Annotated in this window: 46 protein-coding genes and 1 tRNA gene (2 of these 47 cut by a window edge); 24 read left to right on the plus strand and 23 right to left on the minus strand. The window is 68.6% G+C overall.

The window, feature by feature from the left end; translation table 11 throughout:
- The 5 genes from atzF to KL771_RS12450 all read right to left on the minus strand — a co-directional run.
- On the minus strand, positions 1-640 hold the 5' end (the start) of the coding sequence (atzF, locus tag KL771_RS12430; RefSeq protein ID WP_261968868.1) for an allophanate hydrolase. 1,172 nt of this gene lie to the left of the window's left edge; only the first 640 of its 1,812 coding nucleotides appear in the window; the start codon lies at positions 638-640; its stop codon lies beyond the left edge, outside the window.
- 299 nt (positions 641-939) lie between these two features.
- Positions 940-1,272, minus strand: coding sequence for a DUF1636 domain-containing protein (locus KL771_RS12435; RefSeq protein ID WP_261968869.1), 333 nt, complete (start codon positions 1,270-1,272; stop codon positions 940-942).
- On the minus strand, positions 1,269-2,399 hold the full coding sequence (locus tag KL771_RS12440) for a hypothetical protein (protein WP_261968870.1): 1,131 nt from the start codon (positions 2,397-2,399) through the stop codon (positions 1,269-1,271). Before KL771_RS12440 ends, KL771_RS12435 begins: the two co-directional genes overlap by 4 nt.
- Positions 2,400-2,844: 445 nt before the next feature.
- A complete protein-coding gene (locus KL771_RS12445; protein ID WP_261968871.1) occupies positions 2,845-3,357 on the minus strand; it encodes a GAF domain-containing protein in 513 nt (170 codons plus the stop codon).
- A 237-nt stretch (positions 3,358-3,594) separates the two neighbouring features.
- Positions 3,595-4,299: an SDR family oxidoreductase gene (locus KL771_RS12450; protein ID WP_261968872.1), complete on the minus strand. Its 705-nt coding sequence runs from the start codon at positions 4,297-4,299 to the stop codon at positions 3,595-3,597.
- Here KL771_RS12450 and KL771_RS12455 point away from each other — a divergent pair.
- Both KL771_RS12455 and KL771_RS12460 read left to right on the plus strand, forming a co-directional pair.
- A complete protein-coding gene (locus tag KL771_RS12455; RefSeq protein WP_261968873.1) occupies positions 4,286-4,825 on the plus strand; it encodes a helix-turn-helix domain-containing protein in 540 nt (179 codons plus the stop codon). The two genes, KL771_RS12450 and KL771_RS12455, sit on opposite strands and share 14 nt — an antisense overlap.
- Entirely contained in the window at positions 4,815-6,911 is a 2,097-nt protein-coding gene (locus KL771_RS12460) for a VIT domain-containing protein (protein ID WP_261968874.1), read from the plus strand. Before KL771_RS12455 ends, KL771_RS12460 begins: the two co-directional genes overlap by 11 nt.
- 67 nt (positions 6,912-6,978) lie before the next feature.
- Here KL771_RS12460 and KL771_RS12465 read toward each other — a convergent pair whose 3' ends face one another.
- Together KL771_RS12465 and KL771_RS12470 are read right to left on the minus strand one after the other, a co-directional pair.
- Complete coding sequence (locus KL771_RS12465; RefSeq protein ID WP_261968875.1) at positions 6,979-7,479, minus strand: hypothetical protein; 501 nt, start codon at positions 7,477-7,479, stop codon at positions 6,979-6,981.
- A gap of 146 nt (positions 7,480-7,625) precedes the next feature.
- Positions 7,626-8,246, minus strand: coding sequence for a transglutaminase-like cysteine peptidase (locus KL771_RS12470; RefSeq protein ID WP_261968876.1), 621 nt, complete (start codon positions 8,244-8,246; stop codon positions 7,626-7,628).
- 218 nt (positions 8,247-8,464) lie between these two features.
- On the opposite strand from KL771_RS12470, the gene KL771_RS12475 reads away from it, so the two are divergent.
- Entirely contained in the window at positions 8,465-8,893 is a 429-nt protein-coding gene (locus tag KL771_RS12475) for a GtrA family protein (protein WP_261968877.1), read from the plus strand.
- 9 nt (positions 8,894-8,902) lie between these two features.
- Here KL771_RS12475 and KL771_RS12480 read toward each other — a convergent pair whose 3' ends face one another.
- From KL771_RS12480 to KL771_RS12510, 7 genes are all read right to left on the minus strand, one after another.
- Positions 8,903-13,582: a hypothetical protein gene (locus KL771_RS12480; protein ID WP_261968878.1), complete on the minus strand. Its 4,680-nt coding sequence runs from the start codon at positions 13,580-13,582 to the stop codon at positions 8,903-8,905.
- Positions 13,583-13,611: 29 nt separating this feature from the next.
- Positions 13,612-14,058 (minus strand): type III secretion system chaperone, encoded by a 447-nt coding sequence (locus tag KL771_RS12485; RefSeq protein WP_261968879.1) that lies wholly within the window; start codon positions 14,056-14,058, stop codon positions 13,612-13,614.
- 312 nt (positions 14,059-14,370) lie between these two features.
- Complete coding sequence (locus KL771_RS12490; protein WP_261968880.1) at positions 14,371-14,682, minus strand: hypothetical protein; 312 nt, start codon at positions 14,680-14,682, stop codon at positions 14,371-14,373.
- Positions 14,683-14,882: 200 nt separating this feature from the next.
- Positions 14,883-15,323 (minus strand): hypothetical protein, encoded by a 441-nt coding sequence (locus KL771_RS12495; protein WP_261968881.1) that lies wholly within the window; start codon positions 15,321-15,323, stop codon positions 14,883-14,885.
- A gap of 38 nt (positions 15,324-15,361) precedes the next feature.
- The gene (locus tag KL771_RS12500; protein ID WP_261968882.1) at positions 15,362-19,153 is read right to left on the minus strand and encodes a bifunctional diguanylate cyclase/phosphodiesterase; all 3,792 of its coding nucleotides are present in this window, start codon (positions 19,151-19,153) and stop codon (positions 15,362-15,364) included.
- 118 nt (positions 19,154-19,271) lie between these two features.
- The gene (fcl, locus tag KL771_RS12505) at positions 19,272-20,213 is read right to left on the minus strand and encodes a GDP-L-fucose synthase (RefSeq protein ID WP_261968883.1); all 942 of its coding nucleotides are present in this window, start codon (positions 20,211-20,213) and stop codon (positions 19,272-19,274) included.
- Positions 20,214-20,590: 377 nt separating this feature from the next.
- Positions 20,591-21,295, minus strand: a complete 705-nt coding sequence (locus tag KL771_RS12510) for a hypothetical protein (protein WP_261968884.1) — start codon at positions 21,293-21,295, stop codon at positions 20,591-20,593.
- 625 nt (positions 21,296-21,920) lie between these two features.
- Between KL771_RS12510 and KL771_RS12515 the strand changes: the two genes are divergently transcribed.
- Together KL771_RS12515 and KL771_RS12520 are read left to right on the plus strand one after the other, a co-directional pair.
- The gene (locus tag KL771_RS12515; protein ID WP_261968885.1) at positions 21,921-22,373 is read left to right on the plus strand and encodes a (2Fe-2S)-binding protein; all 453 of its coding nucleotides are present in this window, start codon (positions 21,921-21,923) and stop codon (positions 22,371-22,373) included.
- 85 nt (positions 22,374-22,458) lie between these two features.
- Positions 22,459-24,732, plus strand: coding sequence for a xanthine dehydrogenase family protein molybdopterin-binding subunit (locus KL771_RS12520; RefSeq protein ID WP_261968886.1), 2,274 nt, complete (start codon positions 22,459-22,461; stop codon positions 24,730-24,732).
- Between the two features lie 67 nt (positions 24,733-24,799).
- Here KL771_RS12520 and KL771_RS12525 read toward each other — a convergent pair whose 3' ends face one another.
- The 3 genes from KL771_RS12525 to KL771_RS12535 all read right to left on the minus strand — a co-directional run bounded on the left by KL771_RS12525 (position 24,800) and on the right by KL771_RS12535 (position 27,921).
- Positions 24,800-25,801 (minus strand): UDP-glucuronic acid decarboxylase family protein, encoded by a 1,002-nt coding sequence (locus KL771_RS12525; RefSeq protein WP_261968887.1) that lies wholly within the window; start codon positions 25,799-25,801, stop codon positions 24,800-24,802.
- Between the two features lie 80 nt (positions 25,802-25,881).
- Positions 25,882-27,117: an AGE family epimerase/isomerase gene (locus tag KL771_RS12530; RefSeq protein ID WP_261968888.1), complete on the minus strand. Its 1,236-nt coding sequence runs from the start codon at positions 27,115-27,117 to the stop codon at positions 25,882-25,884.
- Positions 27,118-27,381: 264 nt separating this feature from the next.
- Positions 27,382-27,921 carry a MarR family winged helix-turn-helix transcriptional regulator gene (locus tag KL771_RS12535; protein ID WP_261968889.1) on the minus strand — a complete coding sequence of 180 codons (540 nt, stop codon included), beginning with the start codon at positions 27,919-27,921 and terminating at the stop codon, positions 27,382-27,384.
- A 289-nt stretch (positions 27,922-28,210) separates the two neighbouring features.
- Here KL771_RS12535 and KL771_RS12540 point away from each other — a divergent pair, with 289 nt between their 5' ends.
- From KL771_RS12540 to KL771_RS12575, 8 genes are all read left to right on the plus strand, one after another.
- On the plus strand, positions 28,211-29,236 hold the full coding sequence (locus tag KL771_RS12540; RefSeq protein WP_261968890.1) for an ABC transporter substrate-binding protein: 1,026 nt from the start codon (positions 28,211-28,213) through the stop codon (positions 29,234-29,236).
- Positions 29,237-29,267: 31 nt separating this feature from the next.
- Positions 29,268-30,374, plus strand: coding sequence for an ABC transporter ATP-binding protein (locus KL771_RS12545; RefSeq protein ID WP_261968891.1), 1,107 nt, complete (start codon positions 29,268-29,270; stop codon positions 30,372-30,374).
- Positions 30,371-31,222, plus strand: coding sequence for an ABC transporter permease (locus tag KL771_RS12550; protein WP_261968892.1), 852 nt, complete (start codon positions 30,371-30,373; stop codon positions 31,220-31,222). The genes KL771_RS12545 and KL771_RS12550 overlap by 4 nt, the downstream gene beginning before the upstream one ends.
- A complete protein-coding gene (locus KL771_RS12555; protein WP_261968893.1) occupies positions 31,219-32,016 on the plus strand; it encodes an ABC transporter permease in 798 nt (265 codons plus the stop codon). Before KL771_RS12550 ends, KL771_RS12555 begins: the two co-directional genes overlap by 4 nt.
- Positions 32,017-32,030: 14 nt before the next feature.
- Complete coding sequence (locus KL771_RS12560; RefSeq protein ID WP_261968894.1) at positions 32,031-32,864, plus strand: polysaccharide deacetylase family protein; 834 nt, start codon at positions 32,031-32,033, stop codon at positions 32,862-32,864.
- Positions 32,861-33,652, plus strand: a complete 792-nt coding sequence (locus KL771_RS12565; RefSeq protein ID WP_261968895.1) for an SDR family NAD(P)-dependent oxidoreductase — start codon at positions 32,861-32,863, stop codon at positions 33,650-33,652. Before KL771_RS12560 ends, KL771_RS12565 begins: the two co-directional genes overlap by 4 nt.
- Before the next feature lie 11 nt (positions 33,653-33,663).
- Entirely contained in the window at positions 33,664-34,419 is a 756-nt protein-coding gene (locus tag KL771_RS12570; protein WP_261968896.1) for an SDR family NAD(P)-dependent oxidoreductase, read from the plus strand.
- Positions 34,420-34,556: 137 nt separating this feature from the next.
- A complete protein-coding gene (locus KL771_RS12575) occupies positions 34,557-35,951 on the plus strand; it encodes an amidase (RefSeq protein ID WP_261968897.1) in 1,395 nt (464 codons plus the stop codon).
- A gap of 60 nt (positions 35,952-36,011) precedes the next feature.
- Here the strand turns inward: KL771_RS12575 and KL771_RS12580 are convergent, their stop codons facing one another.
- A complete protein-coding gene (locus tag KL771_RS12580; RefSeq protein ID WP_261968898.1) occupies positions 36,012-37,292 on the minus strand; it encodes a WcaI family glycosyltransferase in 1,281 nt (426 codons plus the stop codon).
- A 160-nt stretch (positions 37,293-37,452) separates the two neighbouring features.
- On the minus strand, positions 37,453-38,535 hold the full coding sequence (gmd, locus tag KL771_RS12585; RefSeq protein ID WP_261968899.1) for a GDP-mannose 4,6-dehydratase: 1,083 nt from the start codon (positions 38,533-38,535) through the stop codon (positions 37,453-37,455).
- 465 nt (positions 38,536-39,000) lie between these two features.
- Between gmd and KL771_RS12590 the strand changes: the two genes are divergently transcribed.
- The 9 genes from KL771_RS12590 (at position 39,001) to KL771_RS12630 (ending at position 51,122) form a co-directional block, all read left to right on the plus strand.
- On the plus strand, positions 39,001-39,375 hold the full coding sequence (locus KL771_RS12590; protein WP_261968900.1) for a GFA family protein: 375 nt from the start codon (positions 39,001-39,003) through the stop codon (positions 39,373-39,375).
- Positions 39,376-39,596: 221 nt separating this feature from the next.
- Positions 39,597-41,708, plus strand: coding sequence for a TonB-dependent siderophore receptor (locus KL771_RS12595; protein ID WP_261968901.1), 2,112 nt, complete (start codon positions 39,597-39,599; stop codon positions 41,706-41,708).
- Complete coding sequence (locus KL771_RS12600; protein WP_261968902.1) at positions 41,705-42,955, plus strand: MFS transporter; 1,251 nt, start codon at positions 41,705-41,707, stop codon at positions 42,953-42,955. Before KL771_RS12595 ends, KL771_RS12600 begins: the two co-directional genes overlap by 4 nt.
- Positions 42,930-43,775 carry a siderophore-iron reductase FhuF gene (fhuF, locus tag KL771_RS12605; protein ID WP_261968903.1) on the plus strand — a complete coding sequence of 282 codons (846 nt, stop codon included), beginning with the start codon at positions 42,930-42,932 and terminating at the stop codon, positions 43,773-43,775. Before KL771_RS12600 ends, fhuF begins: the two co-directional genes overlap by 26 nt.
- Before the next feature lie 197 nt (positions 43,776-43,972).
- Positions 43,973-45,127, plus strand: a complete 1,155-nt coding sequence (locus KL771_RS12610; protein WP_261968904.1) for a patatin-like phospholipase family protein — start codon at positions 43,973-43,975, stop codon at positions 45,125-45,127.
- A gap of 52 nt (positions 45,128-45,179) precedes the next feature.
- Positions 45,180-47,093, plus strand: coding sequence for a hypothetical protein (locus tag KL771_RS12615; protein WP_261968905.1), 1,914 nt, complete (start codon positions 45,180-45,182; stop codon positions 47,091-47,093).
- The gene (locus tag KL771_RS12620; protein WP_261968906.1) at positions 47,083-48,708 is read left to right on the plus strand and encodes an MBL fold metallo-hydrolase; all 1,626 of its coding nucleotides are present in this window, start codon (positions 47,083-47,085) and stop codon (positions 48,706-48,708) included. The genes KL771_RS12615 and KL771_RS12620 overlap by 11 nt, the downstream gene beginning before the upstream one ends.
- 122 nt (positions 48,709-48,830) lie before the next feature.
- Complete coding sequence (locus KL771_RS12625) at positions 48,831-50,654, plus strand: ABC-F family ATP-binding cassette domain-containing protein (protein WP_261968907.1); 1,824 nt, start codon at positions 48,831-48,833, stop codon at positions 50,652-50,654.
- A 393-nt stretch (positions 50,655-51,047) separates the two neighbouring features.
- A tRNA-Thr gene (locus KL771_RS12630) sits at positions 51,048-51,122 on the plus strand.
- A gap of 214 nt (positions 51,123-51,336) precedes the next feature.
- Here KL771_RS12630 and KL771_RS12635 read toward each other — a convergent pair.
- Both KL771_RS12635 and KL771_RS12640 read right to left on the minus strand, forming a co-directional pair.
- Entirely contained in the window at positions 51,337-51,870 is a 534-nt protein-coding gene (locus KL771_RS12635) for a hypothetical protein (RefSeq protein WP_261968908.1), read from the minus strand.
- A gap of 88 nt (positions 51,871-51,958) precedes the next feature.
- Entirely contained in the window at positions 51,959-52,246 is a 288-nt protein-coding gene (locus tag KL771_RS12640) for a hypothetical protein (protein ID WP_261968909.1), read from the minus strand.
- A 322-nt stretch (positions 52,247-52,568) separates the two neighbouring features.
- Here KL771_RS12640 and KL771_RS12645 point away from each other — a divergent pair, with 322 nt between their 5' ends.
- Both KL771_RS12645 and KL771_RS12650 read left to right on the plus strand, forming a co-directional pair.
- On the plus strand, positions 52,569-53,042 hold the full coding sequence (locus KL771_RS12645) for a type III secretion system chaperone (protein WP_261968910.1): 474 nt from the start codon (positions 52,569-52,571) through the stop codon (positions 53,040-53,042).
- An 11-nt stretch (positions 53,043-53,053) separates the two neighbouring features.
- Positions 53,054-55,804 carry an inositol phosphate phosphatase SopB gene (locus tag KL771_RS12650; protein ID WP_261968911.1) on the plus strand — a complete coding sequence of 917 codons (2,751 nt, stop codon included), beginning with the start codon at positions 53,054-53,056 and terminating at the stop codon, positions 55,802-55,804.
- Positions 55,805-55,873: 69 nt separating this feature from the next.
- Here the strand turns inward: KL771_RS12650 and KL771_RS12655 are convergent, their stop codons facing one another.
- Both KL771_RS12655 and KL771_RS12660 read right to left on the minus strand, forming a co-directional pair.
- Positions 55,874-56,977, minus strand: coding sequence for a glycosyltransferase family 2 protein (locus tag KL771_RS12655; RefSeq protein WP_261968912.1), 1,104 nt, complete (start codon positions 56,975-56,977; stop codon positions 55,874-55,876).
- A gap of 169 nt (positions 56,978-57,146) precedes the next feature.
- Positions 57,147-57,671 carry the 3' portion of a hypothetical protein gene (locus KL771_RS12660; protein ID WP_261968913.1) on the minus strand. 1,359 nt of this gene lie beyond the right edge of the window, so the window shows 525 of its 1,884 coding nt (coding positions 1,360-1,884); its start codon lies off the right edge, out of view — the gene reads right to left on this strand; the stop codon is at positions 57,147-57,149.

A 57,671-nucleotide genomic window follows, 5' to 3' on the forward strand; every position in this document is an offset into this window, starting at 1 on the left:
CGCAATCGAGCGACCGGCAGGCCGGCACGACGCCCTGGGTCGAGGTCAGACCGGGCGTCGGCTTCAGGCCGACCAGATTGTTGAGGCCGGCCGGCACGCGGCCGGACCCGGCCGTGTCGGTGCCGAGCGAAAAGGATGCGATGCCGGCGGAGACCGCCGTCGCCGAACCGGACGAGGAGCCGCCCGGGATGAGGACCGGATCGAAGGCGTTGCGCGGCACGCCATAGGGCGAGCGGACGCCGACGAGGCCGGTCGCGAACTGGTCGAGATTGACCTTGCCGAGCATGATCGCGCCGGCCGCTTCCAGCCGGGCGACCACCGTCGCCGAGGCCTCCGGGACATAGGCGAAGTCCGGACAGGCGGCCGTGGTCGGCAGCCCGGCGACATCGATATTGTCCTTGACCACGAAGGGGATGCCGAAGAGCGGCAGCCCGGCCCGCGCGTCGGCCGGAAGCGCGGCCAGAGCCGCCGCCCGGGCCGTCAGCGCGGCGCCGGTCGGCCGCGCCAGGAACAGGGCCGGATCAGCATGGGTGGCGATCCGCGCCTCGACGGCGGCCAGCAGATCCTTCGGGTCAAGCCCTTCCGAATAGGCCGTCGCGAGCGACGCGATATCGAAACTGGCAGGCACGGCCTTCGGCATTCATTCTGTCTCCCTGTGCGGCGTCCCTTGGGGACGGAACCGCGCCTCGGCCGCGCCGATCCGATCGGCGCGGGCTCTGCGGTTTAGCAATCCGCATGCCATGGCCTGTCACTCGTATACAATTCCTCCGGTGGCCGCGCGAGCCACTTTGCCCAGATTCCCTAGAGCCTGTCCCGTCTGGATCGAAGCGATCCAGACGAAAAGGACTGGCTCAAGGTGTTGATGCTGGAGCATTTCCTTATGGATCGGATGATTCCATCCGATCCGGAAATGCTCTAGTGGTTCGATCGGGACGCCCGTCAGCGGGCATGCGGACCGAGCCGCGCGACCAGGTCCGGCGGCAAGTGACCGTCGCGATCGGCCGCATAGGCGCGTGCGGCATCGATCAGGGCATCGGCCATCGCGGGAGACAGATTGGTGAAGCGCCGCAACGGCTTGCCGCGTGCCTTGAGGGCCGCGTTGCAGGGCCGCGGGCAGCCGTCGAGACAATCGACGCGGGTGACCGACAGGTCTTCGCCCCGATCCGCGGCGCGGACCACCACCGCATCGGCAAGCGCCGCACCCCGCGTCGTCGACGGAACGGGATCGGCGGTGCGGTCGCAGGTGACGCAGACGATCAGGCGCGCCGTCATGGAACGGCCGGCTCGGGACCGGAGGCTCCGACCGGCAGGCGCCGGCGGCGGCGCGGCGGCGTCACCCGCGCCAGCCAGCGCCCGAAGGCCGCCGCCGCACTGGCCACCGACCAGACCCAGCCGAGTGCGGCGAACAGCCAACCGAAGATGTGGGCGAGGCTCTTGGAGAGCAGAATCGCGCCACGCCCGCACAGTTTCATGACCGCCCGGGTCCCCGTCCCGTAGACCTCGGACAGGCGGGCGAAGCGCGCGATCTCGGGGCCGGACCGCGCCGAGGCGAGCACGTCGTCGACGGCGCGGTAGCCGGCGCGTCGATAGAGCTTGGCGGCATCCTCGCCCATGGCGGCCAGCGGCGCGAGCCGCTCGGTGCGCACCGCGGCGAGGGCGGCGGAGCGTGCCTCGGACAGTTCGAACTTGCCGACCGAGGCCAGGGCCCGCTTCAGCCCCGGCATGTCGACCGCAGTGCGCAGGAGCCCGCCGACCGATGCGGCGAGCGGCGCGGACAGCCGGCCGGCCTTGCGGGCCGTCTTGACGAGGGTCAGCCCGGCCCGGACCGGTGCCGGCGTGCCGGCCATGGCCCAGGTGGCGCCGGTGACGGCGAGGCCGACGGCCGACAGTCCGACCAGAATCTCGTCGACGGCCTCGCCGCGGGCAGCATGCCAGCCTTCGCGAATGAGATCGCGCACGTCGCCGATGCCGACCACATCCGCCGTGAAGGCCCCTGCCATGCCGGACAGCCCCTCGCCGTCGCCGATGAAGGCGCCACGCGCGAAAGCCTTGGTGCTTTCCCAGGTCTGCCCGTCCTCGAGCGCCTTGACGGCGGCCTTGCGCGCCGGGGCGACCGGCACGCGTTCGGCCTCGGCCAGGGCCAGGAAACTCTGCGCAAGGTCGAGATCGCGCTGCGCCACGGCCGCATCGATCTCCTCACCGATCCGCGCCTCGCTGACCCGTTCGGCCAGTTCGAGACGCGCGAGCGCGGCGGGATCCTCGGAGGCGGCCCACCAGGTCCAGGCGGTATGGGCGGCCGGCAGCACCACGCGCCCGGCCTGCCACAGCCCCGCCAGCACCGAAACCATGACGAGGACGGTCCAGAGCCTCCGGACCCGGTGCAGAACCGCCCAACCCATGCCGTGCCGCCGTACCCTTTCGCCGACCGGCCGCCGCCGACGGGCGGGAGTCCGAAGCCGATCCGGCCCATGATATGGGAAGAGATTGCGGCGACGTGGCGGCCTTTGTCGAGCCTGTCACCGGCCCATCCCGGGCTGGGCCGCCGACCGACGCCCGGGGAGCGCGGGCACCCGCGGCGCGCGGGCGCAGCGCCGATGGCGCCCGGCCGGTATCGACGCCATGCGACGGCCCCCACGCCGGCGGTCGGACCCGCAGCCCACGCCGTGCGACCCGGCCGCTACCGTCGAAGGGCAGCCTGCTCCGGTTCGCGGGATGCAGGAGAGGCTTCCGAACCGATCGAACCGCCGGCACATCGTCCGCCCTGAAGAGACCGGGCGTAGCCTGCCTCTCTCTGCTTCGAGGGATTTATCCGATCCGCCCGGGGGGCTCCGATCGGATCTGGCGCTAGTCGATCAGGACGCGATTCGGGCGGTTCACGGCATCGCAGAACCAAATTTCCGTGGCGGCGCGCTCGGCGAGGCGCTGCAGGTAGGAAATCTCGCGCGCAGAGAAATCGCGCGGCACGGTGTCGAGCAGGCAGAGGGCGCCGATCGGATGCTGGCCGTTGTGGCGGATCGGCGCGGCGGCGATCGAGCGCAGGCCATACCGGCAGGTCAGGATGTTGCCCGCAAATCGGGCATCCAATCGGAGGTCGGCGACGACCAGGGCGGATTCCTCGACGATCACATGGCTGCACAATGCCTGTGTGCGCGGCAGCAGCGGCAGGTCGCGGCCGGCCGTGGCGAGCCCGATGACCTCGTTCTCCTCGACCAGTGTGATGAGGACCGTCGAAACCTTGAAATCTCTCAACGCCCGTCTGCAGATAGCCTGCAGGGCCGGTGCGGAGTTGCGAGCAACGAGTCCGAGATCGCGGACGATCTCCAAACGCTCGGCTTCATTGATCGGGACCGGATGCACTGTCGGAAAGCTCCAGTTGGAGGAGCATCTTGGCCCGAAGGAACTAACAAATCGTTTTAGAAGACGATCGATTCAAGTATTGAGATTCACATGCAAAATATTGATGCAATCAAAACGCGAAATCGATAGATTGCCGGAGGTTGCACTTGACGATCGTTCGCGTACATTCAACTTGACGTCAAATGCTTGCAGATTAAGAATTTTCGACCATTGATTGCCGACCTTGAACCTCCGGAGTCAGAGCGACCGCATCAGCCCGCCGTCGACCTTCAGATTTTGACCGGTGATGTAGCCGCCGCCGTCGGACAGCAGGAACGCCACCGTGGCGGCGATCTCGTCGCTGGTGCCGTAGCGCCGCATCGGCACGGCGGCGCGGCGTTCCTCGGTTGCCGGCAGGCTGTCGATCCAGCCGGGCAGGACGTTGTTGATGCGGATGTTGTCGGCCGCATAGCTGTCGGCGACCAGCTTGGTGTAGGCGGCGAGGCCGGCGCGGAACACCGCCGAGGTGGGGAACATCGGCGACGGTTCGAACGCCCAGGCGGTCGAGATGTTGACGATGGCGCCGCCCTTCTGCGCCTGCATGATCGGAATCACCAGCCGGACCGGGCGGATGACGTTCATCAGATAGACGTCCATGCCGCGATGCCAGTCGGCGTCGCTGATCTCCAGCACCGGCCCGCGCGGCCCGTGGCCGGCACTGTTGACGAGCGCGTCGATGCGGCCCCACGCGGCCATGGCGGCGTCGACCAGCCGCTTCAGGTCGTCGTTCGACTGGTTCGAACCGGTCACGCCGATGCCGCCGAGTTCGGCGGCCAGAGCCTCGCCCTTGCCGGACGACGACAGGATCGCGACCCGGTAGCCGTCCGCCGCCAGCCGCCGGGCCGCCGCCGCGCCCATGCCGCTGCCGCCCGCCGTGATCAGCGCCACCTTGCCGGTCGTCATCGTGCGTTCCCCCTCGATCGAAGCCGTTCGGCCCTGCCTCCATCGATCAGGAATCCGCCGCGCTGGCAAGGTGCGCGCGATCGGCGACATCTATTCGACAATATCCTTGTCGAAAGCAATTGACAGCGGCGACCCTTTCGACAAATGTCATGTCGATAGGAGCACCGACGTGAACATCCGCGAGCTCGCCGCCCTGACCGGGGTCGCCGAACGCCAGATCCGCTACATGATCGCCGAAGGCTTCGTGCCGGCGCCGCGCGGCGGACGGGCACGGGCGGACTACGGCGACGACCATGTCGCGGCGATCCGACGCTATGGCGAATTGCGCGCCAGGGGCCTGCCGCCCGCGGCCATCAAGGTGCTTCTGAACGAGGGGGGCGCGGTTCCGTTTCCGGTCGCGCCGGGGCTGACCCTCATGGTGGAACCCCGCCTGATCGGCAGCGGCGAACCGGCCGAAGGGCTGGTGGCTCGCCTGGCCGAGGTGGTGCGGACGATCGTCGAAAAGGACCGCCGCGATGACGACTGATATCCTCGCAAGCCCCGATCCGCTCGGCCGCTGGAAAGCCGGCGCCCACATTCGCGGCAGCGACACGCCGGTGCCGCTGATTTCGACCCGCTACGACATCCGAATCCGCGGCGCCCTCGCCGAGATCGCCACGCGCCGCGTCTTCCGCAACGCCGAAGCCGGCAGCATCGAGGCGACCCTGACCTTCCCGGTGCCGGTCCAGGCGACGCTCTACGGACTGACCGCCACCATCGACGGCCGCCGGCTGGTCGCACAGGCGGCGGCCCGCGGCGCGGCGCGCGAGGTCTACGAGACGGCGATCGACCGCGGCCGCACCGCCGTCCTGCACGAGGAGGTCCTGCGCGGCATCCACATGCTGTCGATCGCCAACATCCCGCCCGGCGGCGAGGTTGCGGTCGAAGACCGCTGGGTCGTGGCGTTGACCACGCTCGGGCCGGCCACCGACCGGCTGACGCCGGATGGGTCGGTCGCCGTGCTGCGCATTCCGGTCACGGTCGGCGACCTCTACGGCCGCTCGCCCCTGCCCGATTCCGACGATTTGGTCGGAGGCGGCGCGCCGGCACGGGCGAGCATCTATGCGACCGCCGACACCGGCGCCCTCACGGTCAACGGCCTCCGCCCGGGTGCGGACGGCCTGGAGGTCCCGCTCGGCCGGCCGATCGACCTGCGCCTGGAAGGCTGGCGGCCGGCCGCCCTGTCCGCACCGTTCGGCGACGGCCGCGGTCTGCGGCTGACGCTCGCCCCTGCCCCCATCGCCGAGAACCGGCTCGACTGCGACCTGCTCCTCGACGAATCCGGCTCCATGGGCGAGCGCGATCCCGGCGGGCGCACCAAGCACGAGACCGCCGTCGCCGGTCTCAGGGACGCCGTCGGCCGGCTCCGGCCGGGCGACAGGCTGCGGCTCTGGCGCTTCGACGAGCGGCACGACTTCGTCGGCGCCGTCACCGATGCCACAAGCCTGGAGACGGCGCTGCGCGGCCTGACCGGGCCGCATGGCGGCACCGAGATCGGCGGCGCGCTGGCCGCGGTGGCGGACCGGCCGGAAAGCCGGACCGTGGTCATCGTCACCGACGGCAAGAGCTATGCGCTCGACGTGCAGGCCCTCGCCCAGACCGGCCGGCGCTTCACCGTGGTGCTGATCGGCGAGGACAGTCTCGAGGCCAATGTTGGCCATCTGGCCGCGCTCTCGGGCGGCGATCTCTTCGTCGGGGCGGCTGCCGATACCGGCCGTCTGCTCGCCGCTGCCGTCGCCTCGGCGCGCCAGCCGATCGCCCCGCCGGCCTCCGGCGGCGACCCGCTACGCGACGGGCTCGCCCTGACCCGGTCCGGCCTCACCATCACGGTCGATTTCCATCCCGGCCCCGAGGCCGGTGCGGAGGACGAGGCGGTCGCAGCCTTCGCGGCCGGCCTGATCCTGCCCCGCCTCGACGCCGCGGCTGCGACCGAACTCGCGCTCCGCCATCGGCTGGTCACGCATCTGACCAGCCTGGTCATGGTCGACGAGGCCGGCGCCGTCAGCGAGGAGCTGCCGGCCACCCGCAAGGTCGCGCTGCCGACGATGGACTTCGAGATGGCCGTTGCGATGGACGTTGCGATGTTTCGCACCTTCAGCCCGTCGATGGCCACGCCGGGTTCGCCGGCCCGCAGCCGGACGGCACCGACCAAGGTCATGCTCCCCGATCACGACGCGCCGGCCAGCGCCCCCTCCGGCGGGGCGGTCGACCCGGCCGAACCCGACGCGGCCGCGCGGGCGCCATCTCTGCTGCGCCGCCTGTTCCGGCGCCGGGGCGATGGCGACCTGAAGACCATCGCCGCGTCGATCCCCTGGCACGACATCACCGATCTCGCGGACCTGCCCGGGCGCCTGACACCCGAACAGGCCGCCGCGCTCGACCGGCTCGCCCGGCATCCGGCCGTGGTCGCGCTGGCGGCCCGGCTCGGCCGGCGGGTGGAGATCGTGGCGGCCGCCCTCCTCGCCGAACTGGCCCGACCGGGTGACCGCAACGCCGGCCGCCTGGCCAGGCGCGGGCTCGCCGGCTGCGTCAAGGCGGAGATCGCGGCCTTGTGGCAGGCGATCGCTCCCTGACACGGGCGCGCTGCCGGCGGGGCCCAGATGGGCGCCGCCGGCAGCGCACGGGTTCGCCCCGCCCCGCTCAGGCCTCGACGACCGCCGCCACGACGAAGCCGTCCGGCCCGGCAAGGGCGCCGAGGATCGGCCAGGCCGCCGCGGACAGCATGATCCAGTCGATCCGCTTGCCGATCCGGCCCGGCGGATCGGCCGCATCCTCGAGGTCGGGCGGGAGCAATTCGATCTCCTCATAGGGCCGGTCGGCATGAGCCCGGGCGATCTCGACCCCGTCCCGCTCGACCGCCAGCCGCACCCAGCCGGACGGCTCGGCCGTCACGCTGACGGTGATCACGGCTCCGTCCGACCCGAGGATGATGCGGACCTGGTCGCTGGCGAGCGGGTCCCGGAGGCTGACCTCGACGATGCGCCCCGCCGCCGGCCCGCTATCGATTCGCCACTGCGGATAGATCTCGGCCGCCATCGCCAGACGGGCGACGAGCGCCTCCGCCTGCGGTCCGGCCTCCGGCCCGGTCAGATCCCGACCGGTCGCGATATCGAAATGCGAGGGGCGGCCGGGCGACGACATGCAGCCTCCAAGCGACGGCCGGCCGCCGCAACCTCAACGCCGCGGCCGGTCCTGCCGGAACCGGCATAGACCTATCACCGCCGGACGACGCAGGCATGTCTGCCTTTCGACGTGCCGGTGACGGCCCGGCGTCGGCGCCGTCAGGCTCAGAGACTGCGCCAGAAACGGGGGTCCTCGGCGGCCTGGATCGACACCCACCGGATGTCGGTCGCCCGCCAGGGCCGGATCGCGTCGGACCGGTTGTCGAGCACGAGATCGCCGTCGCGGGTCTTCACGACCAGCACCGCATGGCCCTCGCCGTTCGGTACGCGTCCGACCGCCAGACGAAGCGCCGAGGCCGGCCATCCGGCCTGGATCAGCCGGTGCCGCTTGGTGATGGCGAAATCCTCGCAATCGCCGCTGGTCGGGGCAAGCGACCACTGGTCGACGATGCCCGGACCGGACCGGTCGTTGACCGGCAGGATCTCCCGGTTGACGGCCCGGTTGACGCCTTCCAGCACGGCCCGGCGCTGGTCGGTCAGGCCGATCCGGGTGACGCGGATCAGGCTCGGCTTGCGGCATTCCGACGGGCTGTTCAGGCAGAACATGACATGGCCCATCGGGGCGACCGCGTAGCTGCCTTCCTGGATGAAGCTGTGCCGCGCCTTTTTGAACTGGGTGGCCGAACCGCCGAGGCTGATGGCATGCGCCGGCAGGCTTGACAGCGTGACGGCGGCGGTAGCGACGGCGGCGACAGTGAGAGAGCAAACCAGAAAACGACGCATCATGAGCGCAAGTCCCCATTTCGTGGGGGTCGTTATACGCAAGACAATTCAATATCACGCTAGAACTGCAGGGTTAATTCGAGCGCCCGAATATACGATACCGTAACCATGATCGGGGCGACGCGGACCGGTCTTGCTGATCCGATCTTTACCTTCTCGTGCTGGACTGAGGCCGAAGCACAGGCCGCGGCCGGGATAGCCGGAAGTCGGGAGCATCGTCCGTGTCGTTCAGTCGCCTGGTGCTGCGCTACACCGCCTTTGCGGTGCTCGCCACTCTGGTCAACCTTGCCACCCAGCGCGGCATCCTGGCCTTCGGCACCGGGCCGGCGCTGTTCGCCGCCGCCCTGATCGCCGGCACCGGCACCGGGCTGGTGACGAAATACTGGCTCGACAAGCACTGGATCTTCTTCGACCGGGACCGCGGCCTCGCGGCGCATTCGCGCCAGTTCACGCTCTATACGGTGATGGGGCTGGCCACGACGGCGATCTTCTGGGGCCTGGAGACGGCCTTCTGGCTCGCCTGGCAGTCGGATGCCATGCGCGAGGCCGGCGGCGTGCTCGGCCTCGCGATCGGATATGTGGTCAAGTACAATCTCGACCGCCGCTTCGTCTTCACCGGCGCGCGCCACGTCCCGGCCCATGCCGGCTGAAGGCCCCGCTCACTTCGGCGGCGGCACCTGCAGGGTGACGCCGGTATGCTCCGCCTTGCCGTCCGAGAAGCTGTCCCATTTCAGCCAGCGGGCATTGAGGTTGGTGACCTCCTCCTTGCGCAGGCTGGTGGTGATCAGGCCGATCTTGGCCGGCACATAGTTGGCGTCGTCGTTGACGATCGCGCGCGCCTGACGCTCCAGGCGTTCGGCCATGCGCCCGTCGCCCTGCCGGCGCGACGCATTGGCGCGCACGATCAGTTCGTTCGCCTCCGCCAGCCGCTCCGCCTTGATGCTGTAGGTGACGGCGATGGAGTCGCGCGGCCCCATCAGCTTCATGAAGGCCTGGAAGTCGGAGCGGAACACCTCGTTGCCGGGCGCGTTCAGAATGCGCTGCATTTCCGGCGTGTCGACGGCGGCGAATGCCTGGATCAGACCCTGGCTGAGATTGGCCTGGCGGACCTTCTCGACCTTCTTGAAGGTGCCGTCGGGATCGGAAACCTGCTTCCACTTCGAGACGCAGGAGACCGAAGTCGAGACGCCGATCCCGACGAGATCGGTGTTCTGGACATTGTCGGTGATGTTGTAGAGCGGCTTGTCGTCCGAGGTGCCCTTGATGCCGTCGCTGCCCGACGACATGCCGAAATGCTGGTTGGCCCCCTGCTGGCCGCCGAGACCGGCAAGCGCGCCGGTGCCCATGTTGAGTGGATTGTAGAGCCGCGCATAGACCGACACGTTGGCTCCCGCCGTCAGCGTCACGTCGACCTCGCCCTTGCGGGTGATCTCGCGCTGGCTCTCGGTGGTCACGTCCTTGCGCCCGGTCGAGAGGCCGACCTGCGCCTGGGCCTGCATGCCGACGCCGAGCGTGTCGGAGACGCCGGACAGCTTCGGCCCCTTGCCGCCGACCTGGGCACGGCCGGTCACCTGCGCATTGGCGCCGATGCGGCCGCGCGTCTCGGAGGTGCCGCCGACATCGGTGGCGTCCTGCCAGTCCCAGAGGTCGATCTTGCCGCCGTCGACCATCTTGGCGACGAGATTGACCATCGCCTGGCAGCCTTCCGGGCTGTTGGCGAAGGAGATGCTGACGCCGGACAGGTAGCCGACGCTGCCTTCCACGCCGACCGAACCTTCCGCCGTCAGTTCGACGCCGGGCGCGACATCGAACTTCTTGCCGACGACCAGGTCGAGATTGCCGCGCCCTTCGCCGCCGGTGCGCAGATGCAGCTTGAAGCCGTCGCTGCCGCGCTCGATCTCGAACTGGCCGATATGGGCACCGGACAGTTTCGCCTTGATGCCGACCAGACCACTCGGCTCGACGGGAATCTTGCCGCTGTCGAGCGTGATGCGCTGGCCGGCGCGCAGGTCGAGCTTGTCGCCCTCCTGGAAGCTCGACAGCATCGAGATCAGGCTCGACTTGGTGCTCTCGTCCATCACCTTGCGATTGAGCAGACCGTCGGGCGTGAAGCCGTGGCCGATCGACTTCATCAGATCGACCATGCCGGCCTTGGAGAAGAAGGCCGGGTTCTCGACGCGGATCCGGTCGACGGTCTCGGGCGAGAGTTGGGCCTCCTGGAACCACTGGCGCATGTCGGACGCGCTCATGCGGCTGTAGAGGACGGAATCGATCTCCGGCGCGAAGGCGTCGAGGTCGAGCCCCCAGCCTTTCAGCCGCGTCTCGATCGACTTGCGGGCCGGATCGGTGCCGGGGTCGAAGGTCTCAGAGACGCCGTCCTTGACGGTGAGATCGGTCTTGGCATGGCTGAACCCGCCGGCCGCCCATTCCGAGAGAACGGCGGCGCGCACCATGTCGGTGACCCGCCCCATGACCTGAGGATGCGCCTGGCGCCGCTGCGCGACCAGATCGTCGAGCGCGCCGCCGCCGGTTTCGATCTCGCCGCCGTGCTTTTCGAGCAGGGACGGCCCGGTCTCGCGGATGAAGACGATCGCCTCGCAGACATCCTTCAACTTGGCGAGTTCGCCGATATCGGGACGTTCGCGCAGGCGCGCGGTCATCTTGGCCCAGCCGGACCGGTGCATCGAGCCGGTGTCGTAGCCGCGCAGATCGTCGAGCAGGCCGTTCATGCGCCGCTCGGCATCGCGGGCCGCCGGCAGGTCGCGGCGCTGAATCGCGGCGTCATACTCCTCCTTGATCTTCAGCGCGGCCAGGACGCTCTTGGCGCTGCGCAACCCGCGCGGATCGTTCGCGCTGACCTTGATGCCGCGCTGGTCGTCGGCATTGGCGTCCGTGATGATCTTGCGGCTCGCCTCGATCCGGTCCTCGACGCCGCGATAGTCCTGGTAGACCTCGACGATCGCATCCTCCAGGCCGCGATACTGGCGGCCCTGGTCGACGAGGCCGGTCCAGACCGGATCCTGCGGATCGCCGCCCGACAGATCGCGCCGGATCTGGCTTGCGACGTCCTTGAAGTGGCCGGAGACCGTCGGGTCGTCGAGCGACAGGCCGGAGCGACCGCCGGTGCGCTCGGTGCGGACCGGCATCAGATGGGCCTTGCGGTAGCGTGCATCCGCATCGCCGACCAGGATATCGAGCACTTCCGAGCCGAGCGCCCGGTTGCTCTCGGCCTGGTAGCCGTCGATCATGCCTTGGGTCAGTCCGCTCTTCAGGACGATGCGGGCGACATCGTTGATCGACTTCGTCACCTGATGGACATCGTCGACGCCGCCGACGCCCTGCCGGTTCATCTGGCCGACAAGCGTCTCGACCTCGGCCAGGTCGGTCGGCGTGACGCCGATCGCCCGCAGGTCCTCGTTGGAGATGCCGACATGAGCGAGCGGCGATCCCGGCTGCGGGTCGAGCGAGGCGAGATCGAGACCCGGATGCAGCCCGAGCGCATGGTGTTCGGCCTTCAGCGTCTGGGCTTCGAGATGGGCAATCCGGGCCATCAGGAAGGCGACATCGCGCCCGGAGGCCTCGTTGCCGAAGGATTTCAACGCCTTCAGAAGGGCCGCATCCTTGCGGATGCTGGACGGCGCGCCGTTGAAGACCCGCACCGAACCCTGCCCCCAAGTCCAGGGCTTGTACCAGCGCCGGCGATCGACGCTGAGCACGTCGGCCAGCCGGCGGTTGACCTCGCCGAGTTCGTGGCGGAGCTGCGCGGCCTTGCGGCCCTCGGCGGGCGCCTCGCGCAGGGCACGGCATTCGGACAGCGTGTGGGCGAGATCGCGGCGCAGCGGACGGAAATAGTCGAGCAGCTTGTCGCGGTCGGCCGGCTTCAGGTCCTCTTCCCGCAATTGCGCGAGATCGAGGATGTCTTTCGGCAGCGGCCCGTAGTCGCGCTCGAACCGCGCCGTGATGGTGGCGACGGACTGCCGGGCGCCGCGCTCTTCCTCGAAGGGCAGGCACGCCCTGTCGAAGGCGGCATCGTGACCCTGCAGGCCTTCGAAGGTCTCGCCGTCGCGGATCATGCCGGCCAGCGTCGACAACCCCTCGGCAGCCTTGCCGCGCCGGACCGGGTCGAGGCTGTCGCCGTTGTCGCGAATGTTCGGCAGGGCCGATGCGATGGAGCGCATCGCGCCGCCGAGCGGGAATTTGGGATCCTTGTCGAGGATCCGCCCGAAGCTGGCGACCGCATCGCGGGCGTCGAGCCGCATGCCGATCTCGGCGACCAGCCGGTCGATCTCGCCCCGCGCCTTGGCGGATGCCTCCTGGCCGTGCAGGTTGCCGAGCGCCTCGCCATAGCCGGAGAGCGCCTCGCGGAATTCCGCCAGCGTGAACGGCTCGCCGCCATCGGTCAGGACCGGCTCGCGGCCGGCGCCGAATTCGTCGATCATCCGGCCGACCTGCCGCACGGTCGCCTCGCTCACGCCCGGGCGGCCGATGCCGTGGCTGGCATTGTGCAGCGACCACAGCGCGGTCATCACGCCGCCCTTGGTCAGGGGGCCGTCCAGGTTCGCGCCCAGGCGCGGGAATTCGGCACCGATCTGGGTCGCGACGATCCGGTCGCGCAGCTTGAGAAGTTCGGCGACGGCGCCCTCCAGTCCGGCGATGTCGTCCTTGGCCTGCCGGATCGCCTCCGGGTCGATCGGATCGGTCGTTTCCAGCCGATGCAGATGATCGCGCGCCGTCGCCAGCGCCGTGCGCCGGTCGACCAGCAGGTCGCCGACGACCGCCTGCTGCTTTGCCGCATCGCCCTTCAACTTCAACTGGTCGCCGACCAGAGCCGTCTCCCGGGCCAGGCGCTCCTGCGGAGTCGTCAAGGTCTCGCGCGGAACGTCCTTCATCAGCAGGTTGCGGAAGCCCTCCTCAAGCGCCGTCGCCCCCTTGCGCAGATCGGCGAGCTTCTCGCCGAAGGTCTTGGCCGGAGCCTGCCCACCCTGCACTTGGCCACCCTGGACTTGGCCACCCTGCCCCTGGACAAGCGGCACCTGCCCGCCCTGCACGTTCCCGCCCTGGACGTTTCCGACTTGGACCTGGCCGCCGACCTGGGTCTTCTTGCGCTGGATCGCGCCGCCGGGATCGCCCTTGGCGAGGCGTCCGAGCAGCAGGGCACCGCGATGCCCCTTGCGGGTCAGGACATGGTCGCCCTTGTAGCGGTGTTGCGAGGCGACTTTCGGCTTGTCCGTAGTCTTGGCCCGCTTGAAGGCATGGACCGACCCCTGTTGGGTCTTGCCGCCGCCGAAAAGCGCGCGCAGGGAGAAGCCCGATTTGATGCTGAGATTGGTATCGACCACGGCTGCCCCCCGGCGCTCGAACGTGACGGTCAGATGCGCACGAAATGCTGCGCGATCTCGGTATCGAGCGTTCCGGACGCCGGGAGGGCGTCGCTGTGGCGCAAGGCGCCGATCGCCGTCGCAAAGGCTTCCAGAAAGGCGGTCAGCCGGGCGGTATCCAGCCCGTCGAGCGAAATGGCGCAGCACAGGCGCAGGGCATCGCCCTCCGGATCGAGCGCGAGCCAGGCGTTGGACAGCGGGTGCCCGAACAGATTGAGCCGCATCGCGGCTTCCAGATCGGCCGCGCGGTTCGGGCCGAGCCGACGGATGGCGGCCTGCAGGTAGACGAAGCTCGATCCTTCCGGGCTTTCGAGCGAGAAGCTCTCGTCGTCGAGAACCAGGGTCAGGACGCCGGACGGATCGGGCGACAGGTCTTCGCCGATTTCCGCCCCGAGATCGGCGAGCAGTTGGAGGAAGGCGTCGGACGACTGGTGCATCCCCGATGTCCCGCGACTGAAGGCGCAGCCCCGGACGATGCGCAAAGCGCCGCTCGCCCCGAAAGCCCGCCGCTTCGAGAACCGGGAGCAGCACGAATCCGTGCAGAAGATTCAAAGCCCGCCCCGGCAGCGACCTGCGGCGCAATCCGGGCCGGCCGCTGCGGGCAGGACCGGATTCGGCCACAGCCGGGCACGTTAGTGATCTTCCACAATGGCGATGTGACAGTCGGGCGCCGGGGACGGGAACAGCATCGTTGCCGGCGGCCGGGTTTGCCGACGGTCGCGACGGAGGGCGGCGGGGGACCGGTTCGTCTAGGGGCGAAGGCCGTGCGGCGTGCGGCGCGCCGTTTCGGGCAGCGCCCGCTTGCGCACCGGGTCGGCGGGCAGCGGGTCGGCGGGCAGCGGCCCGACCAGATCCATGGCGCCGATCAGCAGCGCGGCGGCAAAACCGATCTGCACGGCCAGAACGGACAGAATGGCGGAGCCCGGCGCCCAGCCCCAGACCAGGGCCGCGACCGCATGCAGCGCCAATGCCGCCAGCGAAAGCAGCGCAAGGGCGTTCACCCGGCAAAAGAGCCCGGACAGGAGGCCACTCAGGACTGCCACCGCGAGGAGGACGATCATGGACCGGTTCGCCTTCAGGACTTCGACGACGCTCAAGATAATGCGAAGCTATGAATAGCATATTTATGAATATCTACGCATTTCCTGAGTTCGTAGCCGGTGCCGTCCCGGATACAATTCTCTCGATCCGATTCATCAATTCTTGACTCTGCTGCGATCGGAGCTCAGTCGACGGTTTCGGCCGGCGCCGACGGTCCGCTTCAGATCGGGAGTTCGCGCCCCTCGAAAAGCGCGGCGGGCACCGCCAGCGTGGCCAGCCGCGGCTCGCCGATGTCGAAGGCGACCAGCTGCCACCAGAAGAGACGCTTGCGCCGCCCGTTGCGCATCGCCGTCCAGGGAATCAAGAGCGGCGGATGTCCGATCCGGAACAGCGGCAGGATGGCGATGTGGAGGCCTTCCGGTGTGACCGTGATGGTCAGGGTGTTGCGATAGTTGACCAGGCCCATCTGGCCGGATTGCATCGAGAAGCGGCGCCCGGACACCGGCGCCCGCGCCCGGTAGCGCTCAGCCACCCGTCCCCAGCCGCCGATCGCGGCGAGCAGCTTCGAAATGCCGGCGAACATGCCGACGAGAGCGAGCGGGAACAGGATGACCATCCCCAGGACCAGGGGGACGAGGCTCGAACCCGAAGCAGACGTCATGGTCGCAGACACTCCCGGCCGGTGGCGGTCGCTGCCGACTATAGCGAGGCCGACCGGTAACCACGAGCTTCGAGCGGCGCGCCTGCGCTTTCGACCGACACCGCCTCAACGTCCGCCGACGCCTGCAGGACGCGGGCGACCGCGGTCGGGCCGGCGCCGAGCATGAGCGGGATGTCGCGGTGCGGAACAGGACGCGAGAAATAGTAGCCCTGGACATATTCGCAGCCCATGGCCCGCAGCGCGTCGAATTGCCCGGCCGTCTCGACGCCCTCCGCAAGCGCCACGATGCCGAGATTGTGGGCGAGCCCGATGATCGTGCGGACGATCTCGCGCGAGGGACCGTCCTCCATCAGCTTACGCACGAAGCTCTTGTCGATCTTCAGCTTGTCGATCGGCAGCTGGCTCAGATAGGCGAGCGAGGAATAGCCGGTCCCGAAATCGTCGATGGCGAGCCGCACGCCGAGCGCCTTCAGTTCGGCCAGGCGGCGGTCCAGCCCCTCGCCGTGTTCGAGCAGCGCGCCTTCGGTGATTTCCAGTTCCAGGCAGCGGGCCGGCAGGCCGGCCGCCGACAGGGCCGAAGCCACGCGCTCGACGATATCGCTTCGCTTGAATTCGCGCGGCGTCAGATTGACGGCGACCAGGTCGAGGGCGACCCCGGCCTCGCGCCACGCCTGCAATTGCCGGCAGGCCTCCGGCAGCACCCATTCGCCGATCGGCAGGACGAGACCGGTCTCGTCGGCGATGGCCAGGAACCGTCCGGGCTCCATCAGACCATGCACGGGGTGGCGCCACCGGATCAGGGCTTCGACACCGCGGACGCGCCCGTCCGCGGTCCTGACCAGAGGCTGGTAGTAGAGCTCGAATTCGCCGTTGTCGATCGCGCGGCGCAAGCCGATTTCCGTGTCGAGCCGGGCCGAGGCGGCTTCGGTCAGATCGCCTGTATAGAAGCGCACGGTGTCGCCCCCGGCCGCCTTGGCAGCATAGAGCGCGGCATCGGCATGCTGGAGGAGATCGGTCGCGTGATCGCCGTCGCCCGGAAAGACGGCGACGCCGATGCTGACGGTGACGTAGAGGCTGCGGCCGCCCGACAGGGTGAAGGGCTGGTCGAACTGGCGGCGCCAATGCTCGGCCTGAATCCCGATGGCATCGCGATCCGAGACGCCGTGGATCACGGCGACGAATTCGTCGCCGCCGAGCCGGGCCAGAACCGCCCCGATCGGCATCCCCTCCTTCAGCCGGTTGGCGACTGCCACGATCAGTTCGTCGCCGACCGCATGACCGAGACTGTCGTTGACTGTCTTGAACCGATCAAGATCGAAGAACAGGACCGCACCGCCGGACTGATAGGCGGCGGCATTGCCGAGCGACTGGCCGATCGCGTTCATCAGCGTGGCACGATTGGGCAGGCCGGTCAGAACGTCGTGATTGGCCAGAAAGGCCAGATGGGCCTCCGAGGTCTTCAGCTTGCCGATGTCGATGAAGGTGCCGATCCGCCGGACCGGGCGGCCTTGGGCGTCGCGCACGGTCGAGATGGTCAGCCATTGCGGATAGACCTCGCCGCTGCGCCGGCGGTTCCAGATCTCGCCCTGCCAGTGGCCGTTCTCGTTGATCTCCCACCACAGGGCCTCGTAGAAGGCCTTGTCCTGCAGACCGGAGTTCAGGATGCTGACCGGGCGGCCGACGGCCTCCGCCCGGCTCCAACCCGTGATCACCGTGAAGGCCGGATTGACGTCGATGATCCGACCGGTCGGATCGGTGATCATCACGCCTTCCTGCGTGTTGGAGAAGACAGCGGCGGCCTGTCGCAACGCCTCTTCGTCGCGCTTCTGCTTGGTCAGGTCGACATGCGTGCCGACCATGCGGATCGGTTCACCGGTGGCGCCGCGCACCACGAAGGCGCGCGACAGGATATGGCGCCATTCGCCGTTCTTGGCGCGCATGCGGAACTCGCACGCGTAGGAATCGCGACGCCCGTCGAAGATCGCGGCCGTCTGGTCGTGCGCGGCCTGGCGGTCGTCCGGATGCAGCAGGGCGTCGTGGCTCTCGATCCGGTCCTCGATCTCGTCCTCGCCATAGCCGAGCATCGCCTTCCAGCGCGGGGAGAAGTAGATCGTCCCGGTGACGAGGTTCCAATCCCAGACGCCGTCATTGGCGCCGCGCATCGCCAGATCGAAACGTTCCTGACTGGCCCGCAACGCGTCCTCGGCCTGGCGGCGCGCCGTGATGTCCTGGAGCGTGGCGATCACCGTCCGCTCGCCGGACTTGGCATCGAGCGCGCTGGTCGCCGTGAGCGCGACGATCACCATGCTGCCGTCCGGCCGCAGGAGCCGACGCTCGGACGACATGACTTGTCGCTCGCCGGAGAACAGCATCGACAGGGAGACCGCAACGGCGGACCGCTCGTCGGGATGCACAAGACCGAGCGGCGTCCCCGTCTCCAGGTCTTCCGGGCCGATCCCGGTGATCTCGTGAAAGGCTCGATTGCAGCGGCCGAAGCCGCCGCCCGCCCGGATCTGGACGATCCCGACCGGCACCTGGTCGAAGGTCACCCGATAGCGATCCTCGGCCGCCTGCGCCTCGCGCTGACGGGCAAGGTCGGAAAGGACCACCCCGAGGCGCTGCCTCTGCCAGAGGAACAGGCCAAGGGCCAGGCTGGCCCCGAAGGCGACCGCGACGCAGACCGCCGCCGCAACGGCAAGGTGGCGCAGGCCGGCCAAGGCGGTATTCTCGTCGATCTCGGTCAGAACGAACCATCCCGGCACCGGCAGGCGCACCGCAGCCGCCAGAATGCCCGTGCCGTCGCCATCCTGCGCCTCGATCCGCCGGTGCCCGGTCGCGGCGAAGACCGCCTCCGGCGAATCCTCTCCGGCCTCTCCGGCGTCGCCCGGCAGGAAGGTCTGTGTCCGTCCGAACACGGTCTGCAGGCGACCGTCCATCGTCCGCATCAGTAGAGTGCGCGACCTGTCCCCGCCGGCCATGCGCTGGAAGAACGGCAGATCCGGCAACCATTCGCCGACCACGAAGGCCTGCACGGGCGCGCCGGGCAGCGCCGGTGCCCCCGCCGGGTCGCCGGCCCGGAGCGGCGGCACCACGAGGTTGCGCACGGGGACGATCGCCCCGAAATGCGTATGACCGTCGGCCTGGCGATGCAGGTCGACCAGGCTGGTCACCTGAGGGGCACGCCCGACGCCCCGCCCGGACATGGCCGCGATGCGTTGCAGCATGGCCGCGTCCGGTCTGGCATCGGCACTCCCCGCCAGCAAGTTCCCGTCGGCATCGACCAGCGCAATCGCGATGAAGCCGAAAATGTCCCGGGCGGCCTCCATGGTCCGGTCGATCGTCACGCGGTGGAGCGGTTCCCCCGACGCATCCGAGGCGGATCGGGCGATCGCCTCCAGGCTGTGCTGACGGCTGGCCAGCCAATCGGAGATGGCCTGACCGCGGGCCTCGGCGGTCGCCTCCAAGTGGTCGAAGACGCCTTGACGGAGGGCGCTATCCTCGGCGCGATAGACCAGAATGGCGATCATGCCCACGGCCAGGACCGAGGCGCCGACCGCCAGAGGCTCCCACAACCGAAGCCGGATCGCCTCCTCGCCCGCCGCCGCCTCAAGCGGTCCGTTGCGCAGCACCATGTGGAGCAGCAGCGAGGTTACGGCGACGAAGAACAGACCTTTGTATTTCGCCAGCTCGGCAAGACTCGCCGGATCGGCGATCTGGGCCAGCAGCGTGTCCGAAGCGTATATCCAAAGAGTTGCAAATCCTGCATAAAAAACCACGATGCGGACAGCGCGTGCCTTGGCAGAAAAGAACGAGATAAAGCGAAGCGCCATGGGATGCCCGGTCGCATCGGCTTCCAACATTGGGATCGAGCCGAGAGTGGGGTGACGCTACATCCAAGCCCCTTAAAATCCGTTACATGAATATATTAGAGAGCATTGGATTCGTCGATCAGCGGCGATCGAGAAACCACCCATAGGCGGATCGAATTCCATCCTCCAGGCCGATCCGCGCGCGCCAGCCGGTCCCGGCCAGCCGACGACCATCCATCAGCTTGCGCGGCGTGCCGTCGGGCTTGGAAGTGTCGTAGCGCACGGCGCCCCCGAAACCGACGACCCGGGCGACGAGCGCGGCCAGTTCGGCGATGGTCACGTCCGTTCCGGAGCCGACATTGACGTGGCCGGCATCCGAATAGCTCTTCATGAGATGCACGCAGGCGTCGGCGCAGTCGTCGACATGCAGGAATTCGCGCCGCGGCGTGCCGGTGCCCCAGACGACGATCTCGGCGTCGCCGCGCTGCTTGGCCTCGTGCGTCTTGCGGATCAGCGCCGGCATGACATGACTGGAGGCGAGATCGAAATTGTCGCCGGGACCGTAGAGGTTGGTCGGCATGGCCGAGATGAAGTCGCAACCGTGCTGGCGCCGGTAGGCCTGGGCGAGCTTGATGCCGGCGATCTTGGCGATCGCGTACCATTCGTTGGTCGGCTCCAGCGAACCGGTCAGCAGGGCATCCTCGGCGATCGGCTGGGCGGCGAATTTCGGATAGATGCAGGACGACCCGAGGAAAAGCAGCTTCTCGACGCCGATGCGATGCGCGGCCTCGATGACATTCGCCTCGATCATCAGGTTGTCGTAGAGAAAATCGGCCGGATAGCTGTCGTTGGCCAGAATGCCGCCGACCTTGGCGGCCGCCAGGAAGACCGCGTCCGGCCGCGCCTTGTCCATCCAGGCCCGGATCGCGGCCTGATCGCGCAGATCGGCCTCCGCCCGATCGACGGTCAGCACCGTGCAGTCTTCCGAGCCGAGCCGGCGCACGATGGCGGACCCGACCATGCCGCGATGCCCGGCCACCCAGACGCGCTTTCCGGCGAGCGAATAGTTCGGACCGGCCATGGATGGGACGTCTCCTGGAAAGGCGATCCGGACAAGGGGCGTCGAGGGACCGCCAAGCTACCGGCTTTCCGGCCGGGTGGCTTCTATCACGGACGCCCTGGAAATGCAGTCCGGCCCTGCAGAGCGCAGACCCGACGGTAGGCTTCGCCATGGCCGGGTGACCGGAATGGCGCGGGGCCTTTGCGGGCGGCTCCGGGCCACGCGGGTGGCGGGAACGGCCGCGCAAACGGAGACAATGCGGGCGGCGGGGGCCGGTATCGAGCCAACCGGCGAAGGGTCCGGCCCGCACGAGGGGTCGCGAACGAACGGTTCAAAATAGGCGATAGCGCCGGGATTGCGGCACCCGGCGGACCGGGCGCCGCATCCCGGTCTGGTTCTCAGGGGAGCGTGCAGGTGCCGGTGCCGCCGTCGCGGACGTAGGAATCGGTCGAGGCGGCCCCGTTGGCGGCGGTCACGACGTTGAGACCCGGGACCAGGAAGACCGGGGTGCTGCGCCGGGTCGTGCCGTTCAACTGGGTCAGAGGAACGCCGTTGACCGAGACATTCAGCAGGTAGGCGCCGTTGGCGAAGAGATTGACGAAAGGCTGCGCCCGGCCGGTCGCCCCGTTCAGAGCGCAGCCGGGCACCACGGTCATGGAGGATTTGCGGCTCGCGGCATATTCGACATCGCCCGTCACCGCATTGCCGACGGTGCTCGGAATGCAGATATTCGCCTGCCCGGGATCCGGCGTCGCGTCGAACGTAAAGCTGTCCGTGCCGGCGCCCTTCAGCACCACCGCGACGGTATCGACCTGCGGTCCGAGCCAGACCGTGGCGTCGGGGCTGGAAAAATTGACGCTGGCCACCGGGGCCCGGTTGAGCAGGATGGTCGCCTTCGCGTTCTTCTTGGCATTGTAGAGTCCCGCCTTGACCATCGGCGCCATGCCGTTGACCGGGTGTAGCGCGCATTCGATGCCGCCCGACGCATAGGTCTTGCCGCTGGGACCGACCTGCACCCCGGTCAGCGCATCCGCATCCGGAACGAAGGCCAAGGCGGCGACCAAGCCGAGCAGGCCGGCAAAGCTATGGCGTCCGTACTTCATCGTATGTCCCCACGCGTCACGATCAAAATCCGTCCAAGACCTAAAATCACGCCAGATCTCATCGACATGCCGGCCTATGGCAGCCGTAATCATCCCCGATCGGGAGCCACATTCACTGGACGGTCGGCACATGATGCATTCTTCATAGCGAGAATGTCGTGACGCTGACGTCTTGTACTGAGGAATCTGAAATTCGATCCTCACGAATATTTGGAAATTCTGCCAATAAACCGACGAAGGGTCAGGCTCTCGTCAGCCTCTTCGGGTAACATCGGAAGGCGGGGTTTGCGCCGTGGAACCATGAGCCTTCTGGCGCAATTTATGAAATTCCGCGGATTTCCCATAGGATTCATTAGGCAATTCAAGACACGACGACCGCTGTCGTCCTCAAGCGATTCGTCGGCAGCAAGGCAATTCCCAATCGATCGCCCCCGGCTTTACACGTTTGCGAAGCCTTTGCATCGAATCAATCGCTAATTCCATTCGAATTCTCGCGCCGAGCTGAGATGACGCTTACACGGCAGGTAAACATGACTTAACATTTGGTGACGTACGGTCCGCCCCGGCGAACACGACCTTGGGACGGCTCGGTCTTGGCGCCCCAAACGCCTTTGGGGAACGAGACATGTACAAGCTTACCATCAACGGGAAGTCGTATTCGGTCGACGTGCCGGCCAGCATGCCGTTGCTCTGGGTGCTGCGCGACGTGGTCGGCCTGACGGGCACGAAATACGGCTGCGGCATCGAGGTGTGCGGCGCCTGCACCGTGCTGGTCAACGGCGAGCCGGAGCGCTCCTGCGACATGGAGGTCAAGGAGGCGGTCGGCAAGCAGATCACGACGGTCGAGGGCCTGTCGCCGAACCGCAGCCATGCCCTGCAACTGGCCTGGATCGCCAAGCAGGTGCCGCAATGCGGCTATTGCCAGTCGGGCATGCTGATGAAGGCCGCGGCCCTGCTCCGGCAGACGCCGAAGCCCACGGACGCCCAGATCGACGCCGCCATGAGCAATGTCTGCGCCTGCGGCACCTATCCCCGCATCAAGGCCGCCATCAAGGCCGCCGCCGGCATCGCCGCCTGATCGCCGATCCGGTCGTGCGCCGTCCCTGGACGGAGCCGCCGGACCGCCGCCGATCCCGCATGCCCATTCGAGGAGCCCGTTCGCCATGACGATCCATCAGAACACCCCCGATCCCACCACAGTCAGCCGCCGCACCCTGATCGGACAAGGCGCCGCCGCCTTCGCCGGCCTTGCCATCGGCTTCGGCCCGCAGACGGCGGACGCCAAGAAGGGCGGTGGCGGAAGCGGCAGCGGCAGCGGAAGCGGCAGCGGCAGTGGAGGCGGCAGCGGCGGCACGACGACGCCGACCGGCACGACGACGACCACCAATGTCGGCGGCCTCACCGGCACCTATGTCGGCAACTGGCTGCTGATCGGCGCCGACAACACCGTCACGATCCTGTGCGGCAGCCAGGAGATGGGCCAGGGCATCATGACCGGCCTCGCCCAGGTTGTGGCCGAGGAGCTGATGGTCGACTGGAACCAGGTCAAGGTCGAGCATGCCCCGGCCGGCAACTTCACCTATGCGGATCCGGCGATGCGCGGCGTCACCGGCGGCTCCATGTCGATGCGCGGCTACTACCAGGGCCTGCGCGTCGCCGGCGCGAAGGCCCGCGAGATGCTCAAGATGGCGGCCGTCGCCCGCTTCGGCGGTTCGCTCGGCAATGCGGTCGCCGCCTCCGGCACGGTCTCGGTCAACGGCCAGACCGCCACCTATGGGGCGCTCGCGGCGTCCGCCGCGCAGCAGACCCCGCCATCGAGCCCGGCCCTGGTCGGCAACGGCCGCCTGATCGGCCGTTCGGTGGCGCGCACCGACATCCCCGCCAAGGTCGACGGCAGCGCCGTCTTCGGCATCGACGTGCGCCTGCCCGGCATGGTCTATGCGGCCGTCAAGCACTCCCCTGTGCATGGCGGCACGCTGTCGCCGACCTACGCCCCGGCCACGCCGGCCGGCACGCTCAAGGCGGTCAATCTCGGCACGGCGGTCGCCGTGGTCGCCTCCAACACCTGGGCGGCCAAGAATGCGGTCGCCAGACTCAGCCCGAGCTGGATCCTGCCCGTCGGCGCCACCGACATCGACAGCGCCAAGATCGACGCCACCGCGCAGACCCTGATGGCGTCCGGCACGCCGCTCAACGCCGAACTGCTCGGCGATGCCGAGGGCAGTTGGGCCGGCTCGCCGAAGAAGCTCGAGATGACCTATTCGGCGCCGTTCATGGCCCATGCCACGCTGGAGCCGATGGCTTGCACGGTGCTCTACACGCCCGGCCAGTCCTGCGAGGTCTGGGCCTCGACGCAGGCGCCGCCCTCGGTGGTCGGCGTGGTCACCAAGCTGACCGGCCTGCCGGCCACCGCCATCATCGTCCATCCGATGTTCATGGGCGGCGGCATGGGCCGCAAGTTCGAGACCGATTTCGTCACCGAGGCGGTCAAGATCGCCATGGCGGTCCCGGGCAAGCCGGTCAAGCTGACCTGGACCCGCGAAGAGGATATGACCCACGACTTCTACCGGCCGATGGCCCTGTCGCGGGTCCGGATCGGTCTCGACGCCAACAACCAGCCGACCGCCTGGTCGAACCGCATCGTGACGCCCTCGATCCTGCTGCGCTTCGGCGTGCCCGGCACGATGGTCGACAGCCAGGCCGTCGACGGCGCCATTGGCCTGCCCTACGCCTTCCCGTCGAAGCGTGTCGACTATGTCCGCCACACCACCACGGCGCCGGTCGGCTTCTGGCGCTCGGTCGGCCATTCCTACAACACCTTCGTGGTCGAATCGGCGATCGACGAGGCGGCGCTTGCGGCCGGCGTCGACCCGCTCCTGTTCCGCCAGAGGCTGCTCTCCGCGTCGCCGCGCCACCTCGCCGTGCTCAACGCCGCCGCCGCGCTGGCCGGATGGGGCACGACCCCGCCGGCGGGCCGGGCCCGCGGCATCGCCATGACGATCGGCTTCGGCAGCATCGTCGCCCAGGTGGCGGAGATCTCGGCGCCGACGACCGGCGCGCTGACCGTGCACCGCATCTCCTGCGCCATCGATTGCGGCATCGCCGTCAATCCGGACCAGGTCACCGCGCAGATGGAGGGCGGCATCATCCAGGCGCTCGGCGCGGCGATGTGGAGCCGGATCACCTTCTCGGCCGGCCGCACCGTGCAGCGCAATTACAACAACTACCGCATGCTCAAGATGCGCGAGACGCCGCAGATCGCGGTCACCATCGTGCAGCAGGGCAGCCCGATCGGCGGCGTCGGCGAACCGGGCGTGCCCTGCGTCGCCCCGGCGGTCGCCAATGCCTATGCGAAACTGACCGGCACGCGCTTCCGCTCCCTGCCCTTCTTCCCCAATGCCGGAAGCATGGGCGAGGACGAGGGCGAGGACGACTGAGCCGCCGCGCGGCTATCGCGATCGGGTCGGCCGCCGGACAAGCCCGGTGGCCGACCCGGCCGGGCCGTCAGCCCATGCCCCCGGACGCATAGGCCTCCGTGCGCGACGCCAGCGCGCCGCCGACGACGCCGCTGCCGAGCAGGCCCTCGAAATAGCCGATCGTCTTTTCCAGGCCCTCGCGCAGCGGGACCTTGGGCTCCCAGCGCAGGATCTCGCGGGCGTGGCCGATGTCCGGCCGGCGTTGCAGCGGATCGTCCTGCGGCAGCGGCCGGAACACGATCTTCGACTTCGAGCCGGTCAGTTCGATCACCTGTTCGGCCAGCGCGCGGATCGTGAACTCGTCCGGATTGCCGATATTGATCGGCCCGGTCACGTCGTCGGGTGTGTCCATCATGCGCAGCATCGCCTCGATCAGATCGTCGCGATAGCAGAAGGAGCGGGTCTGCAGGCCCTCGCCGAAAATGGTGATGTCCTCGCCGCGCAAGGCCTGGACGATGAAGTTCGACACCACGCGCCCGTCATGGGGATGCATGCGCGGACCGTAGGTGTTGAAGATGCGGACGACCTTGATCCTCAGCTTGTGCTGGCGATGGTAGTCGAAGAACAGCGTCTCGGCGCAGCGCTTGCCTTCGTCGTAGCAGGAGCGGATGCCGATCGGATTGACGTTGCCCCAATAGCTTTCGACCTGCGGATGGACGACCGGATCGCCATAGACCTCGGACGTGGAAGCCTGCAGGATCCTGGCGCGGAGCCGCTTGGCAAGGCCCAGCATGTTGATGGCGCCGTGCACGCTGGTCTTGGTCGTCTGGACCGGATCGTGCTGGTAGTGGATCGGCGAGGCCGGACAGGCGAGATTGTAGATCTCGTCGACCTCGACATAGAGCGGGAAGCAGACATCGTGGCGCATCAGCTCGAAGCGGCGATGGCCGATCAGATGCTCGATATTGCGCCGTGTGCCGGTGAAGAAATTGTCGACGCACAGGACCTCGTCGCCACGGTCGAGCAGGCGTTCGACCAGATGGGAGCCGAGAAACCCTGCCCCGCCGGTCACTAAGATGCGCTTGTACATTCCCGCTCCTTCATTCGTCCGCGCGGATTTGAAAAGTCCTACCAACCGCCATCCGGGGCTTCGAGCCCCGATCGCCTCGATCAAGGGACCGTGACCGGTTCGGCCGCCCGAAGCGCCGTACCGCGTTCGGCCGCCGCAGCCAACTCGACCGCCGCGGCCAGTTCGGCCATCGCGGCCAACTCAGCCATCGCGGCCAACTCGGCCGCCGCGCAGGCGAAATGGTAGAAGGTCGACGCCGGCGCCGGTTCCTCGACGAAACGGCCGTCCTCCTGCATCCGATCGCGCCAGAGTCCCGGCACCGCAACGTCAAGATAGCGCTCGATCGCCGACCAGGCGGACAGGATTTCGGCCTCGGCCTCGGAACGGGCCGCCGATCCCGGCGCGGCCCAGTCCCGGCAGGCGATGCCGGCCTTCAGGCGCTCGGTCTGCGGCCAGGCCCGCGCCGTGGCGCGCCTGATCCGGAAATCGCGCCCGATCTCGTCGACCGCCACGTTGCGGTCGCGGTCGACGCCGTGACGGCGGGCGATCTCGGCGAAGCGCAGCGCCATGGCGGCAGTCGCCTCGCCGGTCAGCGCCTGCCAGCGCCAGAGCAGCCAGGTCCATTCGAACAGATGGCCCGGCTCGACCGAATCGCCGTCATCGCCACGGAGCGGTCGCCAGTCGCCGTCGAAGACTTCGAGCAGGGCGCCGGTCTCGGGATCGCGGAAACGATCGCGGCACATCGCGACGACCTGTCGGCCGAGGCTCCGCCAGCGCGGGCTCGTGCCGACGCTCATCCAGGCGATGGCGACTTCGAGGAGATGCATGTGCGGGTTGGCGCGCAGCGGCAATTGCCGCGGCCGGCGCTCCTCGTAACCGGCTACCGGGTGGCGCAGGTCGCGCTCGATCAGGTCGAGTGCCCGCAGCGCTTGCGGTTCGAGCGCCGGATCGCCGGTGATCCGCTGCGCCTCCGCCAACGCCAGCATCAGAAAGGCCTGGTCGTAGAGATCGGGCCCGGCATCCAGGATGGTCCCGTCGACGGCGATGCGCGCCGCGATCCCGCCCGAAGCGGTGCTGCCGGGACCGCGCAGGAACGCGAGACCCTGTGCGACCGCCTGTTCCACCGGACCGCACCAGCCGAGCCGCGCCGCGACCGCGAAGGCATAGACCTGGCGCGCCGACACGCGCACCCGCCGCGTCTCGCGCAGGGCGTCCCCGTCGAGCCCGATCCGCTCGACGAAGCCGCCGGCGGGGTCGCGCCCGCGCGCCCACCAGAGCGGCGCGGCCTTGTCCACGACCCAGTCCCGCGCCTTGTCGGCAGCCTTCGCAAGCGGCATGTCAGTCCTCGCTGAGAATGCAGCCTGGCCGCAATGCGCGGATGACGCGCCGAATTTGGAACGCCACGCGCCGCTTCTCGAAGTCCAGTCAATAGTGCTGACAGATCGTCGGCAGGTGCCAAAAATGTCCGGAAACGGTGAATCGCCCCCGCCAACGGCGGCGCCGCAACCAAACGGTCGGACTGACCGCCCCGCGGTGCGCATGCGCGGGCGTCAAAAAGCCTGCCCGTGTTGGCGCCAGGGCGGCTGCCGCTTCCGGCCCCCTCAGGCCCGGCCGATCATCAGCAGAGCCAGTCCGCGCTCGACGGCCTCACGGTCGGGGCCGGACAGGATGGCAGTCAGGCGGCGTTCGGTTTCGGCGTGGTCGCGCATCGCCGGTTCGACGACGCGGCGGCCGAGTTCGGTCAGTTCGACCACCACGCCGCGGCCATCCGTGGCGTCGGCGAAACGCCGAATGTAGCCGGCCTTCTCAAGCCGGCGCAGCAGGTTGGAGAGGCCGCCCGAGGTCAGGATCAGGGTGTCGAGCAGGGCCTTCGGGCTCATCCGGTAGGGCTCACCCTCGACCCGAAGCGTCGCCAGAACCGCGAAGGCCGGATATTTCAGCTTGTGGCGCGCCAGCGTCTTGTTGATCGCCGCCAGATAGACCTCGTTCAGGTGCAGAAGCCGGCCGACGATCGCCTTGCCGGAACTGTCGATGCCGGGAAATTCGCGCTGCCAGCGGCGGATGCCGGCACCGACCCGATCCCCGTCCGACAGGGCATCGGCCACGGTTCCGTCGATCCGCTGTGCCGCTTCCCTGCCCATCGTCGTTCTCCCCCCGCAGCCATGTCCTGTGACCCAACCCGGCCGGCGGTTCAAGCCGCGGTTGTCGCATTCATTCATTCGACAGGATATCTTCCAATTATCTTTCTTGAAAGACATTTCGACCCGTGCCATCCTGACCTTCGTCAGACGCTCCGACAGTCCGGCCGATCGGCCGGGGCGGTCGCCGGTGCGCCGACAAGACCAGCAATGACGGCCCTGATGCGCTGACCGGATGCGGCGCGGATAGAAGGGCCGCATCGACGGATCGGAATCGAGGAGAGGGCTCATCATGTCGCTGTCGCTGCGCAATTCGACCATCGCCGCCGTCCTGACCGTCGGCCTGACCGGCACGGCGGGCGCCGAGGAGCTCGTGGTCGGCTCCTTCGGCGGGTCCTTCGCCGACAACGTCAAGGCCTGCCATGTCGCCGCCTTCGAGAAGGCGACCGGCGCCACCGTCGCCCTGAAGCTCGGCAACTCCTCGCAGTTCGCCGCCGCGGTCCGCGCCACCGGCGGCAAGCCGGACATGGACATCGTCTATATCGACAACTCGCTCGCCGCCCAGCTGAACGGCGAGGGCCTCGCCGACAAGATCGACCGCACCAAGCTGAAGAGCGCGCCGGACGTGATCGCCTCGGCCTGGGGCAAGAACGACAGCTACGTCGTCGCCATGGTCAGCGCCACCGCCCTCGTCTACAACCCGAAGCTGGTCAAGACGCCGCCGAGCTCCTGGCTCGACCTCGCCGACCCGGCCTATGCCGGCAAATACGCGATCGGCGACATCACCGGCACCTCCGGCCTGCACTACCTGCTCGCGCTCAACAAGGCCAAGGGCGGCACGCTGGACAATACCGATCCGGGCTTCGAGGCGATCAAGCCGATCGCCAAGGGTTCGGCGGTTCTCTACACCCAGGCCGACCAGCTGCTCGCCCTGTTCGAGCGCGAGGAGATCGCCGTCGCGCCGTGGTATCCGGACCGTGCCGGCGTTGCCATGGACAAGGGCCTGTCGCTCGCCGTCGCCTATCCGAAGGAAGGCGCCGTCGGCATCCTGCCGGCCGTCGTCATCCCCAAGGGCACCGCGAAGGCCGATCTCGCACTGAAGTTCCTCGACCAGATCCTGTCCGCCGAGGGCCAGGGCTGCTTCTCCGAGAAGGCCTATATCGGCGCGGTCAACACCAAGGTGAAGCTGTCCGACAAGGTCGCCAAGATCGTGCCGAACGGCGACAGCCTGGAGAAGGCCTGGTTCATCGATCCCGAACTGATCGCCAAGAACTCGGCCAACTGGACCCGCCGCTGGCAGCGCGAGGTGGCGCGCTGATCCGGCCGCCGCGCCGCTGCGGGACACGCCCATGAGCACGCTGACCTTCGAGGCGCTCGGCAAGTCCTACGGGGACACCGAGGTCGTCCGGGACATCTCGCTGACCATCCGGGAGGGGGAATTCGTCTCCCTGCTCGGCCCGTCCGGCTGCGGCAAGACCACCATCCTGCGTATGGTCGCGGGTCTGGTCGAGCCGAGCCGCGGGCGCATCCTGATCGGCAGCGACGATGTCACGCGGCTGCCGCCGAACCGGCGCGGCCTCGGTCTGGTGTTCCAGTCCTATGCGCTGTTCCCGCATCTGACCGTGTTCGAGAACGTCGCCTTCGGGCTGCGCCGGCGCAAGGTCGCCGGCGCTGAGCTCGAGCGGCGCGTCCGCGAGGCGCTCGCCATGGTGCGCCTCGCCGCCTTCGGCGACCGCATGCCGCGCCAGCTCTCCGGCGGCCAGCAGCAGCGTGTCGCCATCGCCCGCGCCATCGCGCCGCGGCCGCGCGTGCTCCTGTTCGACGAGCCGCTGTCGAACCTCGATGCCCAATTGCGCGAGGAGATGCAGATCGAGCTGAAGCGCCTGCAGCGCGACGTCGGCATCACCACCCTGTTCGTCACCCACGACCAGGGCGAGGCGCTGACCATGTCGGACCGGGTCGGCGTCATGGCCCGCGGCGTGATGCAGCAATTCGCCCCGCCCGAGGACATCTACCACCGGCCCGCGACCGCCTTCGTCGCCGGCTTCATCGGCCGGCCGAACCGGCTCGCCGGCCGCGTCGTCCGGCGCGACGGGTCGGGCGGCCGGGTCCGGATCGGCGACCGGGTCGAACTCGCCGCAGCCGCCGTCGACCTGCCGGCCGGCGCCGAAGCCAGCGTGATCATCCGCCAGGAGGCCATCGGGCTTATGGCGGAGGTCGGGGCCGTCGCCGGCACCGACCGGCCGGACGGCGCGCCCGGCATCCCCGGAACCGTCCTGCTGCGCTCCTTCTCGGGTGCGCGGGTGCAATATGTCGTGCGGATTGCCGAGGGCGTCGAACTGGTCGCGGAAACCGGCTCGAAAGGCGCCGCGGCCGATCTGGCGCCCGGCACTACGGTCACCCTGGTGATCCCGCCCGAGGCGGTCTTCGCCATGGCGCCGGAAGCGGCGTCATGATCCAGGCCCGGCACGCCCTCCTGATCCTGGCCCCGCTCGGCCTCGTCCTGGCGGCCTTCTTCCTGGTGCCGGTGCTGATGCTGCTGCCGACCAGCTTCGGCAGCTACGTGCCCGGGTCCGGCATCGCCAAGGGCGTCTGGACGCTGGAGAACTATCTGCGCATCGCCACCGACGACTACTACCGCGAGGTGATCTGGCGCACCCTCGGGCTCGGACTCGGCGTGTCGCTCGCCAGCCTGATCCTCGGCTATCCGGTCGCCTGGCTGATCGCGCGTGGCCCGGAAACGTGGCGTGTGCCGCTGATCCTGCTGGTCGTCTTCCCGATGCTGCTCAATCTCGTCGTCCGCTCCTTCGGCTGGATCGTGCTCCTCGCCAACCGCGGCCTCGTCAACACTCTCCTGATGCAGCTCGGCCTGATCTCCGCCCCGATCAAGCTGATGTTCAACCTGACCGGCGTGATGATCGGCCTGACCCACATCTATCTGCCCTTCATGGTGCTGATGCTGGTCGCCGCGATCCGCAACATCCCGCGCGACGTGGAGGCCGCCGCCGCCACGCTCGGCTCGAGCCGCGCCCATGTCTTCTTTTCGGTGACGCTGCCGCTGTCGGCGCCCGGCATCCTGGCCGGGTCGATCCTGGTCTTCGTCCTGACCATCAGCGCGCTGGTCACGCCGCGGATGCTCGGCGGGCCGACCTACAAGGTCATGGCGACGCTGATCTACGACGAATATGTGCAACTGCTCGATTGGCCGAGCGGATCGGCGCTGTCCTTCGCGCTGGCCCTGATGGCGATCGGCATCATCTGGGCGTCGAGCCGGCTGGCGCGGCGCTGGGCGGGCATGGCATGAGCGACGGCGCCGACCACCGCCCCGGACGGGCCGTGACCACGGCGGCCATCGCCGTGCTGGTCTTCCTGCAGATCCCCGTGCTGGTGGTCGTGCTGGCGGCCTTCTCGACCACCTCCTACCTGACCATCCCGCCCAAGGGCCTGACGCTCGCCTGGTTCGGCAAGGTGCTGGCCGATCCGACCTATCTGGCGGCGATCCGGATGAGCCTGATCCTCGCCTTCGGGTCCACGCTGGTCTCCACCGTGCTCGGCGTCGCCGCCGCCTATGCCCTGTTCCGGCGCACCCTGCCCGGCTCGGAGGCGATCATCGCCTTCCTGATGGCGCCGCTGGTCATGCCCGCGGTGGTGGTCGGCGTCGCGCTGCTGCAGTTCTTCAGCCTGACCGGCCTGCGCGGCACCCTGTTCGGGCTGCTGATGGCCCATGTGGTCATCACCGTGCCCTATATCGTGCGCTCCGCCCTGGCGAGCCTCGCCGGCCTCGACGGCGCGCTGGAGGAGGCGGCCCGGGTGCTCGGCGCGACCGGCCTGGAGGCGTTCCGGCTGGTGACGCTGCCGCTGATCCTGCCCGGCGTGGTCGCCGGCGCCCTGTTCGCCTTCATCACCTCGCTCGACAACGTGCCGGTCACCATCTTCCTGATCGGCGCCAACCAGACCACCCTGCCGGTGCTGATCTTCTCCTCCGTCGAGATGGGCATCGACCCGAGCGTCGCGGCCGTCTCCACGCTTCTGATCCTCGCCACCGCGATCGTCCTCATCCTGGCGGAGCGCCGCTTCCGCCTGCATCGCTTCGTCTGAAGAAAGCTCGCGCCATGCCGCTGACCAGCAAGGGTTTTCCCCTCTTCCTCACATTCGATCTCGACGCCGAGACGATGTGGACCGCGCGCGATCCGGCCTATGCCAACCGGCCGATCCTGATGTCGCAGGGCGCCTATGGCTGGAAGGTCGGCACCGGCCGCATCCTGGACCTGCTCGACCGCTACGGCATCAAGTCGACCTTCTTCGTGCCCGGCCTGGTGATCGACCAGCGCGAGGCGCTGATCGAAGAGATCCTGCGTCGCGGCCACGAACTGGCCCATCACAGCTACAGCCACGCCTGGATCCTGAGCCTGACGCCCGAGCAGGAGCGCGAGGAGATGGAGCGCGGCTGGCAGTCGATCAAGCGGGTCAGCGGCAGGGCCCCGCGCGGCTGGCGCTCGCCGGCGGCCGAGATCAGCCCGATCACCATGCCGATGCTGGTCGAATACGGCTTCGACTATTCGTCGAACTTCTTCGACGACGATTCCCCCTACCTGCACACCGTCGAGGGCCGCGAGACCAGGCTGGTCGAACTGCCGTTCCGCTGGGTGCTCGACGACGCGCCCTTCTTCCAATACTCGATCGTGCTGCCCGGCCGCACCATGCAGGCGCCCTCGGCGCTCCTGGAGGCCTGGAAGTCCGAATTCGACGTACTCCATGCCGAGGACCGCATGATGATGGTCGGCATGCACCCGCAGATCATCGGCCAGCCGTCGCGCCTGAAGGTGCTCGAGGCCTTCATCCAGTATGCGCTCGGCCATTCCGGCGTCTGGATCGGCCGCTGCGACGAGATGGTCGAAGACATGCGCCCGGGCCTCGAACGGGCGCGCGCCGAGGCCCGCCGGTGAGCCCGCCGCTGGCCGGCCCCCATGTGGTGACCCTGCCGTTTGCCGACCGGCGCATCCTGGTTGCCGGCGCCGCCAAGGGCATCGGCCGCGCCACGGTCGCCCGCCTCGCCGCCGAAGGTGCCGCCGTCGCGGCCCTCGACCGCGATGCCGCCGCACTGGCCGACCTCGCCGCCGCCCTGCCCGGCAACGCGCTCGTCACCGTGGTCGCCGACGTGACCGACACGGCCGCCGTGCAGTCTGCCGTGGCGGAGGCCGCGTCCCGGCTCGGCGGCCTCGACGGGCTGGTCAACGCGGCCGGCATCGATCTGGTCGCCCCGATCGGCGCCATGTCGCCCGCCGACTGGGCGCGCGTGATGGCCGTCAACCTGACCGGACCGATGACCGTGATGCAGGCGGCATGGCCGCATCTGGCGGCGGCCGGCGGTGCGACCATCGTCAACGTCTCCTCCGCGGCCGGCCTCGCGCCGCTGAAACACCGCACCGCCTACTGCGCCTCGAAGGCCGGCCTGCAGATGGCCTCCAAGGCGCTCGCCCTGGAGGCGGCCGGCTTCGGCATCCGCGTCAACGTGGTCTGCCCCGGAGCCGTCGACACCGACCTGTTCCGCTCCAGCCTCGACGGCGCCGCCGATCCGGAGGCCGCGCTGGAGGCCGTCAAGGCGCGCTATGCGCTCGAACGGATCGCCAGCCCGGACGAGATCGCCGCCGCCATCGTCTGGCTGAGTGGACCGGACTCCTCCTTCGTCACCGGCATCGCCATGGCGGTCGACGGCGGCCGCAGCTTCCATTGAGGGATCGAGCCATGGGCGAGGCCCGCTTCTCCGGCAAGGTCGCCATCGTCACCGGCGGCGCCAACGGCATCGGCGCGGCGACGGCCCGCCGATTCCTGGCCGAAGGCGCGCGCGTCGCGCTGATCGACCGGGAAGAGATCGAATTTGCCGCCGCATTGGCGCCGGATGAGCGCGCCCGGCTGCTTGCCGTCGCCGGCGACTGCACGGATGCCGACACGCTGACCGCCTTCCACGCGCAGGCCGAGGCGGCCCTCGGACCGGTCGACATCCTGTTCAACAATGTCGGCCAGAGCGGGCGCGAACGCGCCGCGCCGTTCCACGAGTCCGACGAGGCGGTTTGGCGCTTCGTGCTGGAGGTCTCGCTGTTCACGACCCTGCGCATGGCCCGGCTGGTCGTGCCGGGCATGCGGGCGCGCGGAGCCGGGCGGATCGTCAACATGTCGAGCGACGCGGCGCTGGTCGGCGATGCCGGCCTCGCCGACTATGCCGCCGCCAAGATGGGCATCGTCGGCTTCACCCGCTCGCTGGCGCGGGAGACCGCCGCCTTCGGCATCACCGTCAACGCGGTCGCGCCCGGCGCGATCCGGACGCGGGCGCATGACCAGCTGACGCCGGCCGTGCTCGACCGGATCAAGGCCGGCACCCCGGCCGGCTTCATCGCCGAACCGGAGGATGTCGCCGGCTGCGTCGCCTTCCTGGCGAGCGACGACGCCCGCTACATCACCGGCCAGACGCTCGCCATCGACGGCGGCCGCTGGATGCTCTGACCGCACGCTCGAGCCCGTCCCGTCCGGATCGACGCGACCCGGACGGGACGGGCTCAAGCTATTGATCCAGTGGCATTCCCTTGTCGATCGGATGAATCCATCCGATCGGGAAATGCTCTCGCACCCCGGGGACGCGCATGACCGACATCGCCGATCTCACCGCCGTCGCGCTCGCCGAGGCCATCCGGACCCGCACCGTCTCGCCGGTCGAGGCGGTCGAGGCCGCGCTCGCCCGCATCGCAGCCGGGGCCGATCTCAACGCCTTCATGGCCATCCCGGCGGCGCGGGCGCGCGCCGAGGCACGAGCCGCGGAGGCGCGGCTCAAGGCCGGCGAGCCGGCCCGACCCCTCGAAGGAATTCCTTTTTCGGTCAAGGACCTGACCCTGACCGAAGGGGTCGAGACCAGCCAGGGCTCGGCGCTCTTCGCCGGCACCATCCCGCGCGCCGATGCGGTCGCGGTGGCGCGGGCGCGGGCGGCCGGCGCGATCCTGATCGGCAAGACGACGACCCCGGAATTCGGCCACAAGCCCTTCACCGAGGGCCCGCATTTCGGCCGCACGCTCAATCCCCGGAGCCGGGCGCATACCTGCGGCGGCTCCTCCGGCGGTGCCGCCGTCGCGGTGGCGACCGGCATGGGGCCGCTGGCACTCGGCACCGACGGCGGCGGGTCGATCCGCATTCCGGCGTCCTGCTGCGGGGTGGTCGGCCTGAAGGCGACGCTCGGCGCCATCCCCAACCTGCAGGCACCCGACCTGTTCGGCGCCAATTCCTATGTCGGCCCGATGGCGCGCACCGTCGCCGACACGCGGCTTCTGTTCGAGGCCATCGCCGGCCCGGACCGGCGCGATCCCTACGGCCAGTCAGTGCCCGGCCCCGGTCCGCGGCTCGCCGCCGGCGACCGGCCGCGCCTCGCGCTCCTGATGCGTTGCGGCAATCTCCTCGATCCCGAGGTCGAGGATGCGGTCGATGCCGCCATGCGGCGGGCCGAAGGGCTCGGCTTCGTCGTCGAGCCGATCGAGCTCGATCTTGCCGCCCTGGAACCGGCCTTCCTGGTCTTCCTGCGCTCGCTGCTGCTCGCCCGCCTCGGCCGGGCCGCCGCGGCGACGCCCGAGAAGCTCGATCCGACGCTCCTGGCGACGATCGAGGCGGGCCGGGCCTATTCGGCCGCCGATCTCGCCGAGGCCCAGTTCGCCCGCACGGCGACGTTCGAGGCCGTGCAGTCGATCCTCGCACGCTTCGATGCCATCGCGTCGCCGACCCTGTCGGCCCCGGCGCTGCCCGTCGGTCTCGATCCGCTCGGCCGCATCGCCATCGACGGTCGCGATGCCGGCACCATCCGCGGCGCCTGGTACCCCTACACCTACCCGTTCAACCTGACCGGCCATCCGGCCATCTCGATCCCCTGCGGCCGCTCGAAGGACAGCCTGCCGATCGGCCTGCAACTGGTCGCCGCCTGGCACCACGATCGCTACCTGCTCGACCTCGCCGCCGCGCTGGAGGAGGACGGTGCCGGCATCTGCGCGCCGGTCTGAACGGATCGCCGGCCTGCCGTCCGGGCGGGCTCGCGCAGCATCCCGCGGCTGGCCGGTTGGTCAGGGCACCAGCGCCCGCAGGGCCTGCTCGAATCCGTCGATGATCGCCGTGCGATCCCAGCGCGCCTCGGCACGGCGGCGGGCCTCGGCGGCATAGCCGGCCCAGGCGACCGGATCGTCCAGCAGGCGCTCGATCGCGCCCGCAAAGGCATGCTCGTCCTCGGGCGCGACCACGAGCCCGCAGCCCTCGACCTCGGCGGCAAGCCCGGTGCCCGGATCGGCCGTGGCGACGACGGGCCGGCCGGACGCGAGCATGTTGGTCAGCTTGGACGGCAGCACCAGATCGGCCGCGCCGGCGCGCTGCGGCAGCAGGTGCACGGTGGCGAGCCCGACCAGGTCGCCAAGCCGCTCCTTCGGCTGCAGCGGGCGAAAGACGACATTGCCGAGCCCGGCCGCCGACTGGCGCAGCGGCTCAAGGTTCGGCCCGTCGCCGCAGATGACGAAGGTCAGGTCCCGGCGATGCGCCAGCCGCCGCGCCGCGCCGACAACGATCTCGATGCCTTGCTTGTTGGCGATGTTGCCCGAATAGAGCGCGACATGTTCGGTCGCGATGCCCCATTCGGCCCGGAACGGCGACGGACCGGCGAGCGGCCGCACGGCCTCGATGTCGGCCCAATTGCGGAACTCCACAACGCGTTCCGGCGCGACGCCCTTGGCGATGCAGCGCCGGCACATGGCCGGCGAGATCGAGCTGACGCGGTCGAAGCCGGCGAGGACCCGGCCTTCGAAGGCAGCGGCCATCCGGGCCAGCCGCCCGCCGCCGACGAGACCGGTCGCCACCGCCGCCTCGACCTCGAAATCCTGAATATGCAGCCACGACCGCGCGCCGGCGAGCCGCGCGGCTGCCCGGGCGACCGGCGCGGCGATCAGCGAGGGCGCGGCGGTGAATACGAGATCGGGCCGGAACCGCCGCGCCGCGGCCAGCATCGGCCACAAAGCGGAAGCGGCGAAGCTCATGTGATGCAGGATGCGCCGCGCCCCGCTCGGCCGCGCCGGCACATAATGGGCGACGCGTGTGATCGCGACGCCGGCCTCGCTGGTCTGCCGCCGCCAGCCGCCGCGAAACGGCGCCGGCACCGACCAGGCCGGATAGTAGGGCTTGCCGGCGACGACCGCGACCTGATGCCCGCGCGCGACCAGGGCCTCGGCGAGGCCGGTCGTATAGACGGCGATGCCGACCGGTTCCGGGGCATAGTTGAGGCCGAGCATGAGAATGCGCAGGGGCCGGCCGGTCCCCACGCCTGCGCCCGCCCGCCCGCCGGGTATCGCCCTGCCCGTCATGTCGCCTCGTCGATGGGTGCGCTGCGCGTCGATCGGCCGGCGCAGACCTCGAACGTGGCGGACGGGTCATGTCTGCCACATTCAGTAAACTCAAAACGTTTCGGACACGTGGTCGCAGACTGCCGCGCGTTGCGATGACACGCCCGACGGGTCACGCCGCCTAGGCGTCCTTCATGATCGGAGCGGTCTCCATGATGCGCAGGTCCTCCTGCACCATCTCGCGGCACAGGGCGCGGACCGGGGTCTCGTGCCGCCAGCCGAGCTTTTCGTGCGCCTTGGTCGGGTCGCCGATCAGCAGTTCGACCTCGGTCGGACGGAAATAGCGCGGATCGACCTCGACCAGCACGCGGCCGGTGGCGCGATCGATGCCCTGTTCGTCGACGCCCGCACCGCGCCAGTCGAGCGCGATGCCGACATCCTCGAAGGCCCAGGTGACGAAATCGCGCACGCGGGTGGTCACCCCGGTCGCCAGCACATAGTCGTCGGGCTTGTCCTGCTGCAGCATCATCCACATGCCGCGGACATATTCGCGCGCATGGCCCCAGTCGCGCTGGGCATCGAGATTGCCGAGCCACAGCTTCGGCTGCCGGCCGAGCCGGATCGCCGCAGCCGCCCGGGTGATCTTGCGGGTGACGAAGGTTTCGCCACGCAACGGGCTTTCGTGATTGAACAGGATGCCGTTGGAGGCATGCATGCCGTAGGCTTCGCGGTAGTTGACCACGATCCAATAGGCATAGAGCTTTGCCGCGGCATATGGCGAACGCGGATAGAAGGGCGTCGTCTCGCGCTGGGGGACTTCCTGGACGAGGCCATAGAGTTCGGATGTCGAAGCCTGGTAGAAGCGCGACTTCTGCTCCAGTCCGAGAATGCGGATCGCCTCCAGAAGCCTGAGCGTGCCGATGGCATCGGCATTGGCGGTATATTCCGGCGTCTCGAAGGATACCTGGACGTGGCTCTGCGCCGCCAGATTGTAGATCTCGTCCGGCTGGCAGTGCTGGACGATCCGGATGAGATTGGTCGAATCCGTCATGTCACCGTAGTGCATGATGAATTTCGGGCTTTCGACATGCGGATCCTGGTAGATGTGCTCGATCCGGCCGGTATTGAACGAAGACGAACGCCGCTTGATGCCGTGGACCGTGTAGCCCTTCGAAAGCAGAAGTTCGGCCAGATAGGCGCCGTCCTGTCCGGTCACCCCGGTGACCAGCGCCACCTTGCCGGTCGATGCCGTTCGGTCAGTCATGAAATCCCCTGAACGCAATGGTTCCAACAACGACGGAACTGCGTCCCGTCCAACACAGCCTGGACCATCATCCGAACTCAAGGGATCGGATCATGCTCCGCATATTTCCGTTTGCGCAAGCGTCTTCCGATCTGAGCGGGTCGCCCCGATCGGACCTTGCTCGGGCGATACGATCCGACGAATCGACGAACCGGGCTGCCCGCCCCCAGACCCGGCGGCCGGCATTCCTGGGCCGGACGATAGGCCGGGAGCGTCCGGAACCGCGAGTATATTGGTGCGCAGGGTTGGGCGATGGCGCCCGTTGGATGGGGATCGGATAGGCTTGTGTGGGGGCGCACGCGCGGCCGGACAGTCAGGCGATTCGCAAGGCCTTGCAGCCGCGGAGACATTCCAGTTCGGGACCGCAACCGCGCCGTCGCGATCGCCGTCGCACCGAGCGCTCGAAAGCCCGGATGGAGGACAGCCATGTCGAAGCGTTCGGGACAATGCCTCTGCGGCCGGGTGAAAGTCTTCGTTCGCGGCGAACCGCTGCGCGTCGGCATCTGCCACTGTTCCGACTGCCGGAAGGAAAGCGGCTCGGCCTTCACCTTCTATGCGGTCTGGCCACGTCCCGCCTTCGAATGGACGGGTGAAACGGCCGCGTTCCGCGGACAGAATTTCTGCCCATCCTGCGGCTCCCGCCTCTTCTCGGCCGACTCCGAAGAGGCGGAAATCAAGCTCGGCGTCCTGTCGGACCCGCCCGTCAGGCTCGTCCCGGGCTATGAGCTTTGGATCAAGCGCCGCGAGCCGTGGCTGAAGCCGATCGAAGGTGCCGAGCAATATGAGGAGGATCGACCGTAATCGACGGAACGCAAAGCCGCGGTCCGCTCGATCGCCCCCCTGACAGACCACCGACCGGGCAGTAATAGATTCTCATTGGAGCAATTATAATTCCAAATCCGGCAATGTAATCGCGTGTATTTAGAATTCATCGAAGTATAAATGATCGATATATCCATTGACTACTGTCTTTCATTTGGCCTAACTCCCGTCACAATCCAGGTGACCGGAGGCTGTCATTGATGCGTCGTCCCTTCTTGGCTTTTACCGCGGTCGCGGCCACGGCCCTCACCGCCATCCCCGACCGTTCTCAGGCACAGCAAGGTCCCGTGGTGCAACTGGACGATGTCGTCGTCGAAGGGCAGGCGGCGGGGCGCAACGGCACCGAGGGGGCGCGTGGCGTCGTCGGCAATGACGGCTATGTGGCGAAGACCACGCGCACGGCGACCAAGACCGACAGCCCGGTGATCGAGGTCCCGGCCACGATCAACACGGTGACGCAGAAGCAGCTCGACGAGCGCCGTCCGCAAAATCTGACCGAGGCGCTCGCCTATACGCCGGGCGCACGCACCGGCGCCTATGGTTTCGACCCGCGCTTCGACAGTTTCACCATCCGCGGCGTCGACATCACCTATACGGGCGTCTTCCGCGACGGCCTGCGCCAGTTCAACAGCCCGAGCGGCCTGTTCCGCCTGGAACCCTACGGGCTCGATTCGGTCTCGATCCTGAAGGGGCCGGCCTCGTCGCTCTACGGTGCGAGCGCCTCGGTCGGCGTCATCGACCTCGTCTCGAAGCGGCCGACCGAATACTGGCTGCGCGAAGTGGGGGTCGAAACCGGCTCCTTCAACCGCAAGCAGGCGACCTTCGACGTGAGCGGGCCGGCCAACGACGGCGGCACGGTGCTCTGGCGCCTCACCGGCCTCGCCCGCGACGCCGACACCAACATGCCGGGCGTTCCCGACAACCGCGTCTTCCTCGCCCCGGCCGTGACCTTCAAGCCGAGCGAGGACACCAAGCTGACCGTGCTCGGCGAGTTCATGAACTCCCGGACCGGCGGTTCGATGTTCCACGAGAACATCTACGTCCCCTATACGCTCAAGGACGGCACGATCACCTACGAGACCGCCGGCGCGACCAAGAAGCGCCTGTACAATGCGCGCTACAACGACTTCACCCAGACCCAGGGACGGCTCGGCTACGAGTTCGAGCATCGCTTCAACGAGATCGTCTCGGTGCACCAGAACCTGCGCTGGTCCGGCCTCTCGACCGACGAGAAGTTCGCCGGCACGACCTATGCCGGCCGCGTCAAGGAGGAGATGTTCGCCACTTCGGCAGACACCTATCTGAAGACGCGCCTGAAGACCGGACCGGTCGAGCACACCATCCTGACCGGCTTCGATCTCGGCTATTCGACCTACGATTCCAGCATCGGCTACAATTTCGCGGCCGTCGCCAACCCGGACATGCCCGACCCGACCCGCCAGCGCCAGACCATGGTCGGCGCCTATGTGCAGGACGAGATGAAGCTCGGCGGCTGGCGCCTTCTGCTCGGCGGCCGGCACGATTGGCTGTCCAGCACCTACCGGGTTCCGGGCACCGACGCCGAAAAGCAGACCAAGGGCGCCACCACCGGCCGGGCCGGCCTCAGCTACGTGACGGGTTTCGGCCTGACGCCCTTCGTCAGCTACGGCACTTCGTTCAACGCCAATCCGGGCACGGTGCTGAACGGCGGTGTGGCGGCGCCGACGCGCGGCGAACAGGCCGAGGCCGGCCTGAAATATGCGCTGCCGGGCACCAACACGCTGCTCACCGCCTCGACCTTCTGGCTGAAGCAGACCGACGGCATCGTCTATACGGTCGTCGACAGCGTCAACCAGCAGACCCAGCTCGACTTCCGCTCGCGCGGCTTCGAACTGGAAGCCAACACCTCCTGGAAGAACGGCACCAGCCTGCTCGCCTCATACGCCTATACCGACACGCGCATCCTGAAGCTTTCGCCGGACACCAACGGCAACGAAGTCAACAGCGTGCCGAAGCATTCCTTCTCGGTCTGGGGCGCCTATGACGCGCCGGTCGAGCCGTTCAAGGGCCTCGGCATCGGCGCCGGCCTGCGCTACACCGGCGCCAGCTTCGGCGACGACTACAACCGCGCGGTGATCCGCAACAAGCCGGTCAGCTTCGTCGATGCCCGGCTCAGCTACGATTTCGGCGCGCTGAACCCGCAATACAAGGGCCTGACCGGGCAGATCAACGCGCAGAACCTGCTCGACCGCGTCGAACAGGTCTGCTCCTCCGGCTACTGCTACTACAACCAGGGCCGGAAGATCACCGCCAGCCTGCGGTATCGCTGGTGAGCGCGGTCGCCGCCGCGGACGACGCGCCGCCCGCCGCAAGGCCGGCGGCGCGCCTGCTGATCGGGCTGGGCGGGCTCTATGTCGCCCAGAGCGTGATCGGCGGGGTGGTCTTCACCGGACTTCCGGCGGTGATGCGCCAGAACGGCGCCTCGCTCGGCGACATCGCCTTCATCCTGCTGACCGTGCTGCCCTGGTCGTTCAAGTTCCTCTGGGCCCCCGCGGTGGAACGCTTCCGGTCGCCGCATGGCGGGGTCCGGCGCACACGCACCACCGTCGCAATCTTCGGCACGCTCGCCGTCTGCGCGATCCTGGCGACCGCCCTGATCGGCCCGACCGCGCTCGGCCCCCTGACGGTCGCCATCATGGTCGCCTCCTTCTCGTCGGCGACCCTCGACATCGCCTGCGACGGCCATGCGGTGGAGAGCGTCGCCGGCAGGGATCGCGGCCTCGCCAATGCGGCCCAGGTCGGCGGCGCCTATCTCGGCTCCGCGATCGGCGGCGGCCTGTATCTGGTCCTGCTCGACCATTTCGGCTGGCGCCCCTCGACCCTGGCGATGGCGGCCGTCCTCCTCGTGCTGGCGGCGCCGTTCCTGACCGCCCCGGACGGCGCCCGCATCGACCGTGCCGACAGGCCGCGGCAATCGCTGCGTCACGCGCTGAAGCGGCCGGCGGTGCGGTCGGGCCTGTTGCTGGTCGGCCTTTTCGTGCTCGGCCAGAAATGGGCCATGGTGCTGATCGGCCCCTTCCTGATCGACCGGGGCCTCAGTCTCTCGACGATCGGCACCGTCAACGGCATCGGCATTACCGCCCTTGGCCTCGCCGGTGCGCTCGGCGGCGGCGTCGTACTGCGCCGGTTCAGCGTCTTGGGCGTCATGTCGGCCGCACTCGCCGTGCAGGGCGTCGTCATGTTCGCCCTCGCCGTCTTCGCCGCCTCGGGCGACGTTGCACCCGCCGCCCTCGTGGCGACCACGCTGGTCTCTTCAGGCAGCTTGGCACTCGGCTTCGTCGCCCTCTACTCGGATTTGATGGGCCGCGCGTCGGCCGATCAGGCCGGGGTCGACTTCACCCTGTTCCAGAGCATGGACGCGATCGTCAGCCTGATCGGCTGGCGCCTGGTCGGCCTGTTCGGCGACGCGCTCGGCTTCGCCGCCTGCTTCGCCGGTTCCGGCCTGCTCGCGCTGCTGGCACTCGGACTGCTCCCGATCGTTGCTGGACGAAATCGTGGCGAGACCGATGGGCACGGCTGATATCGGCGGCTGCTTCACCGGCACGCTCGCCCGTTTCGCTGGGACCATCCGGACCGACGACGGCGGCCCGGGTCTGGCGGCGGATCGGCTGCTCGACCCGGACACCGTCCGCGACCTGATCGAGCGCTATGCGGCGAGCCTGCCCGGCGCCGATCCGCGGGCGATCGTTTCCATGTGGAGCCAATGGCATTGTGCGGCCGTGGTCACCCCGGCTGTCGTCGCCTGCGTGATCGCCCGACACCGGCTGCCGGTCGCCCTGGAGGATTGCCGGCTCGCGCTGCACGACAACGGCTGCACGGCGGCCGTGCTGGTGCCGGCCGCCGCGCCCGGCATGGCCGCAGCCGAGCGGGTGCCGGAGGACCGGATACCCGAGGACCGGATACCCGACGACCGGTCCGGCTCCGCGCCCGTCGGGACCCGGCGGCATTCCGGCTTCGGCGATCTGCTCGACGGCCATCTGGCGCCGTTGATCGCCTTCATCGCGCGGGAATTTGCGGTTTCGCCCAAGCTCCTCTGGACCAACGCGGCGGCCAGCTTCGCCTGGACCCTGCAGCAATGCGCCGCCCGGCCCGAAGCCGACAGTGCCGCCCTGTCCGAGGCCGAAGGACGACTGACCCTGGCGGAGGCCTGGCCGACCGGCCGCAATCCCTTTGCCGGTGCGCTGAGGCCCTCCCCTTTCGTTCCGCTTGAACAGTGCAGCCGCCGCGTCTGCTGCCTGCGCTACCTGCTGCCGGGCTGGGCGGATTGCGGCAGCTTCTGTCCCTTGCCGGCGCGCGACCGACCGGCCGGGGCCGCGGACAACCCGGCGGGCGACCCGTAAGGCCCGCATCGGCACCGAAGGCGGCCGGCATGCCCCCGACCTCCGCCACGGCTCGCATGGCCGGCGGCCTTGCGCCGGACGGCGTTCGGCAGGGCTATTGCATTCAAGTTCAAATATGTTTTTCCGGTTGCATACTCGCATTCAGACATGACATAGTTTCAGCACCGCGCGGCATTGTGCGCGGAATGGGGGTTCCCATGTCCTTTTCGGAACTCAGGGACGAACCGGACGAATTGCGTCCAGAAATCGGGCTTTGCCTCTCGGGTGGTGGCTACCGGGCCATGGTGTTCCATGTCGGCGCGCTCTGGCGGCTGAACGAAGCCGGGCTGCTGCGCAAGATCCGGCGGATTTCTAGCGTCTCCGGCGGCTCGATCACGGCGGCCTATCTGGGCCTCCTCTGGAACGAATTGAATTTCGACGGCGCCGGCCGGGCGCGGTCCTACGACAAAGTGGTCGAAGGCATCCGGCGCATGGCCTCGACCAGCATCGACGCCGGGGCGATCCTCGGCGGCATCTTCCTGCCGGGGACGATCAGCGACCGGGTCGCCCGCGCCTACGCCAAGACGTTGTTCGGCGAGGCGACCTTGCAGGACCTTCCCGACGACGGCGACGGCCAGACGCCGCGCTTCGTGATCAACGCAACCAATGTCCAGTCGGCGGTGCTGTGGCGCTTCTCGCGGCCCTATATGGGCGACTATCGGGTCGGCCTGATCCGCAACCCGACCGTCTCGCTGGCCACCGCGGTCGCGGCCTCGTCCGCCTTCCCGCCCATGCTGTCGCCGCTCGAACTGGACATCGACGCCGCCTTCGAGCCGGACGACAAGGCCGATCTGACGGGACCCGAGTTCCGCCGGCGCGTCATGCTGAGCGACGGCGGCGTCTACGACAATCTCGGGCTGGAGACGGTCTTCAAGTCCTACGAAACGGTGCTGGTCAGCGATGCCGGACAGAAGGTCGCCCCGGAGCCGGATCCGGCGACCGACTGGGCGCGGCACGCGGTCCGCATCCTCGATGTCGTCGACAATCAGGTGCGCAGCCTGCGCAAGCGCGCCCTGATCGCCGCCTACCTGTCGAAGGCGCGGACCGGCACCTATTGGGGCATCCGGACGCATTTCGCGGATTACAAGCTCCAGGACGACCCGCTCGGCTGCGCCGGGCGCGATCCGACCCCGCTCGCCGAGGTGCCGACCCGGCTCAGCGCGATGGATGACGCGACCCAGGAGAAGCTGGTCAACTGGGGCTATGCGGTCACCGATGCCGCCTTGCGCCGGCATTTCGATGCCGACCTGCAGGCCCGGTTCGGCGTCGTGATCGGCGCGCCCGAGGGCTTCCCCTATCCCGGAGGCTACTGACCGGCCGCCACCCTGCCTCGTCTGTTCGGGACACATCCAGGAGGATTGTCCAATGCCGGATCTGCCGGTGCCGCGCCGCCGCTCGGGTTTGAAGCCGCCCTTCCGCCGCCTGCGGATCTATGCCTTCGATCCGTCGGCCTCGCTCGACCTGCAGCTTGCCGTCGTCAACGAGGCGACGATCGGCCTGGATTGGGAGCGGCTGGAGCCGGGTCCCGTCGGCGACTATCTCGAAGTGGTCGACGTCGATCCAGCCACCGGCGGCTTCTATGCGGCGGCCGACCTCGACGATCCGGCGCTCCTGGTGCAGGACGGATTCGCGCCGTCGGAGGGCAATCCGAAATTTCATCAGCAGATGGTCTATGCCGTCGCGATGCTGACCATCCGGAATTTCGAGCGTGCCCTCGGCCGGAAGGTGCTCTGGTCGCTGCGGCCGTGGAATGCGTCCATGGAGCCGGCGGCAAAGGCCGATCGCTATGTCGGCCGCCTGCGGATCTATCCCCATGCGCTGCGCGAGGCGAACGCCTATTACAGCCCCCAGAAGCTCGCCCTTCTGTTCGGCTATTTCCGCGCTTCGCGCACCCATCCCGGGCGCAACCTGCCCGGCGGCCTCGTCTTCACCTGTCTGTCTCACGACGTGATCGCCCATGAGACGACCCACGCCATCCTGGACGGCCTGCATCCGCATTTCATCGACGCGAGCAATGTCGACATGCTGGCGTTCCACGAGGCCTTCGCCGATATCGTCGCCCTGTTCCAGCACTTCACGCTGAGCGATCCGCTGAAGCAGCAGATCGCCGCGCTCAAGGGCAATCTCGGCAAGCGCTCGCTGCTGAGCGGCCTCGCCAAGCAGTTCGGCGAGGCGATCGGCCATTACGGCGCCCTGCGCGACGCCATCGACGCGGTCGACGAGGCGACCGGGCTGCCCGACCCGTCCGCGCTGGGGCGGACCACCGAGCCGCATGGCCGCGGCGCGATTCTGGTCGCCGCCGTGTTCGATGCCTTCGTGTCGATCTACCGGTCCCGCGTCGCCGATCTCCTGCGCCTGACCACCGGGGACGGGACGCGCTATCCGGACGGCGACCTGCATCCCGATCTGGTCAACCGCCTGGCGGACGAAGCCGCCAAGGCGGCGGGCCATGTGCTGCGCATCTGCGTACGGGCGCTCGACTACCTGCCGCCGGTCGACATCACCTTCGGCGACTATCTGCGCGCCCTGGTCACCGCCGACCACGATCTCGTCGCCAACGACGACCGCGGCTACCGCATCGCCTTCATCGAAGCCTTCCGCCGGCGCGGCATCTATCCGAGGAACTGCCGGTCGCTGTCGATCGAGAACCTGCTCTGGGAGGAGCCGGACACCCCGATCGAGATCGATTGGCTCAAGGACGAGGTCTTTGCGGCCCAGGACGACCGGCGCGCGATCCACGATGCCGCCCTGCAGCGGCAGGCGGAGTTGGAGAACTGGCTGCGCGACCGGGCGCCCTTCACGCGCGAGGCGATCCGCTCGCTCGGTCTGTGGCTGGACGAGACGGCGCCGAAAACCGTCCGCCGGGTGCGGACGACCCAGCGGCCGCACTTCACGGTCAATTCGCTGCGCGTGGCCAGCCGCGTCGGCCCGGACGGACAGCAGGAACAGCAGATCGTCATCGAGATCACGCAGGAGCGCCGCGGCTTTGCCGACGAGACCGATCAGGCGACGGCCGATGCCACCGGCCGTGCCCCGGGCCAACGCGCGGCCTTCACCTTCCGTGGCGGCGCGACGCTGATCGTCGACTACCGGACCCGAGCCGTCCGCTACTGCATCGCCAAGGATATCGGCGACAACGAGCGTCTGGCGGGGCAGCGCGCCTTCCTGTTCGGCGCCCCCGGCGAGCCCCCCGGCGCGACCTATTTCGGCTTTGCCCGGCGCAAGGAACCCTTCGCCTTTCTGCACCGCGTGCTCGAGGAGGACGGCCATGGCCACTGAGCCCCGTGCCCGCCGCAAGCGCAGCCCGAAGCCCGCCGGCAGCGCGCCGGAACCGCCCGCCCCGGCGCCCGATCCGGCACCCGGCCCGACGCCGCTGCCGCCGGACCGCATCGCGGTCCGGATGTATCGAGACATTCTGGGCGACTGCTTCCTGCTGCGCATCCCGGCCGACGAAGGGCGGGTGCATGTCCTGATCGACTGCGGCATCCTGCAGGGCATGCCGGCGGCGGAGGCGCGGGCGCGGCGGATCATGGCCGACATCGCCCGGGAGACGCGCCACCTCGACGTGCTGATCGTCACGCACGAACACTGGGATCATCTGTCCGGTTTCCGGCAGGCCTCCGACATCTTCGACACGCTCACGATCGGCGAATTGTGGCTCGCCTGGACCGAGGACGACCGCGACGAATTGGCAAGGCGCCTGCGTGCCGGGCGCGAGAGCGCGCTGAAGGTGATCGAACGGAGTTTCGCGGCGATCGCGAAGACCTCGGCGCTGGCAGCCGGCGCGGAGGAGGACGACGAGGACGACGAGATGGCGCCGGCGACCTTCGGGCGGATGGACGGCGTCGCCGGCCTGATGGCTTTTGCCGGCCGTGCCCCCGGCCTCGCCGCTACCGGCGGCACCGGCACCATCCTCGACATGCTGCGCGCCAAGGCGGCCAAGATCCGCTTCCTGAAGCCCGGCGAGACGCCCTTGCACCTGCCCGGTTCGGTCGCGTGCCGCGCCCATATCCTGGGGCCGCCGCGCGACGAGGCGCGTCTGAAGCGCAGCAATCCGAGCAAGGCCCGCCCGGAGGTCTACCAACTGGCCGACGACACCGTCGGCGACGACATCTTCTTTCTGGCCGCCCTGCCGTTGGAGGACACCGACCCGGTGGCCCTCAACCTGGCCCGGCCCTTCGCCCGGAAATACCTTCTGAGCGCCGATGACCCTCGCACCGCCGTCGTCGACAGTGAGGAACGCGATGCGCTGGACACCTTCGTCGCCCGCTACGAAGATCCGGCCGAGGCCTGGCGGCGGATCGACGACGACTGGCTCGGCGCCGGCGAACAGCTCGCGCTGAAACTCGATTCCGACACCAACAACACCAGCCTGGCGATCGCCTTCGAGATCGGCCTCGGGCCGGCCAGCCGCGTGCTGCTCTTCCCCGGCGACGCCCAGGTCGGCAACTGGCTGTCCTGGGGCGACTACCGCTGGCTCGACGATAGGGACAAGCCCGACTCCGCGCTCGGTATCGAGGACCTGCTCGCGAAGACCGTCCTCTACAAGGTCGGCCATCACGGCAGCCATAACGCCACCCTGCGCGAACGCGGCCTCGAACTGATGACCAACGAGAATCTGGTCGCGATGATCCCGGTCGCGGAGGATTTCGCCCGCAGCAGCAAGCATTGGAACATGCCGTTCCCCTCCCTGCTGGAACGTCTTGAGATGAAGACCGGCGGCCGCATCCTGCGCGCGGATCGGCGCCGCGCCGATCTCGAGGCGGCGGCCGCCGCAAGGGCCGGCAAGTCCGGCGAACTGTCGCGCGCTGCCTGGGACTCGTTTCTCGACATGGTTGCGGATGTCGCGGGCGATGCGGAGCCGGTGGCGATCGAATACGCGATCCGCGTCTGAGGCCGGCGCGCGGACCGCGGCCGCCGTGCCGTCGACGCGCGGCCGCCGCCCGCGCGCCGGATCGCCTGGAACACCGTGCATGCCGGTGGCCTTCCGCGCGGCCTTCGGCTAAACCGGCCGGCATGGCAGCCCCCCTTCTCACACTCCGCGACATCCATCTCTCCTTCGGCGGTCCGCGCCTGCTCGAAGGTGCCGAACTCTCCGTCTTCGACGGCGACCGCATCTGCCTCGTCGGCCGCAACGGCTCGGGCAAGTCGACGTTGCTCAAGGTCGCCGCCGGACTGATCGAGGCCGACCGCGGCGAGCGCGTCGTCAACCAGGCGACGACCGTGCGCTACCTGCCGCAGGAGCCCGATCTGTCGGCCTATCCGAGCGTGCTCGCCTATGTCGAGGAGGGCCTGGGACCGGCCGACGACGCCTACCGGGCGCGCTATCTGGTCGAGGAACTGGGCCTGACCGGCGAGGAGGACCCGAAGCGGCTTTCCGGCGGCGAGGCGCGCCGGGCCGCGCTCGCCCGCGCGCTGGCGCCGGAGCCCGACGTGCTGCTGCTCGACGAGCCGACCAACCATCTCGACCTGCCGGCGATCGAATGGCTGGAGGCGGAACTGAAGTCGCTGCGCTCGGCGCTGGTGCTGATCAGCCACGACCGCGCCTTCCTGACCGCGCTCAGCCGCTCGACGGTGTGGATCGACCGCGGCACCGCCCGGCGCATGGAGCGCGGCTTCGCCCATTTCGAGGCCTGGCGCGACGACCTGCTGGCCGAGGAGGAGCGCGACGCGCAGAAGCTCGACCGCAAGATCGTCGCCGAGGAGCATTGGGTGCGCTACGGCGTCACCGCCCGGCGCAAGCGCAACGTCCGCCGCATGGCGGAACTGTCGGAACTGCGCCGCCGCCGCAAGGAGGCGCGCCGGCCGGTCGGCGACGTGAAGATGACGGTCAGTGAGGCGGACGCCTCCGGCAAGCTGGTCATCGAGGCCGAGGGCATCGCCAAGGCCTTTGCCGGACGGAGCGTGGTCGAGCCCTTCTCGATTCGCATCGGGCGCGGCGACCGGGTCGGCCTGATCGGTCCGAACGGCGCCGGCAAGACCACCCTGGTCAAGATGCTGACCGGCACGCTGCCCCCCGATTCCGGCACCGTGCGCCTCGGCGTCGGCCTGGAGATGGTCACGCTCGACCAGAAGCGCGAGGGCCTCGACCCGTCCGCCTCGCTGCGCGAGGCCCTGACCGAGGGTCGCGGCGACACGCTGACCATCGGCGGCCAGCCCAAGCATGTCATGAGCTACATGAAGGACTTCCTGTTCGGCGCCGAACAGGCCGGCACGCCGGTCTCGGTCCTGTCGGGCGGCGAGCGCGGCCGGCTGATGCTGGCGCGCGCACTGGCCAAGCCGTCGAACCTGATCGTGCTCGACGAACCGACCAACGACCTCGATCTCGAAACGCTCGACCTGCTCGAGGAGATGCTGGCCGACTATCCCGGCACCGTCATCCTGGTCAGCCACGACCGCGACTTCCTCGACCGCATCGCCACCTCGGTGGTGGTCTCCGACGGCGACGGCCGCTGGCTCGAATATGCCGGCGGCTATTCCGACATGGTCGCCCAGCGCGGCTACGGCGTGAAGGCGCGTCGCATCACGCCGCCGCCGGGCGAGGCGGCGACCGCGACCGCAGCCGCACCGAAGCCAGCGGGCGCAGCCCCGCAGGCCGCCCGGCGCAAGCTCAGCTTCAACGAGAGCCACGCGCTGAAGACCCTGCCGGCGACGATCGAAAAGCTCGGCGGCGAGATCGCCACCCTGCAGGCCGCGATGGCCGATCCCGATCTCTACGCCAAGAACCCGAAGCGCTTCGCCGAGACCGCCGCCAAGCTCGACAGGGCCCAGGCCGCGCTGGCCGCCGCCGAAGACGAATGGCTGCGCCTGGAGATGCTGCGCGAGGAGATCGGCGGGTAGAGCATTTCCCAATCGGATGCCCCATCCGATCGCCGCGAACATGCTCCGGGTTCAAGACCTTGAGCCGGTCCCTTGCGTCCGGACCGCTTGGAGCCGGGGCAGGACGGGCCGCAGGCCGGCGGGCGCCCTGCCCCGACGGGTGCCCATCGAGGCGCCCCGTCGCCGCGCCCCGATGCGGCGCCGGCGGCTCCCGCCCGGCGCTGCCGCCGGTCCGCGCGCGGCCCAGTCACCGCATCGACCTGCATCGCCCGACGGTCGCGACGATCCGGTTCCGGCACTTCTCCACAGATCAGACGCCGCTTTCCAATTCGCCGCCCGATGCCCCTTGCATCCCCCGCCCCCCTGTGGCAGATACCGCCCCACATCGGACCGGCCCCGCCGGCACCCGGGTTCGCTGCGGTAGCTCAGTGGTAGAGCACTCCCTTGGTAAGGGAGAGGTCGAGAGTTCAATCCTCTCTCGCAGCACCATTCATCCCCTTGTTTTTGCAGGCGTCGAAGCAGTCTCCTGGCCGAGAAGGTCAGGGGCTTTGCACTGCCCGGCGCGACAACGTCAGCCGATCCGCAGGCAACCGCGCGCGGAGAGGAAGCCCCCGTCGCCGCCTTCGTGCAAAAGGCCGGATCGGGCGCGTCGCCGCCTGTCCGGCCTTCATGATCCACGGGCATTCGCGATCGACAGCCGTCGTCAGCGCGGCGGGGGGTAGCCGACTTCCCGCGCCGCAGCCGGGCCGGTCATGTTGCAGCGCCAGGTTCCGAAGGTCGTAACCCAACAGGCCCCTTCCGCCTTAGCGACGCGTGCCCGACCGCAGTTCTTCGCAGGATCGCCGCCCGAATAAGCGATCGCCTTGGGATCGCGGCAGATGACCCAGGTCCAGGCCCCCCGAAGTGAATGGACGGATTTCGAGGTGTCCGAATCCGGCATCGTCATCAATTCCTCGCGGCCCTTGTGAGGACGCGGCGCCCCGATCTGGACCGCAAAATCCTCCAGCAACCAGAGTTCGTCAGACGCCGTCGCCTCTTCGCGCTCGCACCGGACGAGGGCCATGACCGCGCCGGACTCGAGCGCGGTGGAAGCGCCGATCGCCGCACATTGCGTGACCGGGTCCCGCGCGCCCCAACGCGAACCGTCGACAGCCATGGTGGGCACCGCGCCAAGACCGAGTATCGCCACGGCCGCCGTTATCAGAATGCGAGCATGCGAATGCGGGAGACGGATCATGTGACACACTTTCGAAGAGGAACCTCGGTCGGTTTGCGGCCGTGACGGTCGTTCCCGGCACTCCGAGACCCGCAGAACGCCGTGACCTTCACGAATTCGGCAGCGATCCACGGTCCGGCAGGGCAGCGCAACCGGCATAGTTGACGACAGATTGCTTGCGGTCAATTCGCATGACATCAATGTCAAGCCGTTGCGGTTTTGAAAAAATCTCTGGCTTCAGCAGCCCGCTGAGCTCCCGGGTGCCACCTGCCGGCAGCGTCACCCGGCCTCGAAAGAGCTCCTGCCCGACCTGTGGATGCTCGTCGGCGTCGCGAGCCCACCGCGGCCCGATGTGAATCCGTAGCGGTGCGGGCAGACCGAGGCTCAGCCATCGCATGCGCCGACGCTCGGCGATCCGACACGCATCGGTCTTCGCCCCCGCAGCGTCCCCAGCCGGACGCGCAGTCAGGAACCGGCGTTTGCCATGCCCCGGCCCCCGGATCGCGAGCGACGCGCCGGGCGTCGAGAATGGACGTGCTCGAGCGGCCGTCTTGCCGGGACCCGGGAGGATCCGGAAACCGCGTCCGCCCCGGGCCCCTGGCGATGGCAGGAAGCGGCCGGCGCGGTCATCTGCTGTTTTCCACGTGTGATGAAACTGACAGAGGCGCCCGGCGAAGCGGGTTATGCCGGATGTCGAACGACACACGTGGAGAACGCCCATGTCCATCGAGACCTTCAAGAGCCTCCTCACCGCTTTCGGCGACGGCATCGGTCTGCCCGGGCTGGAGCCCGACGAGGAGGGCTATGTCGCGCTCGGCTTCGACGACCTGCCGGTGCATCTGCAGTACGAGGCGGACGAGGACGTGGTCGTCGCCTTCTGCAAGATCGGCACGATCGACGAGGACCGCCGCGAGGGCATCCTGGCCTGGCTGCTGGGTGCCAACCTGTTCTGGCAGGCGACGCGCGGCGCGACGATCGCGATCGACCCGGTCGAGGACAGCGTGTTCGTGCAGCAGCGCCTGGAGCTGGAGCGCACCGAGGCGGGGCGCTTCGAGGGCTGGCTCGGCACCTTCGTCGACGTGGCCGAGCACTGGAAGGGCCGCCTTGCCGCCGTCAATGCCGGCGAGCCGATCGATGCGGACTCGACGCCCGGCCCGACGGCCGGCGACGCCGATATCCAGATCCTGGTCTGAGGGAGGGCGCCATGGCCATCGGCATCGAATCCTTCCGACAGTCCGGCGACCGGCTGGTTCTGGCCCAGAACCACGGGGGGCAGCCGACCGGCGTGGTCAACGCCAAGCTGCCTTTCAAGGATCGCTTCGTCAATTTCTTCAAGTCCGGCGACGACCGCTACGGCACGCAGCAGCAGCGCACCGAGAACGCCACGTTCAAGACCGCCTTCCTGCGCGCGCTGGAGAAGTCCGAGGGGCCGGAGGTGGCGCGGCGCGCCGTGCAGATGGCCGGCGCCGAGCGCTTCATGATGAGCGCCAAGCCGATGAGCGAGCGCAAGGTCAAGGAGATCCTCGACGCCGCGCAGCACATCCGCAAGAACGCCGTCGTCTACAATCAGAACATCACCAAGGACTACCTGCGCGCGACCGGCACGCCGTCGCTGCAGCACGCCTTCCAGCAGGTGGTCAACGGCGCGCTGCCCAACGCGGTGATGCGCGATCCCGACCTGATCAAGGCGGTGAAGAAGGAAATCCAGTTCAGCGACAACTATCCGCGCCATCGGATGGGCGTCGACGAGATCGACGCGGCCGCGCGCCGCGGCATCCAGAAATATCTGGAACGGCGCCAGGGCAATTTCGCGGAAGCCCATCCCGGCCTCAACGCGATGCTCAATGCCCATCCGGGCATCTGCACCAAGGACAACGCCTATGGCTGCGACGACCTGATCGGCAAGCTCGATCCGGGCCAGAACCACGCGCTCGGCCTCGAACCGCAGGCGTTCCGGGACGAATCGACCCGCGCCCTGCAACTGATCCGCGATAATGCCGCGATCCTCGGCCGCAACAGCTTCACGCCGGAAGGCTGGACCGCGCAGGAGAACGAGATCGGCGACGCGCTGATGAACCTGCAACTGGTCAAGGCCGGGCTCGGCAATCTCGCCGGCAACGACGTGCCGGCCTCGCAGGTCGGCCTCGACCTGGTCCAGCACCTGATCACCGAAGTCGATCACCAGATCGATCAGCTGCACGCCAAGTTCGGCTACATCCAGGACATGCGCGACGCCGATCCGCTCAGCAACAAGATGGTCGCCTATTCGAACATGCTCTGGGCTCATGCGGTCGGCTTTATCATCGACGACGCCATCGCCCAGTTGCAGCAGCAACCCAATACTGCGAACGCGATCCAGGTGTTGCAGCAGTCCAAGACCAACTACACCCACGCCCGCACGCTGGACTACACCAACGCGCCTCCGGGCCGCACGATCATGCCCGGCCAGGTCGACAAGTCGCAGCATCCCGCCACGCTCGGCAAGTCCAACGCCACGGCGTCGGTGCGCAACGCGCTGAATCAGGCCGGCTTCTCGGATGCCCAGATCGAGGAGATGACCAGCAGCAAGGCGCTCGGCAAGGCTCGCCAGCGCGCCCTCAACCAGAACCCGGACTGGGCGCCGGTGCAGCGCAAGATGATCGTCAGCCGCGACGGCGTCACCCGCACCTACCAGTCGCATATCAAGCCGGGTGCCTCGATCAACGGCCGCTTCGCCCGCCGCTATGCGCAGAACGGACCGCTGGAGCATAACGGACCGAACCATTCCCCGACTTCGGGCATCAGCTCGGCGACCAAGGGCGATCTCTACCACGCCCGCAACCTGAAGGTCAGCGAACTCTACCGCGACGACGGCCACGGCAATCTTACGCCGAAGACCAAGGTGATCGGCCATGGCGTGCTCGACATGTGGGAGATCCAGGACCCGCAGGAGCGGCAGCGGGCCAACGAGCGCGGCGCCACCGAGGTGCTGGAGGCGGCGGTCACGACCAACGACCGCATCATGCAGACGGCCCTGACGCGAAAGGACAACCAAGACCCCACGCCCGTCAAGGTCACGCATGTCAGCGTCAACCTGATCACGCCGGCCAGCATCCGCGAGATTCCGCTGCTGCGCGGCAAGCTGCCCGACTATCAGGAGAACACCTATACGCAAGCGCAGTTCCAGTCCTTCGACACGGCCAGCCATCAGGGCCAGCCGATGACCATGAAGGTCGACGATGAGCGCGTGCAGGGCAACGTCCAGCAGGACCAGGACATCAACGTCCAGGTCGACGTGATCAGCTTCTCCTTCGGCATCAACCCGCTCGCCACCGGCACTTTCGGCAGCGTGCTCGGCGGCTGGGGCAACGTCTACGAACACAACCGCGGCATGATGGTGAAGTTCGTCGGCGATCTCGGCGAGGGCGAATTCGGTTCCGCCGGCACCCGCCCGGGCGGCTTCATCGGCACGGTCTTCGACCGGCTCGATCCCAATGTGCCGGCCGAAAAGGACCTGATGGACAAGATCGCCGACCAGACCAACACGGTCCGGCAGATGTTCACCCACGAGACCTTCAAGAAGGGCAACGGCGACCCGGCCAAGATGGGCCGCCACATCCTGGCGCTGCAGTCGCTGGCCGAAGAGGCGCTGGCGCTGAAGAACGTCACCGACGAGGCCGCGACCATGTCGAAGGGCTGCAAGTCGGACAAGGACCGCGGCGGCGTCACCGACGTGGAACTGAAGCACCTCCTGATCACCGACGACATGGGTGGCCGGATCACGCCGGACACCACCCTGGAGCGGCAGGACCAGGAGAACTACTACGTCGTGGCGTCGAGCTCCGGCCAGTTGGAGAACCAGCGTCTGAACACCGGCCTGGCCGGTTCGAAGGAAGCCGGCAAGCTGGCGGACCGCATCCCGTCCAAGACCGTACGCACCTTCCTGTCGGGCCTCGGCACCTTCGCGTCCGAATAGGGCCGGCGCGGACGACACGAAGCGACGGCCGCCCGGTCCCGGGCGGCCGTCCGTTGCCTGATCGGCCGGTCAGTCCGCCGGCGGCGGCTTCGGGTTTCCTGTCGCAGTCGCCAGCGCGGCTGCGCCGCCGGGCTTGCGGCGGCGCAGCGGCGGTCGTTTGATGGCCGACGGCGGGCGGATCAGGGCACCGTCGCGCAGGCCATGCCTGAGGGAGTCCTTCGGAAGGCGGCGCAACTGGCCGGAGCCGTCGCGTCGGAGCAGGGCCGCGACCCGACGGCGGAGCGAAGGGATCAGGCGGGCGAGCACAAGCCCCGCCGCCAGCCGCACTATGCGCAGGCGCGCCCGCAGCGCGACGCCCGGCGGCAGCGGCACTGCGACCTCGTTGCGGTCGTGACCGCTGAAATAGAGGTCGGCATTCCGGTCCTTGCGCGGATCGCCGTCGGGGAAGTCGCCACGACCGCGGCGCTTCTTCTCCTCGAATTCGTGACGGGACTTGACCACATAGTGGTTCACCCGCCCGCCGCCATAGCGGATGTCGACCGGCCGGCCCTGGACGCCCTCCAGCACCATCGGCGTGCCGTCGGCATGGACCGACAGGCCATGGGAGAGAAACGGGGCGTGGACGTGGACGGCATGGAAGGCGAGCCGCCGGGTGGCGGACTTGCCGAGCCGGTTCATCGGATGCTCCGGCGGCGCGGCCCTCTGGAAGCGTTCCATGACCAGGCCGAAGCCCGGCTTGACCCGCCCCGACGAGCCGAACGTCCGCCAGTTGAAGAAGACCTGGGCGACGGTATCCGGAAAGGTGGCGAGAAAGTCGCCGATCGACCTGTGCTCGTCGAGCAGCAGGAACTCGTCGAGATCGAGAAACACGATCCAGTCGGAACGCGACTGCAGCACCGCATCGGTGAAGGCCCAGAGCTGCGGCCCGAATTCGGGGCGGTCCGGCTGGTGGCGGTACTTTACCAGCCCAAGCGCATCAAGTGCGGCGAGCGTTCGGGCGCTACCGTCCGTGCTGCCGTTGTCGTAGATGACGATCTCGGTGAAGCCGAGCCCCTCGTGATGGGCGATCCATTCGAGAAGGTAGCGCCCTTCGTTCTTGGCGCAGGTGGCCAGCGTAACGGTAACGCCCTCCGGTGTCCGCTGCGGACCGGGGTGGTTCTGCGATCGTGCCATAGTCCCCAGTGCGGTGCGGGTCCAGATAAGCGCCGGACCATGCCGCCTTCCGGCGATCCGGGCAACCATCCATCACGACAAACCACCTGGAATTGCAGGCGGGCCGGCCGGTCCGCCGCAAGCCGACGCAGGACCGGGTCTCGGGCGCCCGGGGCCGTGTCGGGCGCGGTCAGCCCGGGACCCGGTCCTGCCGCTTCAACGCCGTCATGCTGAAATCGCCATGCGCCTGGCCGATATCGGCCTTCGGGATGCGCAGGACCAGCGATCCGTTGTCTTCCACGATCGTGTAGCGCCCGCCCGGCGTTTGGGCGGCGACGAAATTCTCCAGCCGGCGGCGGGCGGAGCGGCCGACGCCCTCGGCGCGGAATTCCAGGTTGTCGCCCTGTTCCTTGACCTGCCACTCGGTCCGGTTCTTGACCATCGGATATTCGAGTTCGGTATTGCCGCTCATCCAGCTGTGTTCGGAGCTGATCTTCTCCAGCGCGTCGAGCACGTCGAGCGTGTTGCGCTGCGCAGTCTGGGGCGTCATCGAGTTGGGGACGCCTGAGAAGTCGAAGTCGTAGACGGCGAGGCGGTCGCCGAACACGTCGAGGATATGCTCGCGCCGGGACAGGTAGGCCTTCTCCATGTCGGCAATCTGGCCGGAGAAATCGAGCCCCGGATTGTCCTTGCCGAAGGTCGCCGCATATTCGCG

Source organism: Prosthecodimorpha staleyi (assembly GCF_018729455.1).
GTDB lineage: Bacteria > Pseudomonadota > Alphaproteobacteria > Rhizobiales > Ancalomicrobiaceae > Prosthecodimorpha > Prosthecodimorpha staleyi.

What these genes read in the sequence shown, in the direction of transcription:
- KL771_RS12555 (WP_261968893.1), top strand. Translation starts at nt 31,219, where the DNA reads ATGAGCGACGGCGCCGACCACCGCCCCGGACGGGCCGTGACCACGGCG.
- KL771_RS12465 (WP_261968875.1), bottom strand. Translation starts at nt 7,479, where the DNA reads ATGTCGTCGCCCGGCCGCCCCTCGCATTTCGATATCGCGACCGGTCGG.
- KL771_RS12545 (WP_261968891.1), top strand. Translation starts at nt 29,268, where the DNA reads ATGAGCACGCTGACCTTCGAGGCGCTCGGCAAGTCCTACGGGGACACC.
- KL771_RS12520 (WP_261968886.1), top strand. Translation starts at nt 22,459, where the DNA reads ATGACGATCCATCAGAACACCCCCGATCCCACCACAGTCAGCCGCCGC.
- KL771_RS12560 (WP_261968894.1), top strand. Translation starts at nt 32,031, where the DNA reads ATGCCGCTGACCAGCAAGGGTTTTCCCCTCTTCCTCACATTCGATCTC.
- KL771_RS12485 (WP_261968879.1), bottom strand. Translation starts at nt 14,058, where the DNA reads ATGCACCAGTCGTCCGACGCCTTCCTCCAACTGCTCGCCGATCTCGGG.
- KL771_RS12570 (WP_261968896.1), top strand. Translation starts at nt 33,664, where the DNA reads ATGGGCGAGGCCCGCTTCTCCGGCAAGGTCGCCATCGTCACCGGCGGC.
- KL771_RS12550 (WP_261968892.1), top strand. Translation starts at nt 30,371, where the DNA reads ATGATCCAGGCCCGGCACGCCCTCCTGATCCTGGCCCCGCTCGGCCTC.
- KL771_RS12655 (WP_261968912.1), bottom strand. Translation starts at nt 56,977, where the DNA reads ATGGCACGATCGCAGAACCACCCCGGTCCGCAGCGGACACCGGAGGGC.
- KL771_RS12610 (WP_261968904.1), top strand. Translation starts at nt 43,973, where the DNA reads ATGTCCTTTTCGGAACTCAGGGACGAACCGGACGAATTGCGTCCAGAA.
- KL771_RS12450 (WP_261968872.1), bottom strand. Translation starts at nt 4,299, where the DNA reads ATGACGACCGGCAAGGTGGCGCTGATCACGGCGGGCGGCAGCGGCATG.
- KL771_RS12575 (WP_261968897.1), top strand. Translation starts at nt 34,557, where the DNA reads ATGACCGACATCGCCGATCTCACCGCCGTCGCGCTCGCCGAGGCCATC.
- KL771_RS12540 (WP_261968890.1), top strand. Translation starts at nt 28,211, where the DNA reads ATGTCGCTGTCGCTGCGCAATTCGACCATCGCCGCCGTCCTGACCGTC.
- fcl (WP_261968883.1), bottom strand. Translation starts at nt 20,213, where the DNA reads ATGGCCGGTCCGAACTATTCGCTCGCCGGAAAGCGCGTCTGGGTGGCC.
- KL771_RS12470 (WP_261968876.1), bottom strand. Translation starts at nt 8,246, where the DNA reads ATGATGCGTCGTTTTCTGGTTTGCTCTCTCACTGTCGCCGCCGTCGCT.
- KL771_RS12615 (WP_261968905.1), top strand. Translation starts at nt 45,180, where the DNA reads ATGCCGGATCTGCCGGTGCCGCGCCGCCGCTCGGGTTTGAAGCCGCCC.
- KL771_RS12530 (WP_261968888.1), bottom strand. Translation starts at nt 27,117, where the DNA reads ATGCCGCTTGCGAAGGCTGCCGACAAGGCGCGGGACTGGGTCGTGGAC.
- KL771_RS12635 (WP_261968908.1), bottom strand. Translation starts at nt 51,870, where the DNA reads ATGATCCGTCTCCCGCATTCGCATGCTCGCATTCTGATAACGGCGGCC.
- KL771_RS12460 (WP_261968874.1), top strand. Translation starts at nt 4,815, where the DNA reads ATGACGACTGATATCCTCGCAAGCCCCGATCCGCTCGGCCGCTGGAAA.
- gmd (WP_261968899.1), bottom strand. Translation starts at nt 38,535, where the DNA reads ATGACTGACCGAACGGCATCGACCGGCAAGGTGGCGCTGGTCACCGGG.
- KL771_RS12650 (WP_261968911.1), top strand. Translation starts at nt 53,054, where the DNA reads ATGGCCATCGGCATCGAATCCTTCCGACAGTCCGGCGACCGGCTGGTT.
- KL771_RS12495 (WP_261968881.1), bottom strand. Translation starts at nt 15,323, where the DNA reads ATGACGTCTGCTTCGGGTTCGAGCCTCGTCCCCCTGGTCCTGGGGATG.
- KL771_RS12525 (WP_261968887.1), bottom strand. Translation starts at nt 25,801, where the DNA reads ATGTACAAGCGCATCTTAGTGACCGGCGGGGCAGGGTTTCTCGGCTCC.
- KL771_RS12440 (WP_261968870.1), bottom strand. Translation starts at nt 2,399, where the DNA reads ATGGGTTGGGCGGTTCTGCACCGGGTCCGGAGGCTCTGGACCGTCCTC.
- KL771_RS12590 (WP_261968900.1), top strand. Translation starts at nt 39,001, where the DNA reads ATGTCGAAGCGTTCGGGACAATGCCTCTGCGGCCGGGTGAAAGTCTTC.
- KL771_RS12640 (WP_261968909.1), bottom strand. Translation starts at nt 52,246, where the DNA reads ATGCGATGGCTGAGCCTCGGTCTGCCCGCACCGCTACGGATTCACATC.
- KL771_RS12510 (WP_261968884.1), bottom strand. Translation starts at nt 21,295, where the DNA reads ATGAAGTACGGACGCCATAGCTTTGCCGGCCTGCTCGGCTTGGTCGCC.
- KL771_RS12580 (WP_261968898.1), bottom strand. Translation starts at nt 37,292, where the DNA reads ATGACGGGCAGGGCGATACCCGGCGGGCGGGCGGGCGCAGGCGTGGGG.
- KL771_RS12435 (WP_261968869.1), bottom strand. Translation starts at nt 1,272, where the DNA reads ATGACGGCGCGCCTGATCGTCTGCGTCACCTGCGACCGCACCGCCGAT.
- KL771_RS12620 (WP_261968906.1), top strand. Translation starts at nt 47,083, where the DNA reads ATGGCCACTGAGCCCCGTGCCCGCCGCAAGCGCAGCCCGAAGCCCGCC.
- KL771_RS12500 (WP_261968882.1), bottom strand. Translation starts at nt 19,153, where the DNA reads ATGGCGCTTCGCTTTATCTCGTTCTTTTCTGCCAAGGCACGCGCTGTC.
- KL771_RS12490 (WP_261968880.1), bottom strand. Translation starts at nt 14,682, where the DNA reads ATGATCGTCCTCCTCGCGGTGGCAGTCCTGAGTGGCCTCCTGTCCGGG.
- KL771_RS12645 (WP_261968910.1), top strand. Translation starts at nt 52,569, where the DNA reads ATGTCCATCGAGACCTTCAAGAGCCTCCTCACCGCTTTCGGCGACGGC.
- KL771_RS12625 (WP_261968907.1), top strand. Translation starts at nt 48,831, where the DNA reads ATGGCAGCCCCCCTTCTCACACTCCGCGACATCCATCTCTCCTTCGGC.
- KL771_RS12515 (WP_261968885.1), top strand. Translation starts at nt 21,921, where the DNA reads ATGTACAAGCTTACCATCAACGGGAAGTCGTATTCGGTCGACGTGCCG.
- KL771_RS12535 (WP_261968889.1), bottom strand. Translation starts at nt 27,921, where the DNA reads ATGGGCAGGGAAGCGGCACAGCGGATCGACGGAACCGTGGCCGATGCC.
- KL771_RS12595 (WP_261968901.1), top strand. Translation starts at nt 39,597, where the DNA reads ATGCGTCGTCCCTTCTTGGCTTTTACCGCGGTCGCGGCCACGGCCCTC.